The organism is Gluconobacter sp. Gdi (assembly GCF_014132155.1).
Lineage (GTDB): Bacteria > Pseudomonadota > Alphaproteobacteria > Acetobacterales > Acetobacteraceae > Gluconobacter.
Window position 1 is genome coordinate 1 of record NZ_BLJQ01000003.1, and the last position, 56,683, is coordinate 56,683.

The 56,683-nt window shown below is 56.8% G+C and carries 55 protein-coding genes, 1 tRNA gene and 1 other RNA gene (1 of these 57 cut by a window edge); 20 read left to right on the forward strand and 37 right to left on the reverse strand.

Annotated elements, in window-relative coordinates; genetic code table 11:
* Both JN414_RS06935 and JN414_RS06940 read left to right on the forward strand, forming a co-directional pair.
* Positions 1 to 280, forward strand: a 280-nt coding sequence (locus JN414_RS06935; protein ID WP_202207289.1) for a hypothetical protein, incomplete at its 5' end; no start/stop codon positions are given.
* The gene (locus JN414_RS06940) at positions 277 to 507 is read left to right on the forward strand and encodes a hypothetical protein (protein ID WP_202207290.1); all 231 of its coding nucleotides are present in this window, start codon (positions 277 to 279) and stop codon (positions 505 to 507) included. The genes JN414_RS06935 and JN414_RS06940, both read left to right, overlap by 4 nt.
* Positions 508 to 888: 381 nt before the next feature.
* Here the strand turns inward: JN414_RS06940 and JN414_RS06945 are convergent, their stop codons facing one another.
* The 24 genes from JN414_RS06945 to rnpB all read right to left on the reverse strand — a co-directional run bounded on the left by JN414_RS06945 (position 889) and on the right by rnpB (position 29,121).
* Positions 889 to 1,299 carry an Ivy family c-type lysozyme inhibitor gene (locus tag JN414_RS06945; RefSeq protein WP_202207291.1) on the reverse strand — a complete coding sequence of 137 codons (411 nt, stop codon included), beginning with the start codon at positions 1,297 to 1,299 and terminating at the stop codon, positions 889 to 891.
* A gap of 28 nt (positions 1,300 to 1,327) precedes the next feature.
* Positions 1,328 to 1,888: an isochorismatase family protein gene (locus tag JN414_RS06950; protein WP_202207292.1), complete on the reverse strand. Its 561-nt coding sequence runs from the start codon at positions 1,886 to 1,888 to the stop codon at positions 1,328 to 1,330.
* 95 nt (positions 1,889 to 1,983) lie between these two features.
* Positions 1,984 to 3,327 carry a hemolysin family protein gene (locus tag JN414_RS06955; RefSeq protein WP_046902044.1) on the reverse strand — a complete coding sequence of 448 codons (1,344 nt, stop codon included), beginning with the start codon at positions 3,325 to 3,327 and terminating at the stop codon, positions 1,984 to 1,986.
* Between the two features lie 86 nt (positions 3,328 to 3,413).
* Complete coding sequence (ligA, locus tag JN414_RS06960; protein ID WP_202207293.1) at positions 3,414 to 5,450, reverse strand: NAD-dependent DNA ligase LigA; 2,037 nt, start codon at positions 5,448 to 5,450, stop codon at positions 3,414 to 3,416.
* A complete protein-coding gene (gene recN / locus JN414_RS06965) occupies positions 5,447 to 7,165 on the reverse strand; it encodes a DNA repair protein RecN (protein ID WP_202207294.1) in 1,719 nt (572 codons plus the stop codon). Before recN ends, ligA begins: the two co-directional genes overlap by 4 nt.
* A gap of 45 nt (positions 7,166 to 7,210) precedes the next feature.
* On the reverse strand, positions 7,211 to 8,104 hold the full coding sequence (locus JN414_RS06970) for an outer membrane protein assembly factor BamD (protein ID WP_046901363.1): 894 nt from the start codon (positions 8,102 to 8,104) through the stop codon (positions 7,211 to 7,213).
* A 68-nt stretch (positions 8,105 to 8,172) separates the two neighbouring features.
* Complete coding sequence (lpxC, locus tag JN414_RS06975; RefSeq protein WP_202207295.1) at positions 8,173 to 9,210, reverse strand: UDP-3-O-acyl-N-acetylglucosamine deacetylase; 1,038 nt, start codon at positions 9,208 to 9,210, stop codon at positions 8,173 to 8,175.
* A gap of 135 nt (positions 9,211 to 9,345) precedes the next feature.
* Complete coding sequence (gene ftsZ / locus JN414_RS06980) at positions 9,346 to 10,890, reverse strand: cell division protein FtsZ (protein ID WP_202207296.1); 1,545 nt, start codon at positions 10,888 to 10,890, stop codon at positions 9,346 to 9,348.
* 58 nt (positions 10,891 to 10,948) lie between these two features.
* Positions 10,949 to 12,346, reverse strand: a complete 1,398-nt coding sequence (gene ftsA / locus JN414_RS06985; RefSeq protein ID WP_046901366.1) for a cell division protein FtsA — start codon at positions 12,344 to 12,346, stop codon at positions 10,949 to 10,951.
* Positions 12,343 to 13,287 (reverse strand): cell division protein FtsQ/DivIB, encoded by a 945-nt coding sequence (locus tag JN414_RS06990; RefSeq protein WP_202207297.1) that lies wholly within the window; start codon positions 13,285 to 13,287, stop codon positions 12,343 to 12,345. The genes ftsA and JN414_RS06990 overlap by 4 nt, the downstream gene beginning before the upstream one ends.
* Positions 13,287 to 14,198 (reverse strand): D-alanine--D-alanine ligase, encoded by a 912-nt coding sequence (locus tag JN414_RS06995; protein WP_202207298.1) that lies wholly within the window; start codon positions 14,196 to 14,198, stop codon positions 13,287 to 13,289. The genes JN414_RS06990 and JN414_RS06995 overlap by 1 nt, the downstream gene beginning before the upstream one ends.
* Positions 14,195 to 15,109 carry a UDP-N-acetylmuramate dehydrogenase gene (murB, locus tag JN414_RS07000; protein WP_202207299.1) on the reverse strand — a complete coding sequence of 305 codons (915 nt, stop codon included), beginning with the start codon at positions 15,107 to 15,109 and terminating at the stop codon, positions 14,195 to 14,197. Before murB ends, JN414_RS06995 begins: the two co-directional genes overlap by 4 nt.
* Positions 15,106 to 16,542, reverse strand: coding sequence for a UDP-N-acetylmuramate--L-alanine ligase (gene murC, locus JN414_RS07005; RefSeq protein WP_046901369.1), 1,437 nt, complete (start codon positions 16,540 to 16,542; stop codon positions 15,106 to 15,108). The genes murB and murC overlap by 4 nt, the downstream gene beginning before the upstream one ends.
* A gap of 40 nt (positions 16,543 to 16,582) precedes the next feature.
* The gene (gene murG, locus JN414_RS07010) at positions 16,583 to 17,680 is read right to left on the reverse strand and encodes an undecaprenyldiphospho-muramoylpentapeptide beta-N-acetylglucosaminyltransferase (protein ID WP_202207300.1); all 1,098 of its coding nucleotides are present in this window, start codon (positions 17,678 to 17,680) and stop codon (positions 16,583 to 16,585) included.
* Positions 17,677 to 18,870: an FtsW/RodA/SpoVE family cell cycle protein gene (locus tag JN414_RS07015; RefSeq protein WP_202207301.1), complete on the reverse strand. Its 1,194-nt coding sequence runs from the start codon at positions 18,868 to 18,870 to the stop codon at positions 17,677 to 17,679. Before JN414_RS07015 ends, murG begins: the two co-directional genes overlap by 4 nt.
* Positions 18,871 to 18,875: 5 nt before the next feature.
* Positions 18,876 to 20,222, reverse strand: coding sequence for a UDP-N-acetylmuramoyl-L-alanine--D-glutamate ligase (murD, locus tag JN414_RS07020; RefSeq protein WP_202207302.1), 1,347 nt, complete (start codon positions 20,220 to 20,222; stop codon positions 18,876 to 18,878).
* Positions 20,219 to 21,310 (reverse strand): phospho-N-acetylmuramoyl-pentapeptide-transferase, encoded by a 1,092-nt coding sequence (gene mraY, locus JN414_RS07025; protein ID WP_064273099.1) that lies wholly within the window; start codon positions 21,308 to 21,310, stop codon positions 20,219 to 20,221. The genes murD and mraY overlap by 4 nt, the downstream gene beginning before the upstream one ends.
* Positions 21,310 to 22,686, reverse strand: coding sequence for a UDP-N-acetylmuramoyl-tripeptide--D-alanyl-D-alanine ligase (gene murF, locus JN414_RS07030; protein ID WP_202207303.1), 1,377 nt, complete (start codon positions 22,684 to 22,686; stop codon positions 21,310 to 21,312). The genes mraY and murF overlap by 1 nt, the downstream gene beginning before the upstream one ends.
* Positions 22,683 to 24,134: a UDP-N-acetylmuramoyl-L-alanyl-D-glutamate--2,6-diaminopimelate ligase gene (locus JN414_RS07035; RefSeq protein WP_202207304.1), complete on the reverse strand. Its 1,452-nt coding sequence runs from the start codon at positions 24,132 to 24,134 to the stop codon at positions 22,683 to 22,685. Before JN414_RS07035 ends, murF begins: the two co-directional genes overlap by 4 nt.
* An 8-nt stretch (positions 24,135 to 24,142) precedes the next feature.
* Complete coding sequence (locus JN414_RS07040) at positions 24,143 to 26,110, reverse strand: penicillin-binding protein 2 (RefSeq protein ID WP_202207305.1); 1,968 nt, start codon at positions 26,108 to 26,110, stop codon at positions 24,143 to 24,145.
* 85 nt (positions 26,111 to 26,195) lie between these two features.
* The gene (locus tag JN414_RS07045; protein ID WP_202207306.1) at positions 26,196 to 26,996 is read right to left on the reverse strand and encodes a hypothetical protein; all 801 of its coding nucleotides are present in this window, start codon (positions 26,994 to 26,996) and stop codon (positions 26,196 to 26,198) included.
* Positions 26,993 to 27,964, reverse strand: coding sequence for a 16S rRNA (cytosine(1402)-N(4))-methyltransferase RsmH (rsmH, locus tag JN414_RS07050; RefSeq protein ID WP_202207307.1), 972 nt, complete (start codon positions 27,962 to 27,964; stop codon positions 26,993 to 26,995). Before rsmH ends, JN414_RS07045 begins: the two co-directional genes overlap by 4 nt.
* Entirely contained in the window at positions 27,961 to 28,431 is a 471-nt protein-coding gene (gene mraZ, locus JN414_RS07055) for a division/cell wall cluster transcriptional repressor MraZ (RefSeq protein ID WP_046901379.1), read from the reverse strand. Before mraZ ends, rsmH begins: the two co-directional genes overlap by 4 nt.
* Positions 28,432 to 28,717: 286 nt before the next feature.
* An RNA gene (gene rnpB / locus JN414_RS07060) (RNase P RNA component class A) lies at positions 28,718 to 29,121 on the reverse strand.
* Between the two features lie 75 nt (positions 29,122 to 29,196).
* Here rnpB and JN414_RS07065 point away from each other — a divergent pair.
* The gene (locus tag JN414_RS07065) at positions 29,197 to 30,189 is read left to right on the forward strand and encodes an alpha/beta hydrolase (RefSeq protein WP_202207308.1); all 993 of its coding nucleotides are present in this window, start codon (positions 29,197 to 29,199) and stop codon (positions 30,187 to 30,189) included.
* A 9-nt stretch (positions 30,190 to 30,198) separates the two neighbouring features.
* Here JN414_RS07065 and JN414_RS07070 read toward each other — a convergent pair whose 3' ends face one another.
* Together JN414_RS07070 and zwf are read right to left on the reverse strand one after the other, a co-directional pair.
* The gene (locus JN414_RS07070; protein ID WP_046902046.1) at positions 30,199 to 30,657 is read right to left on the reverse strand and encodes a hypothetical protein; all 459 of its coding nucleotides are present in this window, start codon (positions 30,655 to 30,657) and stop codon (positions 30,199 to 30,201) included.
* Between the two features lie 6 nt (positions 30,658 to 30,663).
* Positions 30,664 to 32,133, reverse strand: coding sequence for a glucose-6-phosphate dehydrogenase (gene zwf / locus JN414_RS07075; RefSeq protein ID WP_202207309.1), 1,470 nt, complete (start codon positions 32,131 to 32,133; stop codon positions 30,664 to 30,666).
* A 270-nt stretch (positions 32,134 to 32,403) separates the two neighbouring features.
* Here zwf and JN414_RS07080 point away from each other — a divergent pair, with 270 nt between their 5' ends.
* Positions 32,404 to 32,670 (forward strand): GapR family DNA-binding domain-containing protein, encoded by a 267-nt coding sequence (locus JN414_RS07080; protein WP_007283547.1) that lies wholly within the window; start codon positions 32,404 to 32,406, stop codon positions 32,668 to 32,670.
* Between the two features lie 58 nt (positions 32,671 to 32,728).
* Positions 32,729 to 33,319 (forward strand): hypothetical protein, encoded by a 591-nt coding sequence (locus JN414_RS07085; protein WP_202207310.1) that lies wholly within the window; start codon positions 32,729 to 32,731, stop codon positions 33,317 to 33,319.
* A gap of 23 nt (positions 33,320 to 33,342) precedes the next feature.
* On the opposite strand, the gene proB is transcribed toward JN414_RS07085, so the two are convergent.
* The 4 genes from proB to rplU form a co-directional block, all read right to left on the reverse strand.
* Positions 33,343 to 34,479: a glutamate 5-kinase gene (gene proB / locus JN414_RS07090; protein WP_202207311.1), complete on the reverse strand. Its 1,137-nt coding sequence runs from the start codon at positions 34,477 to 34,479 to the stop codon at positions 33,343 to 33,345.
* Positions 34,476 to 35,486 carry a GTPase ObgE gene (gene obgE, locus JN414_RS07095; RefSeq protein ID WP_064273106.1) on the reverse strand — a complete coding sequence of 337 codons (1,011 nt, stop codon included), beginning with the start codon at positions 35,484 to 35,486 and terminating at the stop codon, positions 34,476 to 34,478. The genes proB and obgE overlap by 4 nt, the downstream gene beginning before the upstream one ends.
* 77 nt (positions 35,487 to 35,563) lie before the next feature.
* A complete protein-coding gene (rpmA, locus tag JN414_RS07100; RefSeq protein ID WP_046901385.1) occupies positions 35,564 to 35,830 on the reverse strand; it encodes a 50S ribosomal protein L27 in 267 nt (88 codons plus the stop codon).
* Between the two features lie 26 nt (positions 35,831 to 35,856).
* Positions 35,857 to 36,171: a 50S ribosomal protein L21 gene (gene rplU / locus JN414_RS07105; protein ID WP_046901386.1), complete on the reverse strand. Its 315-nt coding sequence runs from the start codon at positions 36,169 to 36,171 to the stop codon at positions 35,857 to 35,859.
* A gap of 285 nt (positions 36,172 to 36,456) precedes the next feature.
* Between rplU and JN414_RS07110 the strand changes: the two genes are divergently transcribed.
* Positions 36,457 to 36,546 (forward strand) — tRNA-Ser (locus JN414_RS07110).
* A 164-nt stretch (positions 36,547 to 36,710) separates the two neighbouring features.
* Here the strand turns inward: JN414_RS07110 and JN414_RS07115 are convergent.
* Both JN414_RS07115 and JN414_RS07120 read right to left on the reverse strand, forming a co-directional pair.
* Positions 36,711 to 38,957 carry an FUSC family protein gene (locus JN414_RS07115; RefSeq protein ID WP_202207312.1) on the reverse strand — a complete coding sequence of 749 codons (2,247 nt, stop codon included), beginning with the start codon at positions 38,955 to 38,957 and terminating at the stop codon, positions 36,711 to 36,713.
* 31 nt (positions 38,958 to 38,988) lie between these two features.
* Positions 38,989 to 40,035 (reverse strand): UdgX family uracil-DNA binding protein, encoded by a 1,047-nt coding sequence (locus JN414_RS07120; protein ID WP_237389934.1) that lies wholly within the window; start codon positions 40,033 to 40,035, stop codon positions 38,989 to 38,991.
* 423 nt (positions 40,036 to 40,458) lie between these two features.
* Here JN414_RS07120 and JN414_RS07125 point away from each other — a divergent pair, with 423 nt between their 5' ends.
* The 3 genes from JN414_RS07125 to JN414_RS07135 all read left to right on the forward strand — a co-directional run bounded on the left by JN414_RS07125 (position 40,459) and on the right by JN414_RS07135 (position 42,290).
* Positions 40,459 to 40,923, forward strand: a complete 465-nt coding sequence (locus JN414_RS07125; RefSeq protein ID WP_046901389.1) for a MucR family transcriptional regulator — start codon at positions 40,459 to 40,461, stop codon at positions 40,921 to 40,923.
* A 68-nt stretch (positions 40,924 to 40,991) separates the two neighbouring features.
* Positions 40,992 to 41,945, forward strand: coding sequence for a signal peptide peptidase SppA (sppA, locus tag JN414_RS07130; RefSeq protein ID WP_202207314.1), 954 nt, complete (start codon positions 40,992 to 40,994; stop codon positions 41,943 to 41,945).
* Between the two features lie 39 nt (positions 41,946 to 41,984).
* Positions 41,985 to 42,290 carry an integration host factor subunit beta gene (locus JN414_RS07135; RefSeq protein ID WP_202207315.1) on the forward strand — a complete coding sequence of 102 codons (306 nt, stop codon included), beginning with the start codon at positions 41,985 to 41,987 and terminating at the stop codon, positions 42,288 to 42,290.
* Between the two features lie 223 nt (positions 42,291 to 42,513).
* Here the strand turns inward: JN414_RS07135 and JN414_RS16835 are convergent, their stop codons facing one another.
* From JN414_RS16835 to trxB, 3 genes are all read right to left on the reverse strand, one after another.
* On the reverse strand, positions 42,514 to 42,702 hold the full coding sequence (locus JN414_RS16835) for a hypothetical protein (protein WP_215768719.1): 189 nt from the start codon (positions 42,700 to 42,702) through the stop codon (positions 42,514 to 42,516).
* Positions 42,703 to 42,739: 37 nt separating this feature from the next.
* Complete coding sequence (locus JN414_RS07145; protein ID WP_202207593.1) at positions 42,740 to 43,636, reverse strand: LysR family transcriptional regulator; 897 nt, start codon at positions 43,634 to 43,636, stop codon at positions 42,740 to 42,742.
* Between the two features lie 117 nt (positions 43,637 to 43,753).
* Complete coding sequence (gene trxB / locus JN414_RS07150; protein WP_202207317.1) at positions 43,754 to 44,728, reverse strand: thioredoxin-disulfide reductase; 975 nt, start codon at positions 44,726 to 44,728, stop codon at positions 43,754 to 43,756.
* A gap of 98 nt (positions 44,729 to 44,826) precedes the next feature.
* Here trxB and JN414_RS07155 point away from each other — a divergent pair, with 98 nt between their 5' ends.
* The 6 genes from JN414_RS07155 (at position 44,827) to JN414_RS07180 (ending at position 51,877) form a co-directional block, all read left to right on the forward strand.
* The gene (locus JN414_RS07155; protein ID WP_046902047.1) at positions 44,827 to 45,309 is read left to right on the forward strand and encodes an Lrp/AsnC family transcriptional regulator; all 483 of its coding nucleotides are present in this window, start codon (positions 44,827 to 44,829) and stop codon (positions 45,307 to 45,309) included.
* Entirely contained in the window at positions 45,309 to 46,430 is a 1,122-nt protein-coding gene (locus JN414_RS07160; RefSeq protein ID WP_237389935.1) for a glycosyltransferase family 2 protein, read from the forward strand. Before JN414_RS07155 ends, JN414_RS07160 begins: the two co-directional genes overlap by 1 nt.
* 1 nt (position 46,431) lies before the next feature.
* Positions 46,432 to 47,829: a glycosyltransferase family 39 protein gene (locus JN414_RS07165; protein WP_237389936.1), complete on the forward strand. Its 1,398-nt coding sequence runs from the start codon at positions 46,432 to 46,434 to the stop codon at positions 47,827 to 47,829.
* 49 nt (positions 47,830 to 47,878) lie between these two features.
* The gene (locus JN414_RS07170; RefSeq protein ID WP_202207318.1) at positions 47,879 to 48,799 is read left to right on the forward strand and encodes a flagellar motor protein MotB; all 921 of its coding nucleotides are present in this window, start codon (positions 47,879 to 47,881) and stop codon (positions 48,797 to 48,799) included.
* Between the two features lie 26 nt (positions 48,800 to 48,825).
* On the forward strand, positions 48,826 to 49,692 hold the full coding sequence (motA, locus tag JN414_RS07175) for a flagellar motor stator protein MotA (protein WP_046901396.1): 867 nt from the start codon (positions 48,826 to 48,828) through the stop codon (positions 49,690 to 49,692).
* Between the two features lie 274 nt (positions 49,693 to 49,966).
* Positions 49,967 to 51,877: a prolyl oligopeptidase family protein gene (locus tag JN414_RS07180; protein ID WP_237389954.1), complete on the forward strand. Its 1,911-nt coding sequence runs from the start codon at positions 49,967 to 49,969 to the stop codon at positions 51,875 to 51,877.
* Between the two features lie 134 nt (positions 51,878 to 52,011).
* Here JN414_RS07180 and rpsU read toward each other — a convergent pair whose 3' ends face one another.
* Positions 52,012 to 52,215 (reverse strand): 30S ribosomal protein S21, encoded by a 204-nt coding sequence (rpsU, locus tag JN414_RS07185; protein WP_007283570.1) that lies wholly within the window; start codon positions 52,213 to 52,215, stop codon positions 52,012 to 52,014.
* 189 nt (positions 52,216 to 52,404) lie between these two features.
* Here rpsU and def point away from each other — a divergent pair, with 189 nt between their 5' ends.
* From def to JN414_RS07205, 4 genes are read left to right on the forward strand one after another with little or no spacing between them, the layout of a single operon-like run.
* A complete protein-coding gene (gene def / locus JN414_RS07190; RefSeq protein ID WP_202207319.1) occupies positions 52,405 to 52,917 on the forward strand; it encodes a peptide deformylase in 513 nt (170 codons plus the stop codon).
* Positions 52,918 to 52,919: 2 nt separating this feature from the next.
* Positions 52,920 to 53,402, forward strand: a complete 483-nt coding sequence (locus JN414_RS07195) for a MarR family winged helix-turn-helix transcriptional regulator (RefSeq protein ID WP_237389955.1) — start codon at positions 52,920 to 52,922, stop codon at positions 53,400 to 53,402.
* The gene (locus JN414_RS07200; RefSeq protein WP_202207321.1) at positions 53,399 to 54,097 is read left to right on the forward strand and encodes a response regulator; all 699 of its coding nucleotides are present in this window, start codon (positions 53,399 to 53,401) and stop codon (positions 54,095 to 54,097) included. The genes JN414_RS07195 and JN414_RS07200 overlap by 4 nt, the downstream gene beginning before the upstream one ends.
* A complete protein-coding gene (locus tag JN414_RS07205; protein WP_202207322.1) occupies positions 54,075 to 55,442 on the forward strand; it encodes an ATP-binding protein in 1,368 nt (455 codons plus the stop codon). Before JN414_RS07200 ends, JN414_RS07205 begins: the two co-directional genes overlap by 23 nt.
* Positions 55,443 to 55,450: 8 nt before the next feature.
* Here JN414_RS07205 and JN414_RS07210 read toward each other — a convergent pair whose 3' ends face one another.
* Positions 55,451 to 56,023 (reverse strand): outer membrane protein assembly factor BamE, encoded by a 573-nt coding sequence (locus JN414_RS07210; protein WP_086634131.1) that lies wholly within the window; start codon positions 56,021 to 56,023, stop codon positions 55,451 to 55,453.
* Between the two features lie 108 nt (positions 56,024 to 56,131).
* Here JN414_RS07210 and JN414_RS07215 point away from each other — a divergent pair, with 108 nt between their 5' ends.
* Positions 56,132 to 56,683: the 5' portion of a DUF177 domain-containing protein gene (locus JN414_RS07215; protein WP_046901403.1), read on the forward strand. The gene runs 30 nt beyond the window's last position; the window shows 552 of its 582 coding nt (coding positions 1-552); the start codon lies at positions 56,132 to 56,134; the stop codon falls past the right edge of the window.

Below are 56,683 nucleotides of genomic sequence, written 5' to 3' on the forward strand. Positions count from 1 at the left end.
TAATTCTGTGACGGCCCTTCAGGGTCTCGTAAACCAGTCCCTTGGCAAGGCTGACACGGCAGCTGCCCAGCAGGTTGTCAGTGTCGGCGGTCTCGTCCTTCAGGGTGTTCTTACGGCCAGTATCTCCCGTCTTGCGGGGCATGTGGACGTCAACGCGCTCGATGCCGCGCTGACCAAGACGCTGGAAGGTGCCACGGAACTAGAGCGCGTTCTGGCAGCCGGCCCGGTCGTGCAGGCTCCTGTCGCTGAAGCTGCTGACCTCAATCAGCCTGCCCAGTGAATACGGCCAGTCTGGCGATTGTCGGTGTCATGCTCTTCGTGGGCGTGACATCGGCCTTCGGGCTCTATCGAGCCGGGGGTAAATCGCAGAAAGCCGATATGGCTGACCAGGACGTCAAAGACGCACAATCTCAGGTGGCGCAACAGCAGGCCATGGATCAGCGGGGCGCTGATGCTCCGCAGACCGTGGATGAACTGCTGGACGCCCTGGACAAGGGGAAAGCGTGATGCGGATTGTTTTGTTGTGCCTGGCACTGGCTGGATGTGCGCAGCCACGGCTAAAGGTTGTATGTCCTGCCTTGCATCCTTGGACGGCCGATTTCCAGAAGGGGATGGCGGCCGAGATCCGTGCGCACCGGCAGGACTGTCCGAATACTGTTGAGGCTGCTCTTCAGATGGAGAAGGTCAGAAAAAAATGTGGAATTTAGGTTTGCTGTTTGCAAACCGCATGAAGTTCAGTGGTCTCATTTTGCATTGCGAATGCCAACTTTCCCATTGAAAAATAAGGGAAACCACACTCCTTCTAAGCTGTGGGTCGCTGGTTCGAATCCAGCAGGGCGCGCCAGCCTGCTTAACAGCAGCGCCGCGCGCCTAGCAATCTTCAAAAAATTAGTTGGCAGGATTGTTCTTGCTATAGGCATCCCGAAGAACCTTTTCCATTGCTGGTTCTGGTGATCCGAGAAGAGTCTGCTTCAAGGCGCTGTTAGCCTTTATCGACAAAAGCCCCCATGCGCCTGAATGGTCGTTTGCCATGACGATTTCTAGCTGCTGCGCCGCACAGTCGTGGGGCTTGCACATGTGACCCAGTGCATAGCGTTTTCCATCCTGAGAAAAATATTCCACAGGAGTTGATGTGCCCTGTCCTGATACGACCCAGGCCGGCAATGTAATCATGCTTTTATAGGCCTCCTTGAAGCCCGAACGGCTCAGGAGCTCCTGTGTCGTTGGAACTTCTGCAGACGCAAGTGAGGTGGAGAGTGCGATAAGGGGTAACATCGCTGCGAATAATTTCAGTTTCATATGTAGTGTCCTCTCCAGCCGAGCTCGTTCAGTCAGACAAAGTGATTCCGTTGCTCCTCAGTTTCTGGAGGAGGGCGCTTTGGTCCGCGTTGATGCCACGGCAGGCCTCAAGCGCGATGTCTGTCCTAAAGCCACAGCGCATGGCGTCCTCAGCAGTTGCCGCGACACAGAAATCAAGCGCCAGGCCACAGATCACAACATGGTTGATGGAAAGGCCGCTGAGGAGCGCATTCAGGCCCGTAGAGGTGACATGGTCATTGTCGAAGAACGCTGAGTAGCTATCCCGATTCTGCGCCATTCCTTTGTGAATGATATGGCTGATCGGGCTAAGATCGAGAGATTTTGGAAAATCAGCACCTGACGACGCTGCAACACAATGTTCGGGCCAAGGTCCGCCTTGTGGCGCGAAAGAGCAGTGATTTGCGGGATGCCAGTCCTGAGTGGCAACCACTGCCTCAAAGCCGAGATGGGACAGGGTATTAACCTGAGCAATGATTTCATCGCCTTTAGGAACAGCCAAGGCTCCATGAGGCAAAAAATCATTCTGGACGTCGACGATAATCAGAGCTGAGTGCTGGAAATCAGGCAAAGGAGCAATCTTCCGAGGCTGAGGCAGGAGCCATGTCCTGCAGAACGCATTGTGCGATCTTAATCAGCCTCCATGCCTGGAAAAAAGGTTTCCCGTTAGAGGCGTGTCACCAGAAGCTGGTTAATCCGGAAGCCTTCAACGTCCACAACTTCGAATCGGAAGCCTGAAGATTCGACGCTATCGGCCTTTCGGGCCATGCGACGCAGGCGATTCATCACGAAGCCACCAACGGTATCGAAATTCTGGGCATCGTCGAAAATCGGAATATCGAGCTCGCGAATGACGTCACCGATTGGTGCTGCGCCATCAATAAGCCAGGAGTTGGCATCACGGCGAACAATGGCCTGCTCTTCAAATGGGCTGACCAGACCATCCATGAGGGCGCCCATGATGTCCTTGTAGGTGATGAGGCCCACGACTAGGCCGTACTCATTCACGATCAGTGCAAAGCCTGCGGAATGAGCATCAAACTGCGCGAGAGTTTCCCACAGGTTCAGCGTGTCGGGCAGGGATAAGACATCCCGACGCATTTTGAAGATCTGGCTTGCGACGGGAGTCAGGCTCTCCTTGGATTGCGGCTCATCCACAACAGCAACCAGAACGTCTTCTGCGCGAATAGACCCGATCACGCGATCCAGACCGCCATCGCAAAGAGGATAACGGGAGTAGGGACGCACGCGAACCTTGTCCCGCTGGCTCTCTGGTGTCTCCTGAACGTCCAGAAAGACGATCTCATCACGCGGGGTCATGGCGGACGTCACGGAGCGATCCTGAAGGCCCAGAACATTCTGAATCATCTGATGTTCCTGCTCCAGCAGGATACCAGAGGCTGTGCCCGCAGCGAGAATAGCGCGCAGATCTTCAGGCGTTACAGGTTCGACAGTGGCCGCAGCTGGGATTTTCATCACGCGCAGAAGCACATCGGATACGCGCGAAAAGACCCAGACCGCAGGATACAGAACCTTCAACGCCAAGGCAGGGAACCACCCAACCTTAAGAGCGATCCGATCCGGTGCATTCATTGCAATCCGCTTGGGAAGCAGATCCGCGAACAGGACGAAAAGTCCCGTAATAAGAATGAAGGAGCAGGCCGAGCCGCCCTTGGCCGAAAGAGACGGCGAAAAGCCCATGAGCTGAAAGCCGTCTGCGATGGGCTCGCTCAACATCGATTCGCTGATGATACCGCCAAGAACGCCAACGGCATTCAGGCAGATCTGCAGGACAGTAATGACCTGCCCGCTGTTGCGACGGAGCTTAAGGAAGGCAACGGCTCGTGGATCGCCGGCTTCTGCTTTCGAGCGAAGCCTGACGTCACGAGCTGCGGCGAAGGAAATCTCTGAAAGAGAGATCAGAATGGAGACCGCGATCAGGACGACGGTCGCGAGAAGGCCCAGCAGGAGAAGAACAATCATGTGCTGGGTGTAAGAAGAAACTTGCATGCAGGCGGCATCATACTCCGAAGACACCAGAACACGCCAATTATCTTCGGGTGGCAGCCATGCAGGTCCTCAATGTCTTAAAACTGTCAAATCCCTGCCAATGTTCTCCAACCGGCTTCATCAACAGTTTCGAGCCCCAGATCAGCAGCCTTCTTTGCTTTTGATCCGGCTTTTTCTCCCAGCACAACCAGAGACGTCTTTTTGGAAACACTATCGGTTACCTGTGCCCCAAGACGCTCCGCGATCGCTTTTGCTTCGGGGCGGGTCATTGTGGTCAGGGTGCCAGTGAAGACGATGGTTTTACCCGAGAGGTGGCCTTCGGACGGTGCTTCTTCCGCTTCAATTGTGTGAAGTTGCTGCCGCAGATCATCAAGAGTTTCGACGTTGTGGGCTTCTGAAAAGAATGCGACCAGTTCGTCTGCAATCGCACCACCAACGCCCATGATGGAATCTAATGCTTCCCGCTCTTCGCTGCCCGCGTTTGCGGCTACCATTGCGTCGCGCCAGGCTTCAAAGGTGCCGTAATGCCGCGCAAGCAACTGGGCGTTACGCTCTCCAATCCGGCGAATTCCAAGACCAAAAATGAGCCTGGCCAGAGATATGGTCCGTCGCTCATCAATCGCCTGGAGAAGATTCCTGACGGAGAGCTCTCCCCAGCCGTCCCGTTTTTGAAGTTCATCCTGATGTGCGCTCAGGCGAAAAATATCACCTGGTCGAAGGACGTAGCCCGCAGCATGAAATTCTCGGATGCTGCGGTCTCCGAGGCCGTCAATGTCGAACGCGCCTCGTGACACCATGTGGATGAGGCGTTCCACAACCTGTGCCTCACAGGTCAGTCCGCCCGTACAGCGGCGCACGGCTTCTCCATGAACACGCTCAGCCAGTGATCCGCAGACCGGGCAATGATCAGGGAAGACATATCGCGGGCTGCGTGGCTCATCGCTTTCCACAACGCCCAGAATTTGTGGAATGACATCTCCGGCACGTTGAAGGCGAACCAGATCGCCATCACGAACGTCTTTACGGGCGATTTCGTCTTCGTTGTGCAAAGTTGCGCGCGAAACAATCACGCCACCAACATTGACGGGCTCCAGATGAGCCACAGGAGTCAACGCGCCAGTTCGTCCGACCTGAATTTCAATCCGCAGCAGCCGGGTGATGGCCTGTTCAGCCGGGAACTTCCAGGCGATAGCCCAGCGCGGCGCGCGGCCCGCAAACCCCAGTCGGTTCTGGAGGGCTATATCGTTCAGTTTGAAAACAATGCCATCGATATCATAATCGAGGCTGGAGCGATCGAGAGAGAGCCTGTCCACATACGCGGGGATATCCCGGGCATGTTCGATTAGTTTGGACAGAGGATTAACCGTGAAGCCCCAGCGTGTCAGGGCCTCAAGATATCCTGAATGTGTTTCGCTTACAGCGGACGATGCGTAACCCTGAGCGTAGGCGAACAGGGACAAGGGTCGGCTGCGTGTGATTTCCGGGTCTAACTGCCGAAGAGATCCTGCTGCGGCATTTCGCGGATTGGCGAACGGTTTGATTCCACGCTCTGCCTGTTGCTCATTCAGGGTCAGGAAGTTCTTCTTTGAGAGGAAAACTTCACCACGGATTTCTATGACATCTGGCGCATCATCAGGGAGAGTGTGCGGAATATCCTTGAGCGTCAGCAGATTGGCCGTGACGTCTTCACCCTCAATACCGTTTCCGCGCGTGATGCCCCGGACGAATTTTCGATTTTCATACGTCAGGTTGATAGAAAGGCCGTCAATTTTGGGCTCGGCGACAAATTGAAGAGCCTGAATGCCGTCGTCATCCAGTCCCAGAAAGCGACCGGCTCGGGAAACAAATCCTTCAAATCCGTCTGCCCCAAAGACGTTATCCAGAGACAGCATCGGAACAAGGTGACGGTGCTTTCCAAAAGCCGAATCGGGTAGGGCGCCTACGCGATCGCTCGCTCCTCCCTCACGACGAAGCTCAGGGTTGGCGTCTTCCAGCTCCAGAAGCTCACGCCGGGCAGCGTCATATTCTGCGTCAGAAACCTCCGGGTCGTCCTTGCCGTGATAGGCCTCGTCCCATCGGGCGAGCAGGGTCTCAAGTTCGGCGTGACGATCGGCAGAATTCATGCGGTCTGTTCCAGAAGGCTATCTGCGGCGCCGCGTGCCGCATCAGTAATGACGTCACCCGCAAGCATCCGGGCAATTTCTTCGCGGCGGGCCTCACGGGAAAGAGGCTCTGCAAGTGTTTCAGTGCGCTCGTTGCGGATGCGCTTGGCAATGCGCAGGTGATGGTCACCTCGTGCGGCAACCTGCGGGCTGTGCGTTACGACGAGGACCTGCACGTCCTGTGCGACCTTGTGAAGCCGGTCGCCGATTGACGATGCGGTTGCGCCGCCAACGCCAGAGTCCACCTCGTCAAAGACCAGTGTTCCCACATCAGAGCGCTGGGCCAGCACAACCTTCAGCGCCAGCATCAGACGCGATAGTTCACCGCCAGAGGCCACTTTGGCCAAAGGACCGGGCGCCTGACCGGGGTTTGCCGCGATAAGAAAAGAGGATTGCTCCATGCCGCGGCTGCTCCATTGTTCGGGTGCGAGCGGGAGCAGCGAGACAATAAAACGGGCACGTTCAAGCTTGACCGGCTTCAACTCACGGCTGACGGCCTGCTCAAGTTTTTGAGCAGAGTGTTCGCGCGCCTTGGACAGAGCTTTCGCGGCTTCTTCATAGGCCAGCCGCGCTTCTGTCAGAGCGATTTCAAGCCGTGACAGTTCGGCATTACCCGAATCGAGCGCAGCCAGACGGCTTTTCAGGGACGCGAGAAAGGACGGGAGTTCGGCGACCGAGACGTTATGTTTTCTGGCTTCGGCCCGCAGGGAGAAAAGACGCTCTTCTGTCTCTTCCAGCAGCCGTGGATCACTCTCCGTATCGGCAGCAAGACGCGTTAGCAGCATTTCTGCTTCTGCTAACGCTTCCTCGGCTTTTTCCAGCGCATCCAAAGCTTCCTGAGCCTGCGCCTGATGAGTGGAGGTGCTGCCTTCAGTTTCTGCAGAAGACGGCAGCAGCCGGACCAATGCCCTGCTGGCAGACCGCAAAGCTGCGGAAGGATTTGATGAGCGTCGGTCACGCGGCGTCAGTTCAGAAAGGGCGGCGGCAACAGCCTCTCCGCGACGTTCATCTTGCTGAAGACTGACACGTAGCGCGGCAAGCGACTCTTCTTCGCCTTCCTGAGGAGCCAAAGTCGAGAGGTCATCGACGGTTGCGCGCAGCCACTCTTCTTCGCGCGCAGCAGCATCCATTTCGGAACGTGCTTTTGCGAGGGCTGTGCGGGCATTGGCCCATTGATGAAATGTTGCGGCAGTTCGCGCCAGAAGGTCCCGTTTGACGCCGAATGCATCCAGCAAATTCAGGTGAGTGCTCTGATCGGCGAGGCCCATCTGCTCGTGCTGGCCCTGGATTTCCACGAGTTGAGACGCGATACGCCGCAGGAGGCTAATTCCGACAGGCTGATCCGAGACATAAGCGCGTGAGCGTCCATCAGGCGTGACGATACGGCGCAGCACCAGAGGCTCCGAAGCTTCCTCCAGTGCGATTCCCTGTTCACTCAGGAGAGTGAAAACAGGATGCCCGGACGGAACTTCAAAGATGGCAGCCACACTGGCTTGCGCTGCCCCGGAGCGGATCAGTCCAGCATTGGCACGGTCGCCGAGGGCAAGGCCAAGGCTATCGAGCAGGATGGATTTACCAGCACCGGTCTCGCCCGTCAGAACGGTGAGACCAGCGGCCAAGGTCAGATCGAGCTTTTCGATCAGAACGACGTCACGGATCGAGAGATGGGTCAGCATGACGGGAATGTTGTGTGTGGTGAGGCGTGTTTCAAACGCCTCACATCAGAATACGCTATGCCAGGCGCGGGAAAAAAATCCACGCGGCTTGCTGGACGTCTTGGTCGGCTGCTTGAACTCACTGGACAGCAGCTTGTTATCCCGCAGATTTGCATAGGCATAGCGGTACCACTGACTGTCTGGATAGTTGTAGCCCAGTACGGATGCCGTCTGTCTGGCCTGATCCTTGAGACCGAGCGCCAAATAGACTTCGACAAGACGCTCCAGCGCTTCAGCTACGTGATTCGTGGTCTGGAAATCCTGCACGACACGCTGATAACGCGTCATTGCGGCTTCATAGTTGCGCTGCTGCTGATACCAGCGGCCAACCAGCATTTCCTTACCTGCAAGATGATCACGGCAAAGATCAATCTTTAGCTGGGCATCACGTGCGTACGCTGTCTGCGGGAAGCGGGTAATAACCTCTTCCAGCGCATCAAGGGCTTCAACCGTTCCCTGCTGGTCACGCTGCACGTCAGCGATCTGCTCATAATAGCAAAGGGCGCGCAGATAGAAGGCATAGGCCGCATCAGGGCTGGTCGGGTGGAGCTGGAGATAACGCTCAAGCTGCTGAACCGAAAGCGCATACTCACCTTGCAGGTAGTAGGCATAGCCTTCCATCAGCTCGGCATTGCCGGTGAAACCGGAGTACGGATAGTTCTGCTGAAGCAGCTCGAATTCGCCGCCCGCCAGTTCATATCGGCCGGAATGAAGAGCATCGATACCGTAGTTATACAGCGTCTCTGCGTCAGCAGCCTTTGGAATGACCGGCTTCTCATGCTTGTGAGAAAGCAATGAACAGCCTGACAGAAGCAGCAAACCGCTTACGGCCGCAGCCTTCAGAACAAGACCCCGTCCGTTCCAGGACACTTCGAAATGATGCTGAGTGCTGCTTGCCATACCTGCTCTTCCCGTGAAGCCCGTCTTATATCACGGGAATGCGGGGACGAAAGACCCGCCATTTAACCTTAGGCTGCGACGCGTGTGCGACGGTGGCCCCGTGCTGAAACGGTAGAGGTCGGAGTTTCAAAACGCCAGTTTTTCTGATCTGAAAAAACGCTGCGCAGAAGCTCGTTATTAATTTTGTGACCAGATTTATGGCCGATGAATCCCGCTTTCAGGCGGTAGCCGCAGCAATACAGATCACCGATAGCATCAAGAAGCTTATGTCGGGCAAATTCCCGCTCGATTTTCAGACCTGCTGGATTAAGAATGGTCTTACCATCCACTACGACAGCATTGTCGAGAGAGCCTCCACGGGCGAGGCCAATACTTTGAAGATATTCAATGTCCTTCCGGTTCACAAAAGTACGGCAGAAAGACACTTCTTCTAGAAAGCGAGCCGGATCAAGCTGCATGGCATAGCGCTGACACCCAATGGCTTCAGCATCAAAATTTAACGAAATTGCAAGAGAAAGACCGCGTTGAGCCGGGCGCAGCTCGGCAAAAGCACCGTTGTCGCCTTCAACCCGGACGTTTCGAAGAATTTCGATAATTTTTCGTGGCGTATCTAGCGTTTTCTTCCCTGCGCATCGTAGCAGAAAAGCAAACGCATCTGCCGAACCGTCCAGAACCGGTAATTCCGGACCACTAACCGAAATGAACGCGTTATCGATTTCCAAGGCGTTAAGGGCCGCCATCAGGTGCTCAATAGTTGCCACGCGCAGAGAAGGATCATTTTTGCAGGCAACAACAGTCGAAAGTTTGGTGTCGATAATCCGGTCATAGAGAGCGGGAAACGAAGGAGAGCCGGGGTAATCGCTCCGCTGAAAGCGAATACCTGTATCCGCTTCGGCTGGAGAAATTTCCAGATCGACATCAAGTCCACTGTGAAGGGCGATGCCGCGGCAAGATATAGGAGAATGAAGAGTTGTCTGCAGGTTCTTCAAATCGGGACGCTCAGAGAAAAGAGGCGTCTGCGTGCTGTCAGACGCGCTGGAAAGTAGCGGGCGGACCTTTCGATCTGCTGGAACCGACTTTCCATGATGCGCTGGCGTAACCTGCATGAATCCCCCGACGATTTAGACTGGCTTATAATAAAACCCAGTCATCGCCGGAGTGCCATTCAATGATTGTTGCCGGATATTACCTGACTGCTTTCCTGCGATGCGCAGGATTTTGCAGGAAAGCAGTTTGCCTATTCAGCGACGCAGATAGGTCGGGATATCAAGCGTAGAATCATCGCTCCCATCCGACGGCGCTTGGTTATGGCGCTGGTCGGAGGGGTTATGATGATCGGTCTGCTGATATGCGTCACGGCTGTTCTGCTCCGTGCGCGGGGCTTGCGGAGCTGCTTGCTGCGGGGCCGGACGGCTACGGAAGGCGCCCGTCATAAGGCCGAAAATGCTGCGTGGGGCTTCTGGAGCTGGTGCACGCGGCGGCTCGGAAAACAGGCCAGCGCGCGGGGAGCGCGGTGCTGCATCGTCCTGCGGGGCTGCGACGTGCGGCGGCTGAGGGGCCGCATGTGGCGGGGGGGCAACCGGGCTTTCCGCAGCCGGGGGCGGCGATGCAGGCTGCTGTGATGCATTGGGATCAAGATTGAAGTTTGGGCGTGGCGGCCCACCAGCATAGGTCGATCCCGGTTGGAACGTCTGAGGAGCCTGACGATTTTGAGCAGACGTATCGCGGGATGCCGCAGCAGAAGGGGCCTGCTGGGGAGCCGCCGCAGGCGTCGTCTCTGTATTGTTCGGATCGTTTCTGGACTGGGTGTCGATGCCCGTCGCCACAACGGACACGCGAATACGCCCGTTCATGTTTTCATCGATCAGAGCACCAAAGATGATGTTGGCTTCTTCGGCAACTTCTTCACGAATACGATCGGCAGCTGCATTCACTTCGTAAAGTGTCAGATCTTCACCACCTGTGATGTTGATCAGCAGGCCGCGGGCGCCAGCCATGGACGCATCTTCAAGCAGTGGGTTGGAGATGGCGCGCTCGGCAGCGGCAACGGCGCGATCTTCACCGTCGTCTTCCGTGGTGGCTTCGCCGGTGCCCATCATGGCCTTGCCCATCTCTTCCATCACGGCTTTCACGTCCGCAAAGTCGAGATTGATGAGGCCCGGAGAGACCATCAGGTCCGTAATGCCGCGAACACCCATGTTCAGGACGTTGTCAGCCATTTTAAAGGCTTCACGGAACGTCGTGTTCTGGTTTGCGGAATTGAACAGGTTCTGGTTCGGAATAACAATCAGGGTGTCGACGTGCTTTTGAAGCTCGGCAATACCGGATTCAGCAGCCAGCGTGCGGCGACGACCTTCAAAGTTGAAGGGCTTCGACACCACACCAACTGTCAGAACGCCACGTTCACGGGCCATGCGCGCAATAACCGGGGCCGCACCCGTACCCGTACCACCGCCCATACCGGCTGTGATGAAGACCAGATTCGCCCCTTCGAGCTGACGCTCGATTTCCTGTGCAGCTTCTTCAGCAGCTTCGCGGCCGATTTCCGGCTTGGCGCCTGCGCCGAGGCCGCGTGTCAGATGGGGGCCAAGCTGGACGCGGCGTTCAGCCTTGGAGTGGGCGAGCTGCTGCGCATCCGTGTTGGCAACAACGAACTCGACGCCCTTGAGCTCCGAATCGATCATGTTGTTGACGGCATTCGTGCCACCACCACCAACACCGACGACGGTAATGCGCGGGGCCAGTTCAACGTGAGAGTTCGGGGTCGGGGTAAGGTTCAAAGTCATGATCAGGTCCGGAACTGCGAGGAAGCAACGGAAAAAAGGGCGTTATTTTCTGTGTAGCTCATCCACGGTCGCGGATGAACCCCACGAGACGTTTCAGAAGGCTGCCAGATCGAGGTTCCGGGGTTGAAATGTCCCCAAAGTCACGATCTGCGCCCGCTGCCCAGGCCAGAAGCCCCGCAGCGGTGGAAAAACCGGCCGAAGCTGCAGCAGTCTCCGGCAGGCCATGAACGTTCAGCGGTTTGCCCATGCGAACAGGCCGGGCAAGAATGCGTGTTGCGACAGGCACAATGCCTTCCATCAGGGAAGCTCCGCCTGTCAGAACAACACGCCCGTTGGCGAGACGCCCCAGACCTGCATTGTCCAGAGCATGGCGCACAAGTTCAAGTGTCTCTTCAACGCGAGGCTGAATAACGGAGATCACTTTCGAGCGCGGAATACGGGCCAAACGGTCCCGGCCTTCTCCAATGAGGGGCACGGACAGGATTTCGCGTTGATCGTCGGATCCAAGCTGTGCCGCACCATACATGGTTTTCAGGCGCTCTGCAGTTTCCAGAGATGTCGAAAGAACGCCCGCAATATCACGGGTAACATGGAGGCCACCAACAGGGATTTGCGCCGTATGGATCAGTCGGCCTTCACAGAAAACTGCGAGAGAGGTGGTTCCGCCTCCCATTTCCACGACGGTAACGCCTAAATCACGTTCTTCGTCAGCCAGCACGGCAACGCCAGAAGCAAAGGGGCTGGAAACCAGTCCGTCGAGTTTGAGCTCTGAATGCTGAAGAACGGTATCCAGTGTGCGGAGAGCACTGGAGTTCATGTCAACAACATGCAGTTTCGTCGCCAGCTGTTCACACTGATGGCCACGCGGATCAGCAATGCCCGGCATGGAGTCAACGACATACCCGATGGGAAGGGTATGGATGACGTCCCGGCCTTCTGACCATGCACGAGCCTGACCGTCCGTGATCAGGCGCTGAACATCTCCATCCGTCACTTCACGACCACCGATGGGCATGTGGGCATCGATTAGGCGGCTTCGGGGATGACCGCAGGACAGATTGACGACCAGTGAGTCCATTCGTCGCTCTGCGGCTTCCTCTGCCTGACCAACGGTGGCGCGAATAGCAGCCTCAGCTTCACGAATATCCACGATCGACCCAGATCGAATTCCGTGGGAGCGCCGCCAGCCATAACCCAGAACCTGAATGGAACCATCCGGCTCACCCTTGCCAATGAGGCAGGTCATTTTCGTCGTGCCGATATCCAGCGCACCGAAAACGCCATTGCGCCAGACACGAGGTTTGGATGTCTCTTCCGGAGGCAGCGGCAGGATTTCACGTGATGCGCGGTTCAGCGCAACTTCGCGTTCGCCACCCACAGGGATCAGGGACCGGCCCCGCAGACCACCCCGGCGGCGAAAGGCCGGAAGATCGGACGTTGGTGTAAGATCGGTCATGGCTGCTGTGTCGTCTGGCTGCTGTCAGAAGGAGGGGCGGGTGTGTCTGTTTTGGGTGTGTCAGGAGGAGGTGTGGGCGCAGGTGTCTGATGAATGACCATGCGATCTGGAAGGCGCATGTCAATCGAGACGACAGGCCGATCCAGCAGGTTCATGCTTGTCTGATATTGCGCGAGACGTGCAAACGCTGCGGCCTCTTCGCCTTCGGGGAGCATGACAGTTGTCCCGTCTTTCAGGGTCACATTCCAGCGCCTGTTTCCCACACGAATGAGGGCGGTCACACGGGATTTGACATCCGGCTGTTTGACTAAAGCGTCAATGACGACGGACGCGGCAGTATTGGCACCATCGCCAACGACAAGCGGTAGCTGAAGAAAAGCCTGAGCATTCTTGCCTGTCATGCCCTGATCGGGAACTTCTTCGCCGGCCTGATTAATGAGCGAAAAATGCCCATGCGTTTGCCAGACGGCGATGGGTGTACGTTCGGTCAGGTTGATGATGATCGTATCCGGCATCCGCCGCTCGACGGTCGCATGATCCACGAAGGGAAGTTCATCAATGCGCTGGCGTGCGGCTTCAACAGAAAAACCGAAAATTGGGTGGCCAGTACTTGTTCCCAGGGCTTCGTAAATTGATGCTTCGCTGGTCATGCCACGACCATTGATGATGACGTGCCGGATAGGCAGTGGCTCCATGGCAACAAGCTTGGCTCTTAGCGGAGCAAAACGCTCCTCCGACGCTGCGTCATACAGCAGGCGCGCTCCTACTCCTCCCAGTCCGACCACGACAAGGAATACGATTCCTGGGCGAATCAGTTTCCGTTGACGGCGCAGGAACAGTTTCGTCCGTGACGGCCGGTCCTCGTAAGGCGGCATCGGCGCCGGGCGGAAAGCCGGGTCACGTCGGAAATCGGGTTCCTGAGGGCGGGAGTCCCTGCGCATCAGCGGGTCAGTGCCTCATGAACCAGCCAGTCACAAAGATCCGGGTAGGAGATGCCGCAATATGCAGCCTGTTCCGGCAGCAGTGAGGTCGGGGTCATGCCGGGCTGCGTGTTAACCTCGAGAACGATCAGCGTGTCTGTCTCGTCATCGTAGCGGAAATCCGTTCTGCTAGCGCCAGAACATCCCAAAATCTGATGAGCACGCAGAGCATAATCCAGTGCACGCTCGGTCACGCTTTCTGGCAGCTCTGCCGGGACGACGTGCCGGGAGCCACCAGATTTGTACTTCGCTTCGAAATCGTAGAATGCAGCCGTTTCGGCAGGCAGAATGTCGGTTACGGCCAGAGCGCGATCGCCCATGACGCCCGCAGTCAGCTCACGGCCCGGCACGAAGGCTTCAACAAGAGCTTCTTTGCCGAAGCGCCAGTTCTTTGCGATTTCGGCACGACGGTTGTCACCCTGGCGGATAATTTCAACGCCGACCGACGATCCTTCTGCAACGGGCTTCACAACGTACGGAACGGGCAGCGGGTCTGCTTCTGCCAGTTCTTCAGGCGTGATGACACGGCCTTCCGCAATGGGAAGTCCCGCTGCCGCGAGCAGCATACGGGTTGCTCCCTTGTCCATTGCGACAGCAGAGGCGCGGATACCGGAGTGTGTATACGGAAGTCCCATCCATTCCAGCACACCCTGAATGGCGCCATCTTCGCCTTTGGGGCCATGTAATGCATTGAAGACGACGTCAGGGGCGGCCTCTTTTAGAGCCTGGATCGTGACGGCAATATCGGCGCCGACATCGACTGGCGTTACTTCATGCCCCTTCTCGCGCAGGGCGGAGATGGCTGCATTGCCACTGACAAGGCTGACAGGTCGCTCGCTGGACGTACCGCCATATAAAACTGCGACCTTCATACTGTCTTCTCTCCTACGTCACGACGACCAATGCGTCTGATCTCCCAGTGCAGGTCAATTCCGCTGTGGTCCAGAACTTTCTTGCGAACAGTTTCCCCAAGCGTTTCAAGCTGTTCGCTATTGGCATCACCAATGTTCAGCAGGAAGTTGCAATGCTTCTCACTGACCTGAGCGCCACCCAGTGTCAGGCCACGGCAACCTGCTTCATCAATCAGCGCCCAGGCTTTGTGACCCTCCGGGTTACGAAACGTTGAGCCACCAGTGCGGGCACGAACAGGCTGGGACGCTTCGCGAGAGGCACGAATTTCTGCAAGGCGCTCCCGAATGGCATCTGGCGCGTCTGGTGTGCCACGCAGTCTGGCGCGGATGACAATAGCGCCTTCCGGCAAAGCCGAATGACGGTACGCAAAGCCCAGTTCTTCACAGGTGAGGCGACGCAACTCGCCATCTGACGTGAGAATATCCGCCCAGTCGAGAATGGCATTGATGTCCGAACCGTAAGCGCCAGCATTCATGCGCACAGCCCCACCGATGGACCCGGGAATCCCGACCAGAAACTCCAGCCCCGCCAGTCCTGCTGCCGCACTGTGCTCTGCCACCGTGACGTCCAGAGCCGCAGCGCCCACTACTAGGCCGTCAGTCTGGGCTTCAATGTCCGAGAAACCACGGGCCAGCCGGACCACCACGCCTTCAATACCACCATCGCGAATGATGACATTTGAGCATGCGCCCAGAACTGTCAGGGGCATGTCGACGGGGCGGTTCCGCAGCAGATCAGCCAGATCATCTGCGTCTTCTGGCACGAACAGCCAGTCAGCCGGACCGCCAGTGCGGAACCAGGCGCGGGCTCCCAGCGGTGCATTGGCCGTCAGACGTCCGCGAAGGCCCTGAACTGGAAAGTTGTCGCTCATACAGCGCTTTCCGGCGCCGGGCTCTTGGTGTTCAGAGCTTCCAGCTCTTGCGGAAGGGTCTGAGCCCACTGGGTGATTGTTCCGGCACCGAGGCAGACAACATAGTCGCCGGGCTTTGCAATTGCGTTCACCATCTCAGGAAGAAGTTCAGGTGAGGGCAATGGCACGACAGAGCGGTGTCCACGATCCCGCAGGCCTTCAACCAGAGCATCACGATCTGCGCCTTCAATCGGGCTTTCACCAGCCGCATACACGTCAGCCACGATAACGGTGTCAGCATCATTCATGCAGGTGCAGAATTCGCCGAACAGGCCTTTCAGGCGGGAATAGCGATGCGGCTGCACCACGGCGATGACGTTCTTTGCGCCTGCCTGACGGGCAGCTTTCAGGACAGCTGCAATCTCGACCGGATGGTGACCGTAATCATCAATGATCGACACGCCATTGAATTCACCCGTCCGCGTGAAACGACGCTTTACGCCCTTGAACGACGCCAGACCGGAGGCGATGACGGAATCACTGATTTCCATTTCCAGCGCCACTGCGATGGCTGCCAGAGAGTTCAGAACGTTATGATGGCCCAGCATTGGCAGGCGGAACGGACCGGCGCGACGCGTCCGGTTGCGGGCGCGGTTTGTGACCACAACCTCGAATGTTGCGCCACGCTTGTCCATCACGACCTTCTCAGCGCGAACATCTGCTTGCGGGCTGAAACCGTAAGTGATGATGCGGTGATCGGACAGGCGCGGGATCATCTGCTGAACCTGCGGATGATCCACGCACAGGACTGCAAAGCCGTAGAACGGAATGTTGGAGACGAACTGGTCATAGCCCGCCTGCATGGCTTCTTCCGTACCCCAGTGATCCAGATGCTCGGGGTCCATGTTCGTGATGACAGCAATGACCGCTGGAAGACGAAGGAATGATCCGTCGCTTTCGTCTGCTTCCACCACCATCCAGTCACCGGAGCCCATACGGGTGTTGGTGCCGTATGCCTCGATGATGCCGCCATTGATGACGGTCGGGTCCAGCTTCGCATGCTCCAGAACGCAGGCCACAAGGCTTGTCGTCGTGGTCTTGCCGTGTGTGCCGCCGATCGCGACAGACCAGCGCAGACGCATCAGTTCTGCCAGCATTTCCGCACGACGAACGACCGGGATCAGCTTTGCCCGCGCGGCAACAACCTCAGGGTTGTCTTTTTTGACGGCTGTAGAGGTCACGACAACCTGGGCGTCACCCAGATTGGAGGCATCATGTCCGATGTGGATCTGGATGCCAGCGTGTCGCAGACGCTGAACATTCGAGCTTTCCGCAATATCTGAACCCTGAACCCGGTAGCCCAGCATATGCAGGACTTCTGCAATGCCGGACATTCCGATACCGCCGATACCGACGAAATGAATGGTTCCGATGTTCAGGGGCAGGGCGCGCATGGGGCAGGTACTCTTGAGGTAATAGGGTAAAAAGAGATGATCAGGACCGAAGGCCGGCTTCGATCAGGTCTGCTACCTTTGCGGCAGCATGAGGGCGAGCAAACTGACGTGCAGCTTCGGCCGCAGCAGACAGACGCTCAGGATGGGTAATCAGGTCAGCGACAAGAGCTGTGAGAGCGGCAGATGTGAAATCCGGCTGACGAACCATCCAGGCAGCTCCCGCATCCTGTAATGCTTTGCCGTTCGCGCCCTGTTCGTCAGAGGCGGCGATGGGCAGAGGCACTAGAATGGACGGAAGCCCGGCCATGGCGAGTTCCGCAACAGACGACCCGCCTGCGCGGCCAATAACCAGATGGGCTGATTTCAGTCGCTCGGGAACATCGTTGAAAAAAGGTTCAACCTCAACCGCAATATCGGCACCTTCATAGATGGCACGAACGCGATCAGTGTCTTCCGCACGAACCTGTTGCGTGACATGCAGACGTGTGCGGAAGCCAACCGGCAGGGCAGCCAGAGCCTGTGGCACAATATCTGAAAATACGCGGGCACCGAGCGAGCCGCCCCAGACCAGGAGCCGAACAGTCTCTTTTGGTGCGGTATAGGGCTGCCCGAACAGGGCTTCGATCCCGGCCCGAACAGGCATGCCCGTCAGAGTGACGCGGGCGCCCTGCGGGAGGCGTGCAACGCTGTCATAAGACGTGGCGATGAGGGGAGAAAAGCGCGACAGAAAGGCGTTTGCCTGTCCGAGAACCGCGTTCCCTTCGTGAATAACCATTTCCGGACGCTGCGATTTTGGCAACATGCGAGAGGCCAGAAGCGGCGGAATGGATGGATATCCTCCAAACCCGACAACAGCGGCCGCATCGAGTGTTTTGAGGATCCGGCGTGCTTCCAGCATGCCTCGGAAAAGTGCGGTGATACCACGCACTTTCCCCCCAAGGCCTTTGCCAGCCACGCCCGCACCGTCCAGCACGTACTGAGGCCGATCCTTGAACAGGCCGGTCTCACGCCGTCCATGTCTGGCGTCCGTCATAAGAACAAGGTCATGCCCACGTTCTGCCAGGACGGTTGCAACAGCTTCAGCGGGGAAAAAATGCCCTCCGGTTCCACCGGCAGCAACGACAATCGGACGTTTCATGGGGTGTTTCTCTCAAGAAGGGAACCGGGGGTGTAAGGGGTGGCGACACGCTGGGCAATCTTGCCCGGACCAACGTGATGGCGCGTCAGGGCAAGGACCATTCCCATGGTCAGAGCAATGGACATGGCCGAACTCCCACCATACGAAATGAATGGCAGCGTCATGCCCTTCGTTGGGATGAGGTGAAGTGTTGACCCCATGTTGACGAACGCCTGTAGCCCGAACCCTGTCACCAGGCCTGCCGCAGAGACAATCACAAAAGGATCTTCTTCCCGCATCAGTTTCAGCAGGGTGCGAAGAACGATAATGCCGAACACGGTGATAATGCCGAAGCAAAGCAACAGACCGTACTCTTCGCCAGCAACGGCAAAAACAAAGTCGGCATGAGCATCAGGCAGCAGATCCTTGACGCGTCCTTCACCCGGCCCACGTCCGAGCAGACCCCCATTTCCGAAAGCACGCAGCGCCGTGTCGATCTGATAGTGATCGCCAACGTCCGGATGCAGGAACCGTTCAACACGGGAGCGCACGTGCGGGAACATGACGAACGCCATGCCGAACGCACCAATCATGCCTGCAACACAAAGCCCGACCCAATACAGACGCAGTCCGTCGACGAAGAGCTGCGTCATAAAAACCATGGTGATGACGGACAACATTCCAATGTCCGGCTGGGACTTGAGGAGCGCCAGAATGACGCCAAAGCATGCGAAGGCGATCAGCATCCCGGGGAACGCTATGTTCCCTCGCAAAACGACCGTCCGGCGTGCGGAGAGGAGCCAGCCCGTCATGACGGCAAAGCAGGGTTTAAGGAATTCTGAAGGCTGCACGGACATCATGGGCAGGGCGATCCAGCGGCGCGCGCCTTTGATCTCCATCCCGTGCACCAGTGTCATGGCTGTGGCGGCGAGGGCAAGAATACCCCCGATAAAGGCCAGTTTTTTGACACCCGCTCGCGAAAGATAAGACACACCAAGCACGATTGCCCCAGCCAGTCCCAGGAAGATCACCTGCTTGAGGATGAACATGTTGCGGGACGCGCCAATTCTCGAGGCCACGGCAGGGCTGGCCGCGAGCATCAGCACATAACCCAGGCCGATCAGAATTCCGACACAGGCGAGCGTGACCCGGTCGGTATTGCGCCACCAGCGGGCGATTGCCGATGAATCGACACGGGAGGAGCCCGCCATGACCGTCAACCTTCCTGTTCTGCTTTGAGCATTTCGCCCGAATGGCCTGATTTCACAATATTATCGCAAATCTGGAGAAAGTGTGACCCACGATCCTCAAAACTGCGAAACTGATCAAAACTTGCACAGGCCGGAGACAGAAGAACGGTTCTGACCCCACCCGTAACGGCTGCGTCAAACGCTGCGGGAACTGCGCGATCCAGCGTGTCACACATCGTGTAGGGAACGCCATTGGCTTGAAGTGTTGCAGCAAGAACAGCGGCGTCTCGGCCAATGAGGAACGCGTGGGCAATGCGGTCAAACCACGGTACAAGCATTTCGATGCCTCCCGCTTTAGCCGTTCCCCCTGCAATCCACATCACACGGTCGTAGGACCCAAGCGCCTTGGACGCAGCTTCGGCATTAGTTGCTTTGCTATCGTTGATGAACGCCACACCATCCTGCTCGGCTACCTTTTGCAGCCGATGTTCCAGACCGGGAAATGAGGCCAATCCATCACGAATAGCCGTGTCGCTCAAACCAAGATGCTTTGCCATCGCCCAAGTCGCGGCGACGTTCTGGCGGTTGTGCCGTCCCGGAAGTGCAGGGCCGTCGAAGGATGGAACCGCATCCGGCGCCAGCATCGTGACGGGAATTCTTCGTGACGCAATTTTCTCTGCGATCGTCATGCACCACGGATCGTCTTCGCCGATGGCCGCCAGATCTTCAGACGTCATGTTGTCGAAGACATGCGCTTTCGCTGCTGCATAGCCATCCATGTCTCCATGACGATCAAGATGGTCCGGTGTAATGTTCAGCAGGCAGGTAGCCGCAGCGTGGAACTGGTCCAGCCGTTCCAGCATGTATGACGACATCTCAATAACGTAAACGCCGGTATCAGCCAGAAGAGGAAGTGCCAGAGACGCAGTGCCCAGATTGCCGCCCGCGACACAGGGAACCCCGGCGGATTGCAGCAGATGCGCCAGCAGAGCTGTCGTTGTGGATTTTCCGTTGGTACCGGTTATGGCTGCAAAACGCGCTTTAGATCCGGCTTTGCGAACATTGCGATAAAGCAGTTCTGCATCTGACAGGATCTGCACATTCTGAGCGCGAGCCAGTTCGGCCACAGGATGGGGCTTAGGCAGAATGTGCGGAATACCAGGAGACAGGACGAGCGCTGTCATGCCGGACAGGTCTGTCAGTGGTGCAAGTGTCAGTCGCTCATGAGGGGGCAGAGACGGGGCATTATCATCCCATGCCTGAACCTCGGCACCCATGTTCAGCAACGCGTTGACTACGGCCGCACCGTTACGACCAAGGCCGCAAACCGCATAGCGCTCACCTGCGAGAAGATCTGTCGGAAAGCCTGTCATCTCAATTTCAGCGTGGCCAGACCACACAGCCCCAGAACGATGGAGACAATCCAGAATCGTACGACGATCTTCGGTTCCTGCCAGCCCTTCTTTTCAAAGTGATGGTGCAACGGTGCCATGAGGAACACACGCCGGCCTGTACGCTTAAACCAGAAGATCTGGATCACGACGGAGAGCGTTTCTGCGACGAACACGCCGCCAACAATGCACAGAACAAGCTCATGCTTGACGGCGACGGCAACGGCCCCAAGTGCGCCGCCGAGGGACAGGGAGCCTGTATCACCCATAAAAACGGCAGCCGGGGGTGCATTGAACCACAGAAAGCCAAGCCCCGCTCCAATCAGTGCGGCGCAGAACACAGCCAGTTCGCCGGTGCCCGGAACAGGGTGAAGCTGGAGGTAATCAGCAAAAACATGATTGCCCACGAGATAGGCAATCAGCGCAAAGACGAGCGCTGCAATTACGACAGGAACAATGGCCAGCCCATCCAGGCCATCGGTGAAGTTCACGGCATTGCCGAAGCCCGTAATCGTAATCATCGCAAAAAGTGGGAAGGCATAACCGAGCGGAAGGAGGATATCCTTCACGAAGGGGAATGCGACGGCATTACGGAGTTCCGGTGGCGTCAGGTGCTGGAGCCAGATGCCTGCGATGAGAGAGGCTGCAAACTCACATCCCAGCCGTACGCGCTTGGACACACCTTTCGTATTACGGCGGGAAAGCTTTAGATAGTCGTCTGCAAAGCCAACGGCACCGAATGCGGCAGTTGTGAGCATAACGGCCCAGACGAAACCGTTTGTCAGGTCTGCCCACAACAGCGTCGCGGAGAACAGCGCGATCAGGATTAGCATCCCGCCCATTGTTGGCGTGCCAGCCTTTTCCAGAATATGCCGTTCCGGACCAAGCGTGCGGATAGGTTGCCCTTCACGCTGGATCCGTTTGAGCTGCGCAATGAAGGGGTTGCCAAGCGCTAGCGAGATCACCAGCGCCGTCAGGCACGCACAACCCGAGCGGAACGTCAGATAATGGAAGAGGTTGAAGAACCCGCCATGCGATGAGGCATGAGAGGCGACGAGATTGAACAGCATCAGGCAGAGACCGGGTTGGAAGCGTTATCGAGGGCCGCAATGACATCGCGCATCCGGCTGCCCAAACTGCCTTTGACGAGCAGAAGGTCACCGGGGCGGAGAGCATCACACAGAAGGGGGGCGAGGGAAGACGCGTCCGGGGCGTAACCACCCCGCACGGTTTCGGGAAGAGCTTCGTAAAGCGCGTGCATGTGGGTGCCACAGCAGAAAGCCAGTGCATCTGCTGCAATTACGGCATCCGCGAGAGAACGATGTTCTGCCTCTGCGAATTCGCCAAGTTCACGGATGTCTCCCAGAGCGACCACGCGCCGTTTGGCGGGAAGAAGCGAGAGAGTCTCTAGCGCCGAACGAATGCTGGTCGTGGAGGCATTGTAGCTTTCATCAAGCAACTGCACGCCGTTCAGCACAGTACGTATCTGTCCGCGGCCTGCTCCTGGAACAAACCCGGTCAACGCTTTAGCCGCATTCGGCACATTTTCGCCAAGGGCTGCGACAGCTCCGAGAGCCAGCGCGGCGTTTCGCGCCAGATGTCGGCCGGGAGCTGTTAATCTGACGGACACGCTCGGCGCATTAGGGAATGTCAGGGTAAAAGTGCTGCCTTCCGCGGTGCAGAGCAGGTTTTCTAACCGGACTTGGGCGGCAGCAGAAAAGCCGCTTAACCAAAGCGATGCATGGTTAGGGAGTGCTGTCTGAAACAGGTCTTGCCCCACAGCATCGTCCGGAGCAATAGCCGTCCCGTGTGGTGGTAATGCGCTGAAGAGTTGGGATTTTTCACGCGCGATTTCTTCCACGCTTCCCATATGGCCCAGATGTGCTGTTCCGATGGTGGTAATGATTCCAACGTCCGGACGAACCTGCGCAGCCAAGGGGGCAATTTCCCCGACATGGTTCATGCCAATCTCACTTACGCAAAAACGTGCATCGCGGGGGAGGCGCGCTAATGTGAGAGGGACGCCCCAGTGATTATTGTATGAGGCGATGGCAGCATGTGTCGGCCCGAGCGCAGAAAGTGCGGTGCGGAGCATGTCTTTCGTCGTGGTCTTGCCGACGCTGCCAGTAATCGCAACGACTTTTCCATCAAAGCGTGCGCGTGCGAAGCGTCCCAGTGCTTCCAGGCCTGTCATCGTATCGGCAACGATCAGGAGGCGTGGGTCCGTCAAGCCTCTGGTGTCATGCACCATCACACACGCTGCCCCGGCGGCGAGGGCCTGCGCGATGTGTGCATGGCCATCACTGGCATCGCCCTTAAGTGCGATGAAAAGGTCGCCAGATTTTAATGTCCGGGTATCGATGGAAATTCCCGTGACGGCAACCTCAGCTTCAAGGCGGCCATTTGTCGCATCACGAAGCTCTTCGGATGTCCAGAGAACGCTCATGCTGCACCTGCGAGTTCACGGATAACGCTGCGGTCATCGAACGGAAGAACGGTTTGACCGACAATCTGTCCCTGCTCATGACCCTTGCCAGCAACAACCAGAATGTCCCCCGGCTGAAGCGCGTCCAGCCCAGCGGCGATCGCAGACCTCCGATCCCCGATTTCGTGTGCTTCCGGGCAGGCTGCATGAATGGCGGAACGGATACTCTGCGGATCTTCGGTGCGTGGATTATCGTCCGTCACAATCGCGAGGTCTGCCATGCGTGCCGCAACATCACCCATCAGTGGGCGCTTGCCACGATCGCGATCTCCGCCCGCACCAAACACGACGACCAGCCGTCCCTGAGTGTGTGGACGGAGGCTGGCGAGAACGCGTTCCAGTGCATCCGGCGTGTGGGCATAATCGACGTAGGCTGCGGCTCCATTGGAAAGCTCAACAGCACGTTCACATCGTCCGCGCACACCGACCAACTGCGGCAGGTAATCTACCACGCTTTGTGCTGTGCTTTCATCCTGCCAGCACATCGCGGCTGCCAGCATGGCATTATCGGCCTGGAACAGGCCTGGTAATGCCAAGGTTATTTCTGGAAGCTCTTCGCCGTAGAGGGAGAGCCGAACAATCTGACCGGTAGGCGTCGGAGTTGTTTCGAGAAGGCGCAGGGCTGTCCCTGTTTTGCCGACTGTGCGAAGTGTCATGGCGCGCTGGGCTGCCAATGCCTGCAACGCGTTGAGCGTCTCAGGATCCATATCCGCATTGACCGCAGCGATACCATTCGTTGGCAAAAGCTCTTCAAAAAGACGCAGTTTGGCAGTGCGATAGGCTGTAATCGTGCCGTGGTAATCCAGATGGTCACGCGTCAGATTTGAAAAGCCCGCTGCGTTAAGCGTAACGCCATCAAGGCGGTGCTGCTCCAGTCCGTGCGATGAGGCTTCGAGTGCAACATGATCCACACCGTACTGCGCCAAAGAGGCAAGTGTCTTGGCCAGTGAAACGGGATCAGGCGTTGTCAGTGATGGCGGAGGCGGGACGTCAACGTTGGCAATCAGCCCCAGTGTTCCAAGGCTGGCCGCCTTGAAGCCCTGAAGCGTCCAAATCTGGCGAAGAAATTCTGCCGTGCTGCTTTTGCCGTTTGTTCCGGTTACTGCTGCAATGCAGGTCGGCTGTGGACCTGCAAGCGTTACAGCCGTTAATGCGAGCAGGTGTTTGGCGTCAGGAGTTAGTAGAACGGGAACATCAGCTTGCGCCGGATGATCTGCAACAACGGCAACTGCACCATTTGCGACCGCTTGAGGAATGAAGGCTGCTCCGTCCTGTTTCGCGCCCCGGAGAGCAAAAAACAGTGTGCCCGGCCGGACCTGTCTGCTGTCTGCTGTTACCGCGCAGATTTCAGGGTCAACGGAAGGCGACAGAATGGAACCATTCTGCCGGAGGAGTTCAGAGAGACGCATGGGTAGGCTCAGTGCTGTGTCTTGGGAGTGTGCGCCTGATTGCGCGGATCCCCAGGGTCGTTACCAGGGCCAAGGGCACGATAGCCCGCTGGCACGGACGGATTCATGGGGATGGCGAGAGATGCATCAATGGCGTCCTTGTTGGCTGTATCCGGGAACTGGTTCAGGATAGGCCCAACACGGGAAATGATTTTCTTGACAGTTGGCGCTGCGTTCCATGCGGCGGTGGTCCAGCCATGTGTGGCCGCAGTGCCCTGTGGGCTATCGAGCATGACATACACCGCATAATGCGGGTTGTTCATCGGGAAAACACTGGTGAAGGCCGAAACGTTGACGTGTTTCAGGTATCCACCATGAGCACCGATCTTTTCAGCCGTGCCTGTTTTGCCACCCACGTAATAGCCCGGAACTTCAGCCGATTTGCCGCTTCCCAATGTTACGTCAAGACGCAGCAGTTTGCGCAGCAGAGCAGACGTCTTCTCTGACAGAACCCGCGTTCCGACAGGTGTCTGTGCGCCAATGTCATCGCCGCTATCTGCCTCGTCGGGCTTGTAAACAACGGGGCGCACCTTGGCATCAGGTGTCTGACTTTCGTCCTGCTGATCCCGGGCCACCAGTGTGGGCTTCAAAAGAATGCCGCCATTCACGGTGGCCGCCGTGCCGCGGACAATGGCCAGCGGAGGCTCAGCCACACCATGGCCGAAGCCGACAGTCATGACAGTGGAGAGGCCCCAGTTTTTCGATGCGGGTACTAGGGGACGTCCGGCTTCTGGAAGCTCAACCGGGACGCGGTTGAAGAAGCCCATGTTTCGCAGCCAGTCCTGCTGGCGCTGGGCGCCTACATCCAGGGCAATATGGGCTGCGGCCGGGTTGGACGAATATGCCAGCACGCCCGGTAGAGACAGCCATGGTGCAAAATGATCAGTCTTCATATCGCGGATGGTGAAGCGGCCAACACGAATGGGAATGGTCGAAAACCGATCCCAGATATGAACCACACCAAGCTGGAGACCCATTGCGGCTGTCTGGAGCTTGAATGTCGAGCCAGGCTCGTACATGCCTGTCACAGCACGGTTGAAGCGCGCGTCGTTCGGTGCGTGGTTGAAATCATTGGCGTCATAGTCAGGGAGGCTGACCATGGCGAGAATTTCGCCCGTCCGAACATCCATGACAATGGCCGAAGCGCCGATTGCCGAGAATTCATCCTTGGCAGCCTGCAACTCATCATGTGCCACGGCCTGAACGCGAACATCCAGAGAGAGGCGCAGCGGTGTGCGGTCCGAATTCAGGCGCTGATCAAAAAAGCGCTCCACGCCTGCGATGCCATGATCATCAATATCCACGCTGCCCATGATCTGGGCTGCAGTCCGGCCAAGAGGATAATGACGGCGCTCACCGGCCTCAAAATAGATGCCGGGAATACCAAGGTTATTGATTGCAATTTCCTGCACGGGGGAAATATCACGGGCAATGTAAACGAACTGCTTCTTTAACGAGAGGCGACGAACGGTTTCGGCTTCATCCAGTTTGGGCAGTACAGTTTTAAGCTTCTTCGTCGCATCCTCCGGATCAATCAACTCCATCGGATTTGCGTAAACCTGCGCGACGGGGAGAGACAGCGCCAGAGCCTGTCCATTGCGATCGGTGATGGTCGCGCGTTTGACTGTAGGCAGGACAAAATCTCCTGCCATTTCACCGCGTGGATCGCTTTTCGGAATTTCTGGAACCTGAGGTGCGATCTGGCGCTTCTCGGGCTCCATAGGCATCAGCACCGTTGCGAACGTGGCTTTGAGGGCAACTGCGCCATAAATGGCCAGAAAACCCATGCCGACGCCCAGAAGGCGACTATGCATCTGATCCAGATTAAGACGGCGGGAAGGCGTTCGCACTGCCGTCTGTGTGTCGCGCCGCTCTGCCCGTTTGCCCGGGCGCGCTGCGCGACGCGAACCTGATGGGGGTGGCACGTCCTGGGGCATCGTGCGGCGTTGCGTCCTGTCTAAGGTGCTCGCCCGAAGCTATCCGGAAAATACTGAACGAGCAGTTAATAAAGAAGAGAGGGTCTCAGTTAGCCAACGGAACTGGCGGGGGCAATGCGTCTTCGTCATTTCCCAGCGCAGAGCTGGCATGATGGTGCGGGCGCGGGCGTTCTTCAGCAACGCGGGTCAAGGACGCCTCACGAACCTGATGAACGGGTTGTGTGTGCCACGCAGCAGCGACCAGTGGTGTCGGGCGTGCGCCATGATAGCTCACAAGACGAACGGTCGGCGTCACGTCCGAACGGGTTGTCGCACTGACATGCGGCGTCACAGGACGAGCAGAGGCCAGATCCATGTCTGGGGAATGGACAATCCGGTCAGCATGCGGGTGAGCAACATGCGTCGTAACGGCACGGGCTGTCATGACATGAGGTGTGGGAACTGCAGGCGTGGCTGCAGCAATAACCGGAGTATGCTGAACGGGCGCAACTGGGTGAACAACCGGAGGAGCCGGCAGCGGAAGATGTGCCTCGGTCGCCGCACGGTTGACGACTTCATGCAGGCTTTCGCGCGGATCTGTTGGAACCGGGCGCGAGCCCGGGTTTGGAAGGCGTGCCTCAAGACTGGCCATGCGGATGAACTGATCCGGGGCCATAGGGTGAAGGTCGGGAAGAAAGCGCGCTGCCAGAGTGTTCAGGCGATCCGGCTGGTTCAACAGGGCCCATTCCGTGCGCATCATGGCTGTCTGCGCGCGGACTTTCTGCGTTTCCTGGACCACCTTGGTGATCTTCTGGTCGAGGACCGTCGTCTCATGCTTCTTGGTGTAGAGAAACAGGCCAGACCCTGCGGCGAGAACAGCGCAGGCGATGGTGAAGGGCCGGATCATGCTCGGTTTCCTGAGGCGGGCGGTTGTGGGGCGGAATTACGAACCAGAGCGCGCAACCGGGCGCTGCGTGCTCTGGGGTTATCCCGCGCTTCCTCTTCCGTGGCAGGCAGGGGGCGGGAATACAGGAGAGAAAAAGCCGAAGGCTCTTTCCGGACAGGCGCCGGGTCATAGCGGGACGGATTGGCAGTACGACCTGCCAGTTCCGCCATGGCGCGCTTGGCCAGACGATCTTCAAGGGAATGGAAGGTCACAACAACGAACACGCCACCTGGAGCCAGAAGGCGAGGGGCTGCCTCCAGCGCGCGTTCCAGTTCGCCCAACTCGTCATTCACAGCAATCCGGAGGCCTTGGAAGCTGCGTGTGGCGGGATCGATCTTGGAACGGTCTTTGGGGACGCAGGACCGAACGATGTGGGCGAGACGGCCTGTAGTCGTAATAGGTTCTTCCGCGCGGGCTGCCACAATGGCGCGTGCGATGCGACGGGACAGCTTCTCTTCGCCATAACGATAAAGAACATCCGCCAGATCACCTTCCTTCATGGAATTTACCAGATCGGCAGCAGAGGGGCCTTCGCCCCCCATGCGCATATCGAGCGGGCCATCATTACGGAAAGAAAAGCCGCGTTCAGCCTGATCAATCTGGAAGGAAGAAACACCGAGATCCAGAACAATGCCGTCAAACGGTCCGTCCTGGCCCACAAGCGCTTCCATGTCCCCGAATGTTCCCTGATGCATGAACAGTCGACCATTGGCCTGCTCGGCCATGGCTTCACCACGGGCAATCGCAGTAGGGTCACGGTCAATGCCGTGTAGGGTGCAATCTGCGCTGTTGAGTATAGCGCGTGCGTAACCGCCGCCACCAAATGTCCCATCCAGATACCGGCCGCCTTCACGTGGAGAAAGTGCTGCGAGCACCTCCTTCAGCATGACGGGAACATGTCCTTGATGGACGAGCGTGATTGCGTTCATGCCGCATCTCCGGTGGCCGGTTTGCGGCTGCTGGTAAGTTCTTTTGCCCGTGCGCGGGCCTGGTGACGACGTTCTGCTGCTGCTGCCGGATTCCAGATCTGGAAAACGCGTCCCAGACCCATGAAGGACACTTCGTCGCTTAGCGATGCATGGGCGCGCAGAACATCGGGAAGAATGATCCGGCCTTCCTTGTCGCTGTCGAGCGGATACGCATCTGCGTAAAGGCTGGCAGCTAGATCTTCGTGGTCTTCAGAGAACGGATCGTATTCGTCCAGAGGCTGCGCCAGAGAAGCGAAAGCGGCGGACGTCCAGGCTTCGATGCACGGATGAAGATGTGAGGGCCGAAGAATGACCAGCGCTTCGCCAGGCTGAGCCTGCGTTCTGAGAGCGGATCGGAAGGGGGCCGGAATAGAAACACGTCCCTTGGCGTCAAAGCGGTTCTGATGTGTGCCGAGGAACATGCTCATTGATGATGTGCCTCCCTTCACTTCAGGACTTGCGCAAGGTGATCAGGTATTTCTCTGTTCTTTCTTGGGATACCATGGGATTTCATGGGACGTCAAACATATATCTGCGAAAAACCGCAGAAAACTGCGGCTATTTTCATGGTGGAAATTGTGACGCGATTTTTTGCTGTTTGTTAGGAATTATCAGGGATAATCGCACGGCGAGATCTATACCTGCCGTTATTTGTTCCCTTTATGTTCTCATGGCGTAGCTTTTGAGAATTACTGGAGAACGTTTTTTATCAGAGGTGCCAGACGGCCTGTAAGCCGGGTTCTGTCCGCCAAAGGCGGGACGATCATTCCTCTGGGACATGCATCGCTGCATGCCTCACGCAACCAACCCGAACGACGGAGTGAGACGCTCCCGGCTGCCTTGCGACAGCCTGCCGTTCCTATTCGGTTTTGCTCCCGGTAGGGTTTACCGTGACCGACGCCGTTGCCGGCATCGCGGTGTGCTTTTACCACACCGTTTCGCCCTTACCCGCGACGTATTCCAAGAAGGAACAGTCCGGCGGGCGGTCTGTTTTCTGTGGCACTATCCCTAGGGTCGCCCCCGCCGGCTGTTAGCCGGTACCGTTGTCCCATGGAGCCCGGACTTTCCTCCATGACGGGGATCCTCATCCCAATCACAGCGACCGTCCAGCCGTCTGGCGGTGCGGACCTTGCGCCGGGAGCGTTTGCGGGTCAAGGGCAGACTTTGTTCTTGTTTCGCGGCATGATGCTGGAATGAAACCAGTATTTGCCCTGAGGGTGTTCCTCGCGTGGCTCGCATGGCAGGCTCGTCGCCGAGGTATTGTACGTCCGGCAGTGCCTGTTGAGGTGGTTCCAGAGATCCCCGGTCCGGCCCCGTCGCCGGAGGTGCTGAAGCAGATACGGAAGATCACCGGGCGCCCCAGCTTTCCGCAATGCCTGTCATCGCTGCGGATCTGCAAATGGGTAGACATCAGGGTTCCCGGCGGGGAAGGCCCGCGACCTGCACGCCTGTATCGGCCAAGAGGGGCCGTATCGGGCGTGGTGCTGTTCCTGCACGGTGGCGGATTCGTACATTGCGATACGACGTCACATCATGGGATTTGTTGCCGCATCGCTGCGTCTTCAGGCGCAATGGTCTTGTCTCTCGATTACCGCCTGGCACCGGAACATCGCTTTCCCGCGGGCCTAAGAGACGCGCAGGCAGCCCTTCAATGGCTCAAACTGGCAGCGCCGGATCTGCCGATTGCTGTGGCAGGGGATAGTGCTGGTGGAAATCTGTCAGCTGTTTTGGCGCAATGGAGTCGCTCACAGCCTGATCTGCAACTGGCTGCCCAGCTTCTTTATTATCCCGCGCTGAGTGGCCCGGTCATTCCTTTATCCCGGCATGATTACGCGGAGGGCTACATGCTGACGACAGACCTTCTGTATTGGTACTGTTCTCAGACGCTTTCATCGTCCGATCAGCTTTTCGATCCGGAATTTTCGCCTGTTTTTGCGGATCATCTGACTGACCTTCCTCCCGCCATGATCGTGACGGCCGGGTTTGACCCTTTGCGTGGAGAAGGTGAACTCTACACGCGATTGCTTAGGGAGGCTGGAGGAACCGTTAAATACCGGGTGTTTCCACGCATGATTCATGGCTTTCTGAACGGGTATGCCCTGTTCAGGGATGGGCGGACGGCATTGCGGGAAGGGGGCGTATTTTTACGCGAGGCTTTCAGGAAGGTCGGATCACGACCTTCCTGAGCGGAAGCTTTAAAGCCGCAGTTCGTGGAACGTACCAGGCGTTCCTGCATCGGTTTGAATCGTGCGCTCACTGCGATCAACCTTCAGGCTGAACAGTTTGTCAGCTGACGGTTTGTCTCCGGGGCAGCCATTACCGTGGCGTCCCAGAACATCAATGTCCGGATTATTTTCGGCAGCATTGCCATTCACAACGAACACGAGACAACGCTTGGGCATGTCCGTCAGTCCGTCGTTGGTCACGACAAGCCGCAGATGTTCCACAAGGGCTGTATTATCGAACCAGCTCAGCTTGTTGAACGTAAACTTGTCGTAGGAAAAATCCAGAAGTCCGGAACGAACGACCACGAACATCAGCAGAAACGCCGGCACCACAATCAGGAGCCGGCGCATCAGGTGCTGTTTGAGTGTACGGGGCGGACGCCGTGTGCCCCGTGTAAAACGGGGCTTCGCGTTCGCGGGGTCAGTCAAAAGCAATTACTCCATGTCTTCGTGCCACTTGTCGCCCTTGTCGGCGAGCAGCGCTGCAGATTTCTCCGGACCATAAGACCCGGCACTGTAAGTCTGCATCGGCACCTTGTTCTCGCTCCAGGCCTTGAGCACAGGCTCGGCCCAGCGCCATGCCGCTTCAACTTCGTCACGGCGAATGAACAGAACCGGATTCCCACGCACCGCGTCAAGCAGAAGGCGCTCATACGAGTCCGGAAAGGGCAGGCCACCTTCCATGCGGATTGTCGTGTCGAGATCTGCCGTACGCAGGGTATAGGCGTCCAGAGCGGGGTTCTTGACGTTAAGCTGGAGCTCAACACCCTCGTTCGGCTGAATGCGAATGACCAGTCGGTTTTCTGCTGGTGCGGCACCAAACAGAGCAGTGGGCGCAGAGCGGAAACGAATAACAATCTCGCTGACCTTGCGTGCAGAGCGCTTCGCCGTCCGGATGTAGAACGGAACACCCTTCCAGCGTGGAGTATCGACCCAGGCGCGCACTGCGGCGTATGTTTCCGTGTTGCTCGGCTGTCCCAGCTCTTCCAGGTAGCCCGGAACGCTCTGGCCACCGACAACGCCGGCCGTGTACTGCGCACGTACGGTCTCAGAAGCGACAGTTTCATCCGTAATCGGGCGGAGTGCGTTCAGCACGGCCAGCTTGGCATTACGGACGGTATCGGCTTCCAGGGAATCAGGCGCTTCCATCGCGACCAGACACAGCACCTGCAGGAGATGATTCTGGATCATGTCCCGCATGGCACCTGAGGTGTCGTAGTAGGAGGCACGCCCTTCAACCCCGACGGTTTCAGCAGCCGTGATCTGAACACTCTCGATCTGCTCGGCAGACCAGACGGCGTTCATGATCGGATTGGCAAAACGAAGAGCCAGAACGTTCTGGACAGTCTCTTTCCCGAGATAATGGTCAATACGATAGACCTGATTTTCCGGGAAATACTGGCCCACGCCGTCATTGATGGCAGTCGCGGTCGCCATGTCCGTGCCAATCGGCTTCTCCAGCACGACGCGCGAACGAGGCGTTACGAGGCTATGGCCGTGCAGGTTCTCGCAAATTCTTCCGTACAGTTGCGGGGCTGTCGCGAAGTAATAAACGCGGATCCGGTCAGACGGGGCTTCGGAGAGAATGGAGGACAGGGCGCTCCAGTCACTGTCGGCCTTCGTGCCATCAAGTGTGACGTAATGTAAGAGTCCCAGAAAACGGTCTACGAGGACCGGAGACCGGACATCATCGGGGATGAAGCGTTCCAGCGCCTCTTTGGCGCGGGCAACATAGCCGTCCCGGTCGATATCCGTACGGGCCGTACCAATGATGCGGGCATCGTCTGGTATCTGTCCCATGCGGAGACGGTTATAAAGCGCAGGCAGAAGCTTGCGCATTGTGAGATCGCCGGTGGCGCCAAAGATAACATAGTCGAATGGTTCGACTTGCTGGACGTGTTCCATGGGTGCTCTCTGACCTCTCGAACCCGGATTGTCGGGGGAAAAGGGTTTAGGGTTCAGGCCTTTGCAGGCAGGGTCTAGTTCCGCTCTGAGGGGCTTTATGTCAAGGGAACGGGCATGCACGACATCGGGAGGAGGCATCACGGAAACGCGTGCGTTCCCTAAATGTGCACATAATTCCGTTGACCTCCCAAGCCTTGGCGCGATAAGCCGCGCGGCTGGTGTCGCATCTCTGCGATGCCCCGGACTTATGCCTGAAAAAGGAAAATGAACATGGACGCAGAAAGCAAAATCGAAGGCGCCGCAACGGGTGGCATTGCTGCTGACCGCCTGCGCTCCATCATTGAGCGGGTCGAGCGTCTGGAGGAAGAACGCAAGGCTCTGGCGGGTGACATCAAGGATATTTTCTCTGAAGCGAAGTCTGCCGGTTTTGACGTGAAGGTGATCAAGCAGATCATCAAGCTGCGTAAGCAGGAGCCTGCGGAAGTGGAAGAGCAGGAAACACTTCTTGATATCTATCGCCGTGCTCTTGGCATGTAATCCGGCGTCTCCGGATCGAACCCGCATTGTCTGGCTCTCTTAATATCCGGACCGGAGCATGATGCCCGATATTTCATGGTTGCCCGCATGGGCATTGATGTCTCTGCTGATCATTGCCGGGCTGTTCGCCCTGGCACTGGTCTGCATGCCGTTTGCCGTTTTCGGTGTTAAGCCACGGTTGCAGGAACTTGAGTTCCAGATTGCAGAACTGCGTGCAGAGCTTCAATCACTGTCTCTGCGTCTGACGGCCCCGCCATCAGACCGGATGGTTGCCGCCGGGCGGCCGTCTGCCGAAGAAAGCCGGACTGACAGTGTTCGTGCGCCAGTTCAGAAAACGCCCTCAGTTGAGCGCGTACCGTCTGAACCAGCGGATTATTTTGAGCCTGCTGCTGTCGTGCGTGCTGAAGGGCCGTCCTATGAAGACGGTCCGTTGGTGGCTGATCCTGACGCTCTGCGAAGAGTAGCCAAGAAACCTGAGGTCGCTAAAAAAAGCTGGTCTCGCGCGCCTTGGGAGGGTGAGCAGGCGCGAATTCGTGCTGCTCGGGAACGGGAAGAGCTTGCTCCTCGCTCCGTAGCCAGCCGAAGTGATGATGACGAGGCCTTTAGGACCCGCGCGGAGCCAAAGCTCCGGTGGCCGCCAAGAGACTAAGAACGGTTTGTGCTGGAAGGGCTTTAGTGCTGATCCAGCACAAGATCATCGCGATGAATCAGAACATCGCGACCACGGTAGCCTAAAAGCTGCTCCATTTCTTCCGAGTGATGGCCGATAAGCTTTACGCACTCTTCGGAGGTGTAGGACGCCAGCCCACGACCCAACACATTTCCCCGCGCATCTTTGATCAAAACAAGATCGCCGCGCTCGAAATGTCCGTCAATTGCGGTAACGCCAGCGGGAAGGAGTGATGCGCCCACGATCAGGGCATTCTGCGCTCCCGCATCAATCACAAGAGAACCCTTGGGGTGCAGGCTGCTTCCGATCCAACGTTTGCGGGCAGATCCCGTATCCGTCTGGGGAAGGAACCAAGTGCACAGACCACCATCCAGAAGCTTCTGAATGGGATTCTGCGCCTGTCCTGCCGCAATGACCATGGCTGCGCCAGCGCGATTGGCAATTCGCGCCGCCATAAGCTTCGTACGCATCCCGCCAGACGAGTAGCCAGGTGGAGGCTCGCCCCCCATGGCCATGATGTCGTCCGTCACTTGCTCAATGACCGGAATATGGCGCGCGGCTGGATTCGTGCGGGGGTCTGCCGTGTAGAGGCCGTCAATGTCGGAGAGGAGAACGAGACAATCCGCTTCAATCATCTGCGCAACACGGGCGCCTAAACGATCGTTGTCACCAAAACGAATTTCCGAGGTAGCGATGGCATCATTTTCATTGATGACGGGAATGCAGCCAAGGTCCAGCAAGGTCTGGAGTGTAGCGCGAGCATTCAGATGCCGCTCGCGGCTTTCCGTGTCATCAGGCGTAAGGAGAAGTTGGCCTGCGACAAGACCGTGCTTGGCAAGAGCCTCACTCCAGCCCTGAGCGAGACCAATCTGTCCAACTGTAGCAAGTGCCTGCTTTTCGTCGAGGCGCAGGCGGCGGTTCATCAGGCCCAGTTGATGTCTTGCAAGGGAAATTGCCCCTGAAGATACGACAACCACTTCAGTGCCAGCCTTTCTGAGACTGGCGATGTCCTCACAGACACTTCGCAGCCAGTCGGCCCGCAGCGCTGCCTGTGCGCCATCAACAAGAAGAGCGCTTCCAACCTTGATAACAATCCGGCGCGCCTGCGCCAGTTGAGGGGCAGGGGCCTTGGCGGTCATGCCAGCTTGCTTTCCTTTGCTGCATTGACGCGATCCTGAAGGAGCCGGAGCAGTTCGGGAAGACCTTCACCTGTCACCCCAGAGAGTGTCAGTACTTCTGCGCCAGATGCTTTTGCGAGAGCCCGCTTTTTTGCCGATTTCTGCTCAGCTGTCAGGGAATCGCACTTGTTCAGCACGATGATCTCAGGCTTGGCGGCCAGCACCGGATCATAGGCTTCAAGCTCATTCCGGATCAGGCGCCAGTGCTTCACGATCTGAGACTCTGTTCCATCAATCAGATGAAGCAGCGTTGCGCAGCGCTCGACATGGCCCAGGAAGCGGTCGCCGAGGCCTGCGCCTTCGCTTGCGCCTTCGATTAGTCCCGGAATATCCGCAATTACGAACTCTTCAGTCGTATTCAAGCGTACGACGCCAAGCTGCGGATGCAGAGTGGTAAACGGGTAGTCTGCAATCTTCGGGCGCGCACGGGATGCCACGGAAAGAAGCGTAGATTTGCCTGCATTCGGGAGGCCAACCAGGCCCACATCCGCAATGAGTTTCAGGCGAAGCCAGACCCAGCGCTCTTCACCCGGCCAACCCTTGTCGGCACGGCGTGGCGCACGATTGGTGCTGGTCTTGTAATGGGCATTGCCTCTGCCACCATCACCGCCGCGGCACAGAAGGATCTCTTTGCCGTCTTCGTCCAGATCTGCAAGGAGTGTCTCGCGGTCTTCATCGAAGATCTGCGTGCCGACGGGCACATTGATGATAACGTTTTCCGCAGCTGCACCGGTTCTATCGGAACCTGCGCCGTTGCCGCCTTTACGGGCCTTGAAGTGCTGTGTGTATCGGAAGTCGATCAGCGTATTGAGGGCAGGGACGGCGCGGAAAAGAACATCGCCACCACGCCCGCCGTTACCACCGTCAGGGCCACCGAATTCGACGTACTTTTCCCGACGGAAGGCGATCACGCCGTCACCGCCATCGCCGGAACGTACATAGATCTTGGCCTGGTCGAGAAATTTCATCGTATTATCCGCAACATATGAAAAAGGCCGGCCCTTGGGAGGACCGGCCCTTCCGCTCGCGCTTGGGGCGCGGTGACTTACTCGGCGGCTTCCGGCAGCGCCACGGAAACGTGGACGCGGCCTTCGGCGCGACGCTGGAACTTCACATGTCCGTCCACAAGGGCGAACAGTGTGTGATCGCGACCAATACCGACATTGCTGCCAGCCTTCATCTTGGTTCCACGCTGACGGACAATGATGTTGCCTGCCAGAACGCTCTCGCCGCCGAACTTCTTGACGCCGAGACGGCGACCGGCGCTATCGCGCCCGTTACGACTGGAACCGCCTGCCTTTTTTTGTGCCATGGCTGTGTATCCTTCCTAGTGCGGCTTCAGGCCGCGTTGATCGCGTCGATGCGCAGCACGGTAACGTGCTGGCGGTGGCCATTCTTACGACGGCTGTTCTGACGGCGACGCTTCTTGAAGATGATGACCTTGGCCAGACGATCCTGTGCGACCACGGTGGCCGTCACGGTTGCGCCAGCAACCAGCGGCGCGCCAACGGTCACGCTGCCTTCGCTGCCGACCATCAGGACGTCGGAGAAGGTCACGGTGCTACCGGCTTCAGCCTCAAGCTTTTCAACCTTCAGGATGCTCTCAGGAGCAACACGGTACTGTTTTCCGCCTGTGCGGATGACTGCAAACATTCTGGAAACTCTCGCTGTTCCGATCTCTTGGCCGCTTTTGCCGGGGTATTCCCGGTCTGGCGCAGCCCAGTCGCTTCTTATCGTTGGTTCCTGACCGACCACTTGGGACAGCTAGAACAGGCGGGTCGATACAAGGAGATGGCCGTCCAGTCAATCAAAAACAGCAAATTGCGACCGGGCCATGCTATCTTTAATTGAGGAAAGAATGGTGGCTGCCTCTTGCATTATGCTGAAAAGCCAGCCATAAGCCGCGCCATCGATCAGGTCTGCTTCTGTAGACCGTACGGAGAGGTGCCAGAGTGGTCGATTGGGGCGGTCTCGAAAACCGTTGTGCCTTCGCGGGTACCGTGGGTTCGAATCCCACCCTCTCCGCCATAATTCCTAAGATCTGTATATCTGGCCTCAACCCTTGTGAGGAATATTCTCCATCGTGGGGTGCGGTTTGTATCGCGGTATTTGGATTACATCAGAGCGCACTATAATCGTTTTGTAATATTCAAAATTCCCAAGGAATGCGAAAAGAGCATTCCTCTCATCGCCTAATGTGATTCTTGCACCTTCAGGTGACTACGCTCGCCTCTAAATGGGCGGCTGGCATCTAGGAAATCGGCGTTCGTTTGCATCGTGTAGGCAATAACAACGAGGTAGGTGATCGCCCGCGTCATTTCCAGTCGCGTGACCAGATCTGTCTCATGCTCATCCAGAGCGCGAAGGCGCCTTACAGCCGCATTGGCAACGCGGGCCGCTTTATCATGGCGACGTGTGGATTGTTCGACGTAATGGAGCACCAATTGAATGGGGCGTCGTGCGCTGTCGGGAAGGTATTCGCGGTCCAGCAGTGTTCGCAGGCGAATAATGTTCAGGCCCAGCGTAAGTGTGGCGAGCGTCCCCAGAATACAGGCTTCGATGAGCGGAGCGGGGGTAGGGCCAGCATGGCGGATCAGGCGTGCGAAACGGTCCGTATTGCGGCCGATCCAGATACTGATTTGAGGTGTCTGTGCGGGATCCGCCAGCCCGCGCAGTTCAGCCAGCATAATTCTGCGGAGACGCAGCCGTTCATCAGAACTGTTGAATGGCAATACGGTCCTGAAAACCAGGACACTGATGCCCACCGCCATAACAACGGCCATATTGCCGTTATAAAACGCCACCTCGTTCATCACGTGGTGGTTCTCCAGTCCCAACATTGCAGGGAGGAGAAGACCATAAGCAGCAGCGCCGCCAGCAGTGGACGGATTGCCTTTTGCCAAGCCACCAAGGAACATGGCCGGACCTAGGAAGAGCGCCAAAGTCTCGAAGGTCGTGACCTTGGGCATAAGGACAAAGACAAGTATCCACGCCACGACGTAAGCGACCAGAGCGCCTTTCAAAAACTCGGTAGTACCAAGAACCGGGTTTTCTTTAGTGGCGAACAGGCCGCAGACCAGCGTTGTGATGGCGATGAAACCAAGTCCGCTTGGCCATGCTGTGACTTCATAAATCAGGGCCGTAACAAGAACGGCACAAGCCCCGCGAAGGCCGTTATGAATTGCTTCGCGTGTGTCGCGGTGAGTCTGGCGCTGGAAATGAAAATGATCGCCTGGAATAGAGTGGGTGCTGGCCTCGTATTCCTTGATGGCAAGTTCCAGGTCCCCGAGCAATTCTCCAAGTGACATGAAGAGAACGCGTTCATCGAGGTGTGTCTCGGTATCCTGTTCATTCAGGCGTAGATCGAACGGGTCTGTTCCAGGAATGGGTTCATTGCTGTTCTCAAGATCGGTAATTCGGTGAGGGGCAGCATACAGGCGGCAAACATCACGGAGATGCTGGAGTTCTGCCAAAAGATCCGGGACAGATTCAGTATTGGCAATACGCTTCGGGAAATCCTTCAGGAACGAGAGGATTTCATCAGCGGCCTGCGTGAAGGCAGGGTGGTCATGGTTCAGAAGTTGCAGGCGCATTGCCATACCGAACCCGCGAGACAGCAGGGCTGATACGGAGGCAAGAGCGGCACGGGCATGGTCACCTTCGTGTCCATGCGGGCCCATCTCGACTTCTGCGAATTCAATCTGATCGTTAATGCTGAGGATCGTGCCGAACTGCCTGCGTGCTGCATTCAGGGCGCCGCGTTCCTCACCAAGAATACTCGTAAGCGTCTTCGTAACGAGAACCAGAGCAGATTCAAGCTTCTGGCGCAGCTGGATCCGGGCCTGCCGTTCCTGAGTGGTGGCGAAGATCAGCCCCATGAAGGCTTCACACAGAACGCCAAGGGTAATGTAAGTGGTTCTGGAAACGGCAACGGTGAAGATATTGTCCGGATCGGAGGCCGCATCCATGCAAATGATCGAGCAGGTATATCCTGCAAGAACAAGGGCATAAGAGCGGAAGTTACTTACGAATGTTGCGAGTCCGCTGCACACGCCAATCCAGACGGCGATCATGGGAAAGAAGAGCCAGGGTGCCTGAGGCGCGGCTGCCATCAACGCAATAGATGCGACCGCTCCGGTAATTGTTCCAATGATACGCCATTTGGCTTTGGACTGGCTTTCCCCACGGGTGGCCTGTGCAACAGCCCAGACAGTCATTGCGGCCCATGCAGGACTGTCCAGCTCCATCCAGAAGGCAATTCCGATGGCGAGACAGGCTGCAAATGTATTTCGCAGAGCAAAAGTCAGGGTCGCTGCGGATGGCGCATAGATCCATGACAGGGGCAGCTTGACCCTTGGCCGCAGAGCGGCTGACGCACCTGCACCTGATGGAGAACTGTTCGGAGTCGGACGTCCTGTTGACGTAGTACTGCCACTCATTGTGCGGCTTTCTTACTCCTGAAGCTGTCAATTAGGCGAGAGCGGAAATGGCCATTCTCAGATCTGCGACAAATTTTGTGTATTCGCGTGTCCTGCTGTCCTCATCCGGAATTCTGAGCAGGTAAGAGGGGTGGACAGTCACAATGCCAGTACTGCCATCTTCCAAAGTTATGTAACGGGAACGCTCTCGTGAAATAGTGATTGATCGTCCAAGGACGGAACTGGCGCCAGTAACACCGAGTAGAACTGTAACTTTTGGGTGTAGGATACGGCGTTCCGCCGCGATCCACGGAGCGCAGGAGGCCACCTCAGCCGCGTCCGGTTTCTGGTGGATGCGCCGTGTGCCGCGAGGGACAAATTTGAAATGTTTGACGGCGTTACTGATCCACGCCTGTTCCCGATTGCCTCCGGCTTCCTGAAGTGCGCGCTCGAAGAGTTGTCCGGCTGGGCCAACAAACGGTCGTCCCTGAAGATCTTCCTGATCTCCTGGTTGTTCGCCGACAAAGAGGATCTGTGCCTGCGTCGTGCCTTCTCCGGAAACGGTGCGTGATGCGTGGTGGCAAAGATCACAGAGAGAACAATCGACGGCGAGGGACCGCAGGTTTGACAAAGAGGACGTCTTTTCAATCTCCTCCAGATCAGGTGTGACATGCACTGTGGCCGGGTTGGCCCAAAAGGCGTTGTCTTGCCCGGCCGTCGCCGCTTTCTGTGCAAGACGAATTAGATCTGCCTCTGATTGTCCTGCCTCATCAATGGGTGGTCCAACGCGGTACTTGTGGCCGTCCCAGCAAAGTGTCGTCTCGTCTGAAAGGAGAACCCAAGGAGAAACCCGTAGTCTAATAAGAGGGGATCTCTGACTGTCTATGAGCTGTAATTTTTGGCGTGTTCGAATGATCTGCCAGTCTGTTATCCGGTTCTCTGGGAACGCGCTCCTCAATTCAAGAATTTGCTCTCGAACAGTGCTGGCAATCTGCTCAAACCGGGTGATGTCTGTCTCAAGCGGGCTTCCGTGCTCCTGGATATGTTCCAGGGCGCGATAGAGAAGATCAAATCTCTCCGGGATATCGGATGCAAACACAGACGGAATGAGGGCGGCAAATTTTCGGGGTAAGCGAAAAGGGGAGGGAGTGTCAGGTAAATCCCGATCGGTTTTCGCTGCGTAAAGAGCGGTAGGCGCTCTAATACTCCAAGTGATGGAAGACGCTGGGATTCGCTTGCTCAGGAAATTACGAGATTGTGTTCGCCATCCTGAAAAATCACTTGGTGAACAGAGTGAAGCGTCAACGGGTTGCATAAGGCTTCCTGGAAAGAAAGTTAGCGAATTCCGAAACACGTCCTGAAGTGATTACTTCTTTTTTAAGGAACGTGTGGTCAATTTGGTATTAAAGTTGAGTGGCTATCTCGGTGGTATTGGGTATATATTCTGCAAACAGGCTCGGCAGAATGATTTCACGCTGTTGAGCATAGTAAAAATGCTATTTTGAATGGAAGGTAAGATATTATGTCGGAGAATACATCCCACCCGGATCTGTTGGAGCTTACAGCACAGATCGTTGCTGCACAGGTCTCCAAGGGTAATGTGGATGCGGCGTCTCTCCCGGCATTGATCCGCCAGGTTTATGAAGCTCTTGCAAATGCTGGCGCTCCGCAGGAAGAGCCGCAGCCCGAGCGTCCGCAGCCTGCTGTGCCGATCAAGCGTTCAGTATTCCCGGATTACATCGTCTGCCTTGAAGACGGTAAAAAGCTGAAGATGCTCAAGCGTCACCTTCAGAGCGCATACAACATGTCCCCAGAGCAGTATCGTGAGCGTTGGGGTCTTCCGTCTGATTACCCGCTGGTTGCCCCGAACTATGCACAGCGCCGCTCGGCTCTGGCACGCGAAATCGGTCTGGGCCGCAAGATCAGCGCAACAGGCGAAGGCAAGAAAGAAACTGGCCGGACGCGTCAGTCCAAGAAGCAGGACTAATTCCCGGCTTTCTGGAATTGTCTTTCTGAAAAAGCACTATCTGTCATGTGGTCGGAGAATACTGTTTCATGAGTTTAGAGGCAGAGACGCTTCTCCGATCCATGGCTGACAGCAAGCGCCTCCTTCTCTGGAGGGGCGCTGCGCTTCTGTTTTTTCTTGCGGCGCTCGTTCTCGCCGTTGGTAAGAGTCACTCAACAGTTTCCAGTTTTGATACGCGTCCCCACATTGCGCGTCTGGTCATTCACGGAGTGATCGGAAATGACGTTTCCCAAATTACGACGGCTCTTCGCAAAGCGCAGAAATCTTCTTCAGTAACCGGACTCCTACTGGTTGTTGATAGTCCGGGCGGTGGTGTCACGGGCGGGGAACGTCTGCACGACTCGATCGAGAAATTTGCGCAGGTAAAGCCGGTCGTTGTCACGATGGGCGATATGGGCGCGTCTGCTGCCTACATGCTCTCAGTTCCAGCACAGCATATCGTTGCACTGCCTTCCACATTGACGGGTTCGATCGGTGTGATCCTGCAGCGCCCCGATCTTTCCCCGCTGCTGGGGCGTGTCGGCATTGATGTTGCTGCAATTACGTCTGGTGCCATGAAAGATCAGACTGACCCTACGAGTCATCTGACGCCTGAAGGGCGCACGATGCTTCAGGGATTGGTCAATGATCTCTTCGATCAGTTTGTCGCCATGGTCGTCAAAGGGCGGCACATGCCTGAAGACAAAGTGCGGAGTCTTGCTGATGGGCGGGCCTATACGGGGCGTCAGGCTCTGAGCTTAGGTCTGGTCGATGAATTGGGTGATGAAGACACTGCGCGGCAATGGCTCAGGCAGCGCCTGAAAATTGGAGACGCGCAGTATCCCGTCATGCCATTGCTTTCTGTGTCCAAGAAGCACTGGTATGATTTTCCCCGCAAACGGGCCATGCTTGAAGGTGTGTTTGGAACAGGCTTCACGGAGATGCTGGCAGGACGATTAACCCTCAGCAGCCTTGACGGGGCCGTTGCGATTCTGCAACCCTGAAAAGCCAGTTTCATGGGCGGAGGCAGATAGGCTGCAGTCATGACCAAATCGGAACTTATTGCAGAGCTTTCCACGATTTATCCGCACCTTCTGACGCGGGATATCGAGCGGATCGTTCACACCATTTTTGACGAGATCAGCGCAGCGTTGGCACGAGGTGATCGTGTTGAACTCCGGGGCTTCGGCGCATTCATTCCACGTCGCCGAGATGCACGAACGGGCAGGAATCCTCGAACGGGGGACACTGTTTCTGTTGAAGAAAAAAGTGTTCCTTTTTTCAAGGTTGGAAAGGAGCTGCGAGAGCGTGTGAATCAAAGCGCAACGAAGTTAGCCGGGTCAGAGTGACTGGATATTCTTCTCGCTGTGTTTTGGGCGCCGCTTTTTGAAGCATAACAGCAGAGCTATCGTTTTCGGGCGCGCGCTGAGATCCGTTGTGCGTTACTCTGGGGGCATGCGGAAAGCCCTTTCTTTACATGTTTGGATAGTCCCGATTTTCATAGGGGCAGTGTTCTGCACCGGGCTTCCTTCGGCACAAGCTGCCTCAGGATCTTCCCTTAAAAAAACGGCTTCAGCAAAAACGATACAGGGTCCTAAAGGTCGTGCTACCGTCGTGCCCTGTTATCGTTCTCAACTGGGTTTGATTGTTCTCAAGAGCAACGTTGAAAGCACTCATGCCCGGCATGGAAATGGCTTCGCGCCGGTTGGCGAAGCCGTCTTCCGGTCTAGCGCAGCCCAGCATGTCTGTGTCACGGGGCACGGCCGCCGCGGATAAACGCGGCGGTGTTAGATGTGCCTTATTCCTGGCCCTTGAGGCTACTGATTTCCGAAAGCAGGAAGTCGCGGAATACTGCGATCCTTTTAGATGTTCGTAGTTCTTCTGGATACACAAAGTATGCCTCTACCAGAGGCACAGCCTGACCTGGCAGGACTCTAACCAGGTTGGGATAAGACGCTGCCGTGTAAAGCGGAAGAGAGCCAATTCCCGTTCCGGACGCAATGGCATTGGCAACAGCGGCAATATTGTTAATCGCCAGCCTGCTCCCACGATGTGCCAGCCCTTCATGCCGAAGAAGGTCCAGAAGCCAGTTTACATTCGGTAGTGGCAAATGACGCCCGGCAAAGCCAATGATCTGGTGTTCTGCCAGTTCCTGCAGATTTGTCGGTGTACCGTACCGATCCAGATAGTCGGGGCTGGCATAGATTGGCATAGGGAAATTGGCCAGATGACGCTGTACAAGGTCTGGCTGTGTTGGCGGATGCAGGCGAATAGCCACGTCTGCTTCACGCATTCCCAGATCAAGGTCTGCGTCTTCAAGAAGAAGCGTGACCTCAATATCAGGGTGCAGTTCCAGAAAGCGATGCAGCCTCGGAGAAAGCCAACAAAGGCCAAAACCGGTGGTTGTCGTGATTTTTATTTTGCCCGCCGCTCGTTCCTTGCTTTCGCTCAGGAATGCCTGTGTCAGGGCCAGCTTGGAGAAGACTTCACGCACGGTGCGATTCAGAACCTCACCCTGTTCAGTCAGGATGAGGCCTCGTGCATGCCGATGAAACAGCGGAACACGCAGAACCTCCTCCAGAGCTGAAATCTGCCGCGAAACGGCAGACTGGCTCAGGTTAAGTCTGTCACCTGCATGGGTGAAGGACCCGGCTTCGGCGACTGCGTGGAAAATACGCAGTTTGTCCCAATCCATGTGGTGGTCTCCCCGATCGCTGGCGCGTCGGTCCTCGTCCTTCTTGCCCATGTCACCTGGCGTTGTTTAAGCGGTGTGTCGTTGAAGGGACGAAACTGTCTGAACCTGCGACGAGGGTCAAGTTTTTGTCATAGCAGGTATGCCAGAAATGTAGCGTTCGGCTTCCAGAGCGGCCATGCAGCCTGTACCCGCAGCCGTCACAGCCTGCCTATAAATCCGATCCTGAATGTCGCCTGCGGCAAAAACACCCTCTACTGAAGTGCGCGTTCCACCAGCTTCCGTGATGATATATCCATCTTCGTCACAAGCCACTTCATGGCGGAACGGCCCCGTATTCGGGCTGTGGCCGATGGCGACGAACACGCCATCAACGGGCAGAGTTTCGCTTTCTCCCGTCTGAGTGTTCTTCAGACGAACGCCACACACAACTTCCGGCGTTCCCGCACCAAGAACTTCTTCGACAGCACGGTTCCAGTGAACATCGATTTTCGGATTCGCAAAAAGACGCTCCTGCAGAATGCGTTCTGCCCGGAAACCGTCCCGGCGATGAATAACGTGAACCTTGTCAGCGTGGTGAGTGAGATAGAGCGCCTCTTCCACGGCCGTGTTGCCGCCACCCACGACTGCAACCGTTTTACCGCGATAGAAAAAGCCGTCACAGGTTGCGCACGCCGAAACGCCGCCAGCCTGAAGGCGCTTTTCCGACTCGAGGCCAAGCCATTTGGCCTGGGCGCCCGTTGCGATCACGACTGTACGTGCAAGAAACTCGTCCCCTGAGTCGCCTTTCAGATGAAAGTATCCATCTGCGGCCGGACCGGTCTTCAGGTCTGCCTCGGTAATCAGGTCATAGATCAGGCGTGTGCCGACATGTTCAGCCTGTTCGCGCATCTGCTCCATCAACCAGGGGCCCTGAATGGGCGCCGCGAAGCCAGGGTAGTTTTCGACGTCGGTCGTGATGGTCAATTGGCCGCCAGGCTGAAGACCAGTCACGAGAATCGGTTTCAGACTGGCGCGTGCGGCATAAATGGCGGCAGTGTAGCCAGCGGGGCCTGCGCCCACGACCAGAAGGTCCGTATGATGGATTTCAGGCATGATCGATCCTCGTCCGTGTTTTGACCCCTCATATAGAGCTTTCAGACGCATGTGCCATCTTTGCGGACGCTGCCACCTGCCATATACGTCAGATTCAAATGAACGCTTCTTTCTCTTCCATCCCCGTTGAACTGGATGCCATTGACCGGCAGATCATCGCCGAGCTTCAGGCAGACGGTCGTATGACCAATGTGGAGCTGGCCAAACGCGCCGGTATTTCCGCTCCCCCCTGTCTGAGGCGTGTCAGGCGTCTGGAAGAACTTGGCATCATCAAAGGGTATCATGCAGAAGTTGACGCAGCCCTTCTTGGCTGGTCGCTCAATTTTTATGCCCTCATCGGTCTCGATAGCCAGAAGGGAAGTGTTCTGGAGGCATTTGAGGCGCAGGTCGGTGCCTGGCCCGAAACACGCGAGTGTCATATGATCCGTGGCGGAGGAGACTTCCTCGTCCGTCTCGTCGCTCGTGATGCTGCCCACCAGAACATTCTGACCCGTCGCCTGACAGACAGTGTCCACGTCGTGCGGGTGCAGACACTCCAGACCATCCATACCAGTCGTGATCTGGCTGGAGTTCCTATCTGATGGCAGAAGCATCCCCAACGGTTAGCGCTGGGATGCTTTTGCCTGCCCGGATCAGCATTATTGTTCCCTGCTATAATGAGGCAGAGAATGTTGTTCCCCTTGTCGCGGCTCTGGATGCAGCTCTTGAAGGAGAACGTTGGGAAGTCATTTTTGTTGATGACAACTCCCCGGACGGAACTGCCGAGCGCGTTTCAAAAGTTGCGAATAATGATCCTCGTGTAAGGGTCATCAAAAGGGTAGGACGTCGGGGTCTCTCATCTGCTGTTATTGAAGGTTTTCTGTCGTCCAGCGCACCGTATGTGGCGGTCATGGATGGGGACCTTCAGCACGAGGAGACTGTTCTGCCCAAAATGCTGGTAGATCTTGATGCCGGCTCCGATATTGTTGTCGCCAGCCGCCACGTAGAAGGCGGAGACAACGCCGGGCTGGCAGGTTATTGGCGGCATCTCCTGTCAGACACCGGCATTCGTGCCGCTCAATCGGTTTTGCCGCACCGCCTGACTGATCCGATGAGCGGGTTCTTTGCCATGCGGCGAGAGCTTTTTCAGGCTGTTCTTCCAAAACTTTCCGGAACCGGCTTCAAGATCCTGCTGGATTTGGCGATGTCTGCGCCAAAGCCCGTGAAGATCACGGAAGTACCCTTTGTTTTCCGTCCGCGCCTTGCGGGAGAAAGCAAGCTGGATGTCGTTGTTCTTCTCCAGTTCGCAATGATGATTCTGGATAAAGTCACGCATGGCTGGCTGCCATCCCGTTTTCTGGCGTTTGCGCTGGTTGGGCTTGTTGGTGTGGTCGTGAATGTTGCCGTGATGCAGATTGCCCGACTGGGAGGAATGGATTTTTCTCAGTCTCAACTGGTTGGAACGGCCGTTGCCATCCTGACAAATTTCCTGCTCAACAACCGTCTCACTTATCATGACCGTCGCCTGAAGGGCGCGAAGATGTGGGTGGGATTAATTATTTTCTTCGCCGTCTGTTCTCTCGGGGCGGCCGCTAATATCGGGGTGGCCCGTATGGTGCTGCACGATGTTGGCCATGGGCACTGGGACCGTGCGTCTGCCGCAGGGGCCGTGATCGGTGTCGTCTGGAATTACGCTGTGTCTTCCACTCTCATCTGGCGCTGACGTGACTGATAATTTCAAGAAGCAGGCCAGCCTGTTCTGGGCGCTTCTTGTTGCCCTGACTGTGACGCGCCTCGGGTTGGCAGCATGTCTGCCGCTCACGCCCGATGAGGCTTACTATTGGGTGTGGTCCCGCCATCTTCAGGGTGGCTATTTCGACCATCCTTTCATGGTAGCCCTCTGGATCAGAATTGGGACATGGCTGGCTGGCGACACGTCTCTGGGGGTGCGTCTGCTCGGGCCGCTTTCCGTTCTTCCCGGAAGCTGGGCCCTGTACCATGCGGCCAGGCTGTTGCTCCCGTCGCGCCCTTGGCCGGTATCAGGCTTTCAGGCCGTTCTTCTCCTGAATGCAACGCTGATGCTCGGACTTGGATCAGCGACCATGACACCGGATACACCGCTGGTATTTTTCGTTTCGGTGTCTCTTTTTGCACTAGGAAAAGCCGTCTCGTCGTCGGGGAGCAGAACAACAGGCTGGTGGCTGTTAACGGGTGTTTTGCTCGGTCTCGCCTTTGATTCAAAATATACTGCTGTTCTGATCGGTTTAGCCCTTGGGGGGGCAGTTCTCACGACCCCGAGGCTCAGGAAGCAAGCTGGCCCATGGCTGGCAATTCCGCTTCTGATCATCACGACGACCCCAGTCCTTCTCTGGAATGCATCCCATCATTGGGTCAGCCTGCTGAAACAGGGTGGACGAGCAGGCGACTGGCATCTGGCTCGTGCATCCCAGTTTCTGCTGGAGCTTCTCGGAGGTCAGATTGGTCTGGCGACCCCCCTTGTTTTCGGGCTCTTTGCTCTGGGTGGCTGGGCGTGCATCAAACGGAACAGACTTCTGGCATGGCTAAGCCTTCTGCCTCTCGCTGTGTTTGTCACGCATGCTCTGGGCGATCGAGTACAGGCAAACTGGCCGGCTGTTGTTTATCCCGTCCTGGCTCTGGCTGCGATAGAAACAGGTCGGAGTGTTCGGTGGCCGGTCATCAGCGGAATAGTCTTGACCGTGCTGGTTTATGGGCAAGCCGTTTTCTCTCCGTTGCCGTTTCCCGCCGCTAAAGATCCGATCCAGCGACAGACGGCTGGATGGCCCGATTTCAGTCAAAAACTTGTCGCTCGTGCTCAGGAGACGGGAGCATCGGCTTTCATAGCTGAAGAGTATGGTCTCGCATCTCAACTCGCTTTGACACAGAACAGTCTTCCAGTTCTGGGATCAGATCCAAGGTGGAGCCTGTTTTCTTTTCCGTCTGCTGAGGTGCCGCTCGGTTTAAAAATTGAAGAGCTTCACCGCATTCCCGCAGTGCTGGATCAGGACACGCTGTGTCGCCAGAGCCATGGCCATAATGTGCGGTGCTACCGCGTTGACGTTGTGAAAATGCCGTCTGGTGTGCAGTTGCCAAGGCGGACTTAAAGCTCTCCTTAACCTTTGATTGCCATACTGACCTCTCTCAGGAGGCAGCATGTCGAAAGCAAACGGCAAGGACGAGCGCAGGATCATCATCAAGCGTTTTGAAGTTGTAGAAGGTGGCCATCACGGCGGAAGCTGGAAGATTGCCTATGCGGACTTCGTGACGGCCATGATGGCGTTCTTTCTGGTCATGTGGCTCATCAATGCCACGACAGAAGAGCAACGTAAGGGCATCGCTAATTTCTTTAATCCGATAGCAGTTCAGCAGGACGCACCACCCAAACTGAGCGTCATGCCTGATCTCTCTCCCATCGCGTCCTCTGATCGCCCTATGGCGGTCAAGCCCGGTCAGACCGCGGGGCCAAATCCAGATGACGGTCCATCAGGACAGAAACATCTTTCCCAAAAAGATGCGGAAAAGCACAGCGCACAGATTGTAGTTCTGCGCGATGGGCAGATCGAGCCAGGAGAACCTGTATCCGGCCAAAGGGCATTTCCCCACAAGCCGGCCTTCCAGAGTGCTGCCGATCAGATCACTAGAGCCCTGAATGCCCCGTCACAACTGGCAGACGTGCGCGATCAGGTCTCCGTTAAGGTTGGTGATGACGGGTTGCACGTGGAGATTGCAGATTCCGAGCATCAGCCAATGTTTGCGCTGGGCTCTGCTACTCCAACGCCGCGTGCCCTTCAACTCCTGAAGCTAGTCGCTCCTTATCTTGAAAAGCTCCCCGGGCACCTCTCCATTGCCGGATACACGGATGCGGCCCCTTACAAAGCCGGTTTGCCATCCAACTGGAGCCTGTCCAGTAGCCGCGCGGTTGCGGCGAGGGATGTGCTTGTACAGGCGGGCTTTCCAGACCGACGTCTGCAAACCGTCAGTGGCTATGCCGATAGAAACCTTTTTGATCATGCCAATCCGCTAAGTCCACGGAACAGACGCGTCGTTCTGGTTCTGTCACCAGATCAACCGTAGCAAGTCCCCCGTCAGGAAATATTGAAATGTTTATTCTTATCGGCCTTGGCGTCGTTCTTGCCTGCGTGTTTGGCTCCTTCGTGGCATCAGGAGGCGCCATAGGTCCATTGCTTGCATCCATGCCCTTTGAATTGCTGACAATTCTGGGGGCGGCGATTGGCACATTTGTCATGGCCAACTCAATTTCCGCTGTGAAACACCTTCCGGCAGGCTTGAAGAAAGCCATGAAAGGCTCGCAGTACGGTCGACAGGATTATCTTGAACTTTTGGGGCTGCTGTTCCACGTGACCAAGCTGGCGGCCAGCAAGGGGATGATGGCTATTGAGAGCCATATTGAAGATCCCCAAGGCAGTACAATCTTCGGGGCGTTCCCGAAGATTCGCGATAACGGACAGGTCTGTTCCTTTATCTGCGATTACCTGCGGATGGCAGGCATGAATGCGACAGATCCGTTCCAGATGGACGACGTGATGGGACGGGAGCTTAAAAAGAACCTGCGGGAGGAGATGCATCTTCCTCACGCACTGCAATCTGTTTCCGATGCTCTTCCAGCTCTCGGAATTGTTGCTGCCGTTCTCGGCGTGATCAAGACTATGGCATCCATCAGCAAGCCTCCTATCGTGTTGGGCGAGATGATTGCTGGTGCGCTTGTCGGAACGTTCCTCGGTATTCTGCTGGCATATGGCATTGTTGCCCCGATTGCAGGCCGTCTCGGTGGCGTTGTGGAAGAAGAGGCGTCTTATCTTGATCTGGTTCGTTCCGTCATTGTCGCGCACCTGCAAGGGAATGCGCCTCAGGTCAGTGTAGAAATCGGCCGCAAAAGCATTCCCTGTGACCTCATGCCGACCTTTCAGGAGGTCGAAGAGGCTGTCAGTGCCGTTGCCGTGGGGTGAGGTTGTTTTCCCGTGGGTGATCTTTACGATGCCGTCATCACTATGAATGACGGCCGAAAGGATCAGGCATGCGTCCCTCCGCACTGCGGGCTCTCTGTCTCTTACTTCCTCTTTTTCCTTTTGCGTCGGTACAGGCTGCTACGGCTACTCCCTCAAGGGCTCAGCTTGAGCAGGTCGATGGCGGACCAGCCCTTCACTGGGTGAAGGCTGAAAAAAAAAAACGCAGAATGCTCTGGCTTCTGACCCCAGATACAAGCCGCTTTATGATCGGATCCTGTCGGCTCAGCAGTCACCGGATCGTCTCGCTGTTCCCACGCAAATGGCGGGAGAGATCTGGAATTTCTGGCAGGACAAAGTTCATGCCCGCGGGGTCTGGAGAAGTACTTCAGAGGCTGATTTCAAAAGCGGACATCCGCTATGGAAGATGCGCTTTGACTTGGATGAGCTTTCTCGGTCTGAACATGCCAACTGGGTTATGGAAGGGCTGAACTGTCTGGAACCAGCAGATCGGATCTGCCTTCTGGGCTTGTCCAATGCGGGTGAAGACGCGCACGAACTGCGAGAATACGACACGAGCACCAATCAGTTTGTGCAGAACGGTTTTCGGCTACCAAACGGAAAGCAGGCGGTCGCATGGCTCGATAAGGATACAATCCTGGTCTCTCGAGACTGGGGTACGACCGATGCCGGTCTGACAACGTCAGGGTACCCATATGTTGTCCGTGCCCTGAAGCGCGGGCAGAGCCTGTCTCAGGCTCAGGAAGTGTTCCGTGGAACCGGTCAGGACATGGAAGTCGTTCCCACTGTCCTGCGGGACGGGCAGGGGCATCAGGTCGTCCTGATCGACCGGCACAAGGATTTTTTCCATAGCGAAGTTGAACGACTGGATCCCGTAACGCTCAAAACAGTCCAACTGCCCATGCCGGAAAAATATGACGGTTTGAGCTATCAGGATGGCCAACTGGTCTTCCATCTGCTCCAGGACTGGTCAACGGTGAAGGGGGCTATTCCCGCGGACAGTGTTGTAGCGGTAGATCCAGATCATCCTCAGGCCCCCGAGATCATTGTCACTCCGACCCAGCGGCAGACAATCGGGGATGGAATGGATGGCGCTATCGCGGCAACCAAGGATGGTCTTATCGTTGTTATGTATGACAATGTTCAGCCCGTACTGATGCTCTATCGCCGGGCCTCGAACGGCCATTGGTCTGGGCGGAGCATTGAGCTGCCCAAGAACATGGCCGCCAGTATTGTCTCTTCTGATCCCCACAGCTCAGAAGCGTATCTCCAGCTCGAAGGCTTCATTCAGCCGCCGCAGATCTGGAGCGTCAATACCGCCAAGCAGAACACACAGCTTCTCTATAGCCAGCCCGAACTGTTTGATTCGTCCAAGCTCACTGTCGAGCAGCTTTTTGCGCCCAGTAAAGACGGAACGCAGGTCCCGTACTTTGTTGTGCATGCGAAAGACTGGACGAAGAATGGTGCCAACCCCACGCTCATGACCGCCTATGGTGGCTTTGGCCTATCGTACCTGCCTGTCTATCATCCAGACCTTGGGATCACGTGGTTCGAACGTGGTGGGGTTTACGTGATGGCAAACATCCGGGGTGGCGGAGAGTTCGGCCCAGCCTGGCATGAAGCCGCGCGTCACGCAGGGCGTCAGTATGCCTATGATGACTTTGCATCCGTGGCCCGGGACCTGTTTTCCAGAAACATTACGTCGGCCAAGCGTCTGGGTATTCGTGGGCGATCTAATGGTGGCTTGCTGATGGGGGTAGAATTCACGCAGCATCCGGAGCTGTGGAACGCGACCATCATCGGTGTGCCGTTGCTCGATATGCTGAATTATGAGCACATAGCGGCAGGCGCCTCATGGGCTGCTGAATACGGAAGTGTGTCTACATCCGAGGGAAAAGCGTTCTGGGATAAGACCTCACCGCTTCAGGCCTTAAAGCCAGATGTACGCTACCCAACACCATTCATTTTCACTTCAACCCGAGATGATCGTGTTGGCCCTGTGCATGCCCGCCTGTTTGCGGCGCGCCTTCAGGAGCTTCACGTACCCTTCTTCTATTATGAAGATACGGAAGGTGGCCACGCCGGGACTGTCAATGCCGCTGAAGTGGCGCATGAACGGGCTCTGGAGGCGATTTATCTGAGCCGTAGGCTGATGGATCCACGCTGAAAAGGGGATGCCTGCTTCCTTGCCGTAAAAGGTGAGGAGGCAACTCCCAGAATTTTGGTGTGTAAGGCAATAAAAAAAAGCCGCGCCCCCAAGGGCTGCGGCTTTTCTCGTCCGTTCAGATAACGGGAAGGACTTTAGAAGCCTTCACGCTCCAGACGCTTGCGCTCCATCTTGCGGGCACGACGAACAGCTTCTGCTGCTTCGCGGGCGCGACGCTCAGAGGGCTTCTCGAAGTGGCGACGCAGCTTCATCTCACGAAACACGCCTTCGCGCTGCATCTTCTTCTTGAGCGCCTTTAGCGCCTGGTCAACATTATTGTCACGAACGAGTACCTGCACGGTGCCGTCAACTCCTTCTGGGCCCGCCTTTAGCGTCACCCGTGATATGGCAATCCAATTGGGATGGAGCCCTTAACACACTCTTTTGGAGATGTGCAATTCATTCGATGGTGCTTGTGCTGATTTTTATCCATGCGCAATCTGCAGCGGATTTATGCGTTAACGTTCTGCAACTGATCGAGGAAGCTCATGGCTCTGCTCAAGATTGCCCGTATGGGCCACCCTGTCCTGCACCAGGTCGCAGAACCCGTTTCTGACCCAACATCCCCGGAAATCCGCCATTTGATCAAAGACATGCTCGACACAATGGTCGATGCGAATGGTGCCGGGTTGGCTGCTCCGCAAGTTCATCACCCCCTGCGTCTTTTCGTCTATCGTGTGCCGGCGAACCGGGTTTCGGACCCTGAACAGGCCATGTTACCGCGTGTTTTGATCAATCCGGAAATTACACCTCTTGGTGAGGAGATGATGATTTGCGGTGAAGGTTGCCTCTCGATTCCGGGGCTGAGGGGTGATGTTATCCGTCATGCCAAGGTCCATTATCGTGGTGTGGATGAGAATGGAGACGTGGTCGAAGGCGAGGCGGTCGGTTTTCATGCCAATGTTCTTCAACATGAGAACGATCATCTGGATGGCATCCTGTACCCGCAGCGCATCGAGGATTTCAGTCGCTTCGGATATGTTGAGGAAATAGTCCGGTGACAATGCGCCTTCCGGACGGACCACCTTCTGCGACTGCCCATCTTTACCTCCGTGAAGAACAGATCCGTCAGTCCTACGAAGCGCTCATGCTTGCGTGGCGCAGTCTCAATTCCGAGTGTGAGACGTTGCTGCGAGAGAATGGGCTGGGCTCGGCGCATCACAGAATTCTTTTTCTGGTTGCGGCTCACCCCGGGATCACTCCTAGCGCTCTGCTGGCCAGCCTCGGGATTACAAAGCAGTCCCTGGGCCGTGCCTTGGGAGACCTACGTGATCGAAACTTTCTGGTGCAGGAAGAAGACCGTCATGATCGGCGCAAGCGTCCGCTCAAACTCACGCCTGAGGGGGAGGCGATTGAGCGACAGCTTTTTCAGCTGATCCGTGAAGTCATGACGAAGGCTTACAGGGAGGCAGGAGTAACGGCGGTTGAGGGGTTCAAGCGCGTTCTTTCGCCTCTTCAGATTGCGCCAGGAGGAGGGTTTCGATGAGTGATGAGCATATTCTTGTTGTCGATGATGACTCGCGCCTGCTCAGGCTCTTGCAGCGCTATCTCGCTGAAAACGGTTATCGGGTCACAACGGCACAGGATGCCCGTCAGGCCCGTGAGGTTTTGCAACTGATCCAGCCTGATGCCATCGTTCTGGACGTCACCATGCCGGGCGAAGATGGTGTTTCGTTAACACGGGCGCTCAGGGCTGAGGGTCTGTCGTTGCCGATCCTTCTGCTGACGGCGCGGGGAGAGCCTGCGGATCGGATCGACGGGTTGGAATCCGGTGCTGATGATTATCTTGGGAAGCCGTTTGAGCCGCGGGAGCTGTTGCTTCGCCTGCGGGCACATCTACGAAGGATTACGCCCGCCGTATCTACGGTTTCCGAAGTGCCCTCCGTTCTGCGGCTGGGAGTGCTGGAATTTGATGTGCCGCGTGGCCTCCTCACTGGCCCGGATGGCCCTGTTCATCTGACGGGAGGAGAGGCTGCCCTGCTGGGGGTGCTGACCTCCCGCCCTGGTGTCGTCATGTCACGTGAGGAAATCGCCAAGGCGCTCGACATGGATGAGATTGGCGAGCGGGCTGTGGACGTGCAGGTAACGCGTCTCAGGCGGCGCATTGAGGTTGACCCCAAGGAGCCACGTTTTCTCCATACGGTTCGCGGGAAGGGTTATGTTCTCAAACCCGGGATCTGAAGATCGCTGGGGGCGGCTGGATCGCCCGCTGCGACGTGTTCTGCCGCGCTCCTTGCTGGGACGATCCATGTTGATCGTTCTGACGCCACTACTCGTCACGCAGGCAATCGTCCTGATCCTGTTTTACGGGACATATCTGAATGTCGTCTCCCGTCGCCTCTCTGATGGCATCACGGGGGAGGTATCGCTCGTCATGTCGATGCTGGAGCGTACCCCCGAGCAGGATCGACGCGAGGCTCTTCTCCGGGATGCTTCAGCTAGAACCCAGCTTGAATTCGTTTTCCATCCGAAGGCGACTTTAAGTCGTGAAGGAACGAATCATGTCCTCGGTCCGATTGATGATGATTTTGAGCGTGCTCTGCATCAGGGGCTGGGGAGACCTTTCTTTGTAGACTGGTCTGCCGTTCCGGAAACCGTCAGAGTCTCTATCGCATTGCCTGACGGTGTGCTGGACGTTCTGACGCCTCATAAGAGGCTCAGTATCGGCCCGATCTGGATGTTTGTCGCTTGGGCTTTCAGCAGTTCGGCCCTTCTTTTCATTATTGCAGCACTGTTCATGCGCAATCAGGTGCGTGCCATCCGTCGGCTTGCTCAGGCTGCAGAGCTTTTCGGGTTAGGGCGCGACGAGGGCGCTATCCGCCCGCAAGGCGCGCGTGAGGTGCGTCAGGCTGCCATCGCGTTCAACCGCATGCAGGATCGCGTTAATCGGTTTGTCGCGCAAAGGACGGCGGTTCTGGCGGGGGTTTCCCATGATCTGCGGACCCCCTTAACGCGATTGCGCCTTAGTATGGCAATGCTTCCGACGAAGGGGCGCATCCAGGCGGAAGATATTCAGCCCGATATTCAGGATATGGTGACTGATATCGAAGATATGGAGCGGCTGATCGGGAGCTACCTGTCTTTTGCGCGTGGAGAGGGGTCTGAACGCCCTGTTCCAACGGATTTACGATCCCTTATTGACGAGGTCGCTGTGGCTGCAAAACGTGCCGGTGGTCAGGTTCTGGGGGTCGAAGGGCGGGAAGGGATTGAAATACCCGTACGCCCGGATGCTCTGAAGCGCGCGCTCACCAATCTGGCAGACAATGCCCGACGGCATGGGGGTGCCATGCGAATTTCCCTCTGGGAAGGGGAGCGAAGGGTCGAGATTACTGTGGAAGATAATGGCCCCGGCATTCCGCCTGATCAGCGAGAGACAATTCTGCACTCAGCGCGATCAGGAAGTAATGGGGGAAGCGGGCTTGGGCTGACGATTGTCCGCGACATCATTCATGCCCATGGAGGCACGATTAGATTGCTCGAAAGCCCGCTTGGCGGACTGGGCGTTCTGCTCAGCCTGCCAAAATAAGCGGAAGATCAGGGGAGGGTATTACCCGCACCACCATTGCCCGTGCCCTGGTTGCCCAACGGGCCCTGGCTGCCACCAAATGTGCTGCTCATGTTGCTCATTGGGTTGTAACGGCCAACGTTACCCAGCAGCTCCTGAATGACCGACGTCTTGGTGCCCGGCGTTGGGGTTGTGGCGCCCACCATGCCGACGCGGATGGAATCCTTGCGGTTCAGGGTATCCATCTTCCGCAGTACGCCAGAATTGTCGAAATTCAGAACCACAACCTGCTGCTTGTCGACCGTTGGGAAGCCCAGCGGCGTTGGAGACGTGATCATGGACACATAGATCCATGTGTTGTCGTCAAAGGTTGCGTGTGCGGTCGGGGAGCCGAGGCTGTCGAGTACGTCAGACCGTGTGCTGGTGCCTGGCACCAGCTGGGCATAGTCGGTCTTCTCGATGAGCGAACCCCGCGGCTCGGGAATCGGGCTGAATACCGAGCATCCTCCCAGAAGGAGCGGAGCACAGGCCAAACCGGTGAAACCGAGGCGTTGCACAAGACGTGTTCTGCTTTTGGTCGTCAGAAAAGATGCGTTATTCATGGAACCGGAAACTATCCTGTGCAAGAGAACCGCTCAACCCTGCGGGTGCCTTAAACGATACCTGCCTGTCAACGATTTCCCCTATGTAACCGGGGATGGAGTGCTCAAATGTCTCATTCTCCCGAATTTTCACGTCGTATCCCCCTGAGTCGGGTAGGGGCAGGAACAGAAGAAACCGTGACGGCAACCCCGCAGGAGCGTGAAGCCCTGGCGCGGCGGTTTGGCATTCCGGCAGTGCATCACCTTGAGTGTCGCTTCGTTCTGACACCTGAAAGCAAGACCGAAATTCTTGCTCAGGGCCGTCTGAGCGCAAAGGTGACACAGGAATGCGTCATTACGGCAGAAAAATTTGACGATGTGCTCGCCGAGACCTTTGTTCTGCGCTTCATTCCGGAATCCCAGATGCCGGAAGATGAATTCGACATCGATTCCATTAATCTGGATGCCCCTGACGACGTTCCCCATGATGGCAGGGCGCTGGACATTGGCGAAGCCGCTGCCGAACAACTGGCCCTGATGCTGGACCCATATCCTCGTCTTCCGGGTGCCGGTCTCGAAAATGCTGTTGACGTGGCACCTGCGGAAGGGGAAGAAGGGGACGATCAGTCCGAGGACCTGCCTGAGTCAGAGCGTCGCCCAAACCCATTTGCAGCGCTCGTG

Coding starts and splice junctions, on each gene's coding strand:
- murD (WP_202207302.1), bottom strand. CDS start 20,222: ATGACAGGCTTTCCGACAGATCTTCTCGCAGGTGAGCGCTATGCGGTT.
- ftsZ (WP_202207296.1), bottom strand. CDS start 10,890: ATGACTTTGAACCTTACCCCGACCCCGAACTCTCACGTTGAACTGGCC.
- ftsA (WP_046901366.1), bottom strand. CDS start 12,346: ATGACCGATCTTACACCAACGTCCGATCTTCCGGCCTTTCGCCGCCGG.
- JN414_RS06990 (WP_202207297.1), bottom strand. CDS start 13,287: ATGCGCAGGGACTCCCGCCCTCAGGAACCCGATTTCCGACGTGACCCG.
- ligA (WP_202207293.1), bottom strand. CDS start 5,450: ATGAATTCTGCCGATCGTCACGCCGAACTTGAGACCCTGCTCGCCCGA.
- rplU (WP_046901386.1), bottom strand. CDS start 36,171: ATGTTTGCAGTCATCCGCACAGGCGGAAAACAGTACCGTGTTGCTCCT.
- mraY (WP_064273099.1), bottom strand. CDS start 21,310: ATGCTGTTCAATCTCGTCGCCTCTCATGCCTCATCGCATGGCGGGTTC.
- murB (WP_202207299.1), bottom strand. CDS start 15,109: ATGAGCGACAACTTTCCAGTTCAGGGCCTTCGCGGACGTCTGACGGCC.
- JN414_RS07085 (WP_202207310.1), top strand. CDS start 32,729: ATGATGCCCGATATTTCATGGTTGCCCGCATGGGCATTGATGTCTCTG.
- def (WP_202207319.1), top strand. CDS start 52,405: ATGGCTCTGCTCAAGATTGCCCGTATGGGCCACCCTGTCCTGCACCAG.
- lpxC (WP_202207295.1), bottom strand. CDS start 9,210: ATGCAGGTTACGCCAGCGCATCATGGAAAGTCGGTTCCAGCAGATCGA.
- rpmA (WP_046901385.1), bottom strand. CDS start 35,830: ATGGCACAAAAAAAGGCAGGCGGTTCCAGTCGTAACGGGCGCGATAGC.
- recN (WP_202207294.1), bottom strand. CDS start 7,165: ATGCTGACCCATCTCTCGATCCGTGACGTCGTTCTGATCGAAAAGCTC.
- JN414_RS07160 (WP_237389935.1), top strand. CDS start 45,309: ATGGCAGAAGCATCCCCAACGGTTAGCGCTGGGATGCTTTTGCCTGCC.
- JN414_RS07045 (WP_202207306.1), bottom strand. CDS start 26,996: ATGATCCGGCCCTTCACCATCGCCTGCGCTGTTCTCGCCGCAGGGTCT.
- JN414_RS07210 (WP_086634131.1), bottom strand. CDS start 56,023: ATGAATAACGCATCTTTTCTGACGACCAAAAGCAGAACACGTCTTGTG.
- rsmH (WP_202207307.1), bottom strand. CDS start 27,964: ATGAACGCAATCACGCTCGTCCATCAAGGACATGTTCCCGTCATGCTG.
- JN414_RS07015 (WP_202207301.1), bottom strand. CDS start 18,870: ATGGCGGGCTCCTCCCGTGTCGATTCATCGGCAATCGCCCGCTGGTGG.
- JN414_RS07035 (WP_202207304.1), bottom strand. CDS start 24,134: ATGCGTCTCTCTGAACTCCTCCGGCAGAATGGTTCCATTCTGTCGCCT.
- proB (WP_202207311.1), bottom strand. CDS start 34,479: ATGACCGCCAAGGCCCCTGCCCCTCAACTGGCGCAGGCGCGCCGGATT.
- JN414_RS07200 (WP_202207321.1), top strand. CDS start 53,399: ATGAGTGATGAGCATATTCTTGTTGTCGATGATGACTCGCGCCTGCTC.
- JN414_RS07125 (WP_046901389.1), top strand. CDS start 40,459: ATGTCGGAGAATACATCCCACCCGGATCTGTTGGAGCTTACAGCACAG.
- JN414_RS07040 (WP_202207305.1), bottom strand. CDS start 26,110: ATGCCCCAGGACGTGCCACCCCCATCAGGTTCGCGTCGCGCAGCGCGC.
- JN414_RS07195 (WP_237389955.1), top strand. CDS start 52,920: ATGCGCCTTCCGGACGGACCACCTTCTGCGACTGCCCATCTTTACCTC.
- JN414_RS07145 (WP_202207593.1), bottom strand. CDS start 43,636: ATGGATTGGGACAAACTGCGTATTTTCCACGCAGTCGCCGAAGCCGGG.
- JN414_RS06970 (WP_046901363.1), bottom strand. CDS start 8,104: ATGGCAAGCAGCACTCAGCATCATTTCGAAGTGTCCTGGAACGGACGG.
- JN414_RS06995 (WP_202207298.1), bottom strand. CDS start 14,198: ATGAAGGTCGCAGTTTTATATGGCGGTACGTCCAGCGAGCGACCTGTC.
- JN414_RS06955 (WP_046902044.1), bottom strand. CDS start 3,327: ATGCAAGTTTCTTCTTACACCCAGCACATGATTGTTCTTCTCCTGCTG.
- motA (WP_046901396.1), top strand. CDS start 48,826: ATGTTTATTCTTATCGGCCTTGGCGTCGTTCTTGCCTGCGTGTTTGGC.
- JN414_RS06945 (WP_202207291.1), bottom strand. CDS start 1,299: ATGAAACTGAAATTATTCGCAGCGATGTTACCCCTTATCGCACTCTCC.
- JN414_RS07080 (WP_007283547.1), top strand. CDS start 32,404: ATGGACGCAGAAAGCAAAATCGAAGGCGCCGCAACGGGTGGCATTGCT.
- sppA (WP_202207314.1), top strand. CDS start 40,992: ATGAGTTTAGAGGCAGAGACGCTTCTCCGATCCATGGCTGACAGCAAG.
- mraZ (WP_046901379.1), bottom strand. CDS start 28,431: ATGAGCATGTTCCTCGGCACACATCAGAACCGCTTTGACGCCAAGGGA.
- JN414_RS07135 (WP_202207315.1), top strand. CDS start 41,985: ATGACCAAATCGGAACTTATTGCAGAGCTTTCCACGATTTATCCGCAC.
- JN414_RS07205 (WP_202207322.1), top strand. CDS start 54,075: ATGTTCTCAAACCCGGGATCTGAAGATCGCTGGGGGCGGCTGGATCGC.
- murC (WP_046901369.1), bottom strand. CDS start 16,542: ATGCGCGCCCTGCCCCTGAACATCGGAACCATTCATTTCGTCGGTATC.
- murF (WP_202207303.1), bottom strand. CDS start 22,686: ATGAGCGTTCTCTGGACATCCGAAGAGCTTCGTGATGCGACAAATGGC.
- JN414_RS07170 (WP_202207318.1), top strand. CDS start 47,879: ATGTCGAAAGCAAACGGCAAGGACGAGCGCAGGATCATCATCAAGCGT.
- zwf (WP_202207309.1), bottom strand. CDS start 32,133: ATGGAACACGTCCAGCAAGTCGAACCATTCGACTATGTTATCTTTGGC.
- JN414_RS07115 (WP_202207312.1), bottom strand. CDS start 38,957: ATGAGTGGCAGTACTACGTCAACAGGACGTCCGACTCCGAACAGTTCT.
- trxB (WP_202207317.1), bottom strand. CDS start 44,728: ATGCCTGAAATCCATCATACGGACCTTCTGGTCGTGGGCGCAGGCCCC.
- JN414_RS07155 (WP_046902047.1), top strand. CDS start 44,827: ATGAACGCTTCTTTCTCTTCCATCCCCGTTGAACTGGATGCCATTGAC.
- JN414_RS07065 (WP_202207308.1), top strand. CDS start 29,197: ATGAAACCAGTATTTGCCCTGAGGGTGTTCCTCGCGTGGCTCGCATGG.
- murG (WP_202207300.1), bottom strand. CDS start 17,680: ATGAAACGTCCGATTGTCGTTGCTGCCGGTGGAACCGGAGGGCATTTT.
- obgE (WP_064273106.1), bottom strand. CDS start 35,486: ATGAAATTTCTCGACCAGGCCAAGATCTATGTACGTTCCGGCGATGGC.